This window comes from Phaeobacter sp. SYSU ZJ3003 (assembly GCF_041300735.1).
Lineage (GTDB): Bacteria > Pseudomonadota > Alphaproteobacteria > Rhodobacterales > Rhodobacteraceae > Phycobacter > Phycobacter gallaeciensis_A.
Map to the genome: position 1 here is coordinate 1 of NZ_PXNU01000035.1, position 57,671 is coordinate 57,671.

49 protein-coding genes are annotated in these 57,671 nt (G+C 60.6%); 30 read left to right on the forward strand and 19 right to left on the reverse strand.

Translation table 11 applies throughout. From position 1 onward, the window contains the following. The coding region (locus C6W91_RS13725; protein WP_370570937.1) for a TRAP transporter permease at window positions 1-2,402 on the reverse strand (2,402 nt) is incomplete at its 3' end. A 128-nt stretch (window positions 2,403-2,530) separates the two neighbouring features. Then, window positions 2,531-3,496, reverse strand: coding sequence for a TAXI family TRAP transporter solute-binding subunit (locus C6W91_RS13730; RefSeq protein WP_065270355.1), 966 nt, complete (start codon window positions 3,494-3,496; stop codon window positions 2,531-2,533). Between the two features lie 451 nt (window positions 3,497-3,947). On the opposite strand from C6W91_RS13730, the gene mtnA reads away from it, so the two are divergent. The 10 genes from mtnA to C6W91_RS13780 all read left to right on the forward strand — a co-directional run bounded on the left by mtnA (window position 3,948) and on the right by C6W91_RS13780 (window position 14,812). Beyond that, on the forward strand, window positions 3,948-5,057 hold the full coding sequence (gene mtnA, locus C6W91_RS13735) for an S-methyl-5-thioribose-1-phosphate isomerase (protein ID WP_370570938.1): 1,110 nt from the start codon (window positions 3,948-3,950) through the stop codon (window positions 5,055-5,057). Beyond that, entirely contained in the window at window positions 5,054-5,719 is a 666-nt protein-coding gene (locus C6W91_RS13740; protein WP_274837114.1) for a class II aldolase/adducin family protein, read from the forward strand. Before mtnA ends, C6W91_RS13740 begins: the two co-directional genes overlap by 4 nt. Before the next feature lie 109 nt (window positions 5,720-5,828). Beyond that, entirely contained in the window at window positions 5,829-6,890 is a 1,062-nt protein-coding gene (locus C6W91_RS13745) for a dipeptidase (protein ID WP_274837115.1), read from the forward strand. Window positions 6,891-6,943: 53 nt separating this feature from the next. Further along, window positions 6,944-8,539 (forward strand): ABC transporter substrate-binding protein, encoded by a 1,596-nt coding sequence (locus tag C6W91_RS13750; protein ID WP_274837116.1) that lies wholly within the window; start codon window positions 6,944-6,946, stop codon window positions 8,537-8,539. Then, on the forward strand, window positions 8,540-9,598 hold the full coding sequence (locus C6W91_RS13755) for an ABC transporter permease (RefSeq protein WP_274837117.1): 1,059 nt from the start codon (window positions 8,540-8,542) through the stop codon (window positions 9,596-9,598). Continuing rightward, complete coding sequence (locus tag C6W91_RS13760; protein WP_065270361.1) at window positions 9,595-10,512, forward strand: ABC transporter permease; 918 nt, start codon at window positions 9,595-9,597, stop codon at window positions 10,510-10,512. The genes C6W91_RS13755 and C6W91_RS13760 overlap by 4 nt, the downstream gene beginning before the upstream one ends. Continuing rightward, entirely contained in the window at window positions 10,509-11,366 is an 858-nt protein-coding gene (locus C6W91_RS13765) for an ABC transporter ATP-binding protein (RefSeq protein ID WP_274837118.1), read from the forward strand. The genes C6W91_RS13760 and C6W91_RS13765 overlap by 4 nt, the downstream gene beginning before the upstream one ends. Beyond that, on the forward strand, window positions 11,363-12,133 hold the full coding sequence (locus C6W91_RS13770) for an ABC transporter ATP-binding protein (protein ID WP_274837119.1): 771 nt from the start codon (window positions 11,363-11,365) through the stop codon (window positions 12,131-12,133). Before C6W91_RS13765 ends, C6W91_RS13770 begins: the two co-directional genes overlap by 4 nt. A gap of 5 nt (window positions 12,134-12,138) precedes the next feature. After that, entirely contained in the window at window positions 12,139-12,924 is a 786-nt protein-coding gene (locus tag C6W91_RS13775; protein WP_368981486.1) for an N-acyl homoserine lactonase family protein, read from the forward strand. A gap of 139 nt (window positions 12,925-13,063) precedes the next feature. Continuing rightward, on the forward strand, window positions 13,064-14,812 hold the full coding sequence (locus C6W91_RS13780) for a sugar phosphorylase (RefSeq protein ID WP_274837121.1): 1,749 nt from the start codon (window positions 13,064-13,066) through the stop codon (window positions 14,810-14,812). 21 nt (window positions 14,813-14,833) lie between these two features. On the opposite strand, the gene C6W91_RS13785 is transcribed toward C6W91_RS13780, so the two are convergent. Genes C6W91_RS13785 through C6W91_RS13795 form a run of 3 tightly spaced genes read right to left on the reverse strand, consistent with a single transcriptional unit; the run spans window position 14,834 to window position 17,830 of the window. Beyond that, entirely contained in the window at window positions 14,834-16,054 is a 1,221-nt protein-coding gene (locus C6W91_RS13785; protein ID WP_065270366.1) for a glycosyl transferase, read from the reverse strand. Window positions 16,055-16,068: 14 nt separating this feature from the next. After that, entirely contained in the window at window positions 16,069-16,842 is a 774-nt protein-coding gene (locus C6W91_RS13790) for an HAD-IIB family hydrolase (protein WP_370570939.1), read from the reverse strand. Window positions 16,843-16,855: 13 nt separating this feature from the next. After that, on the reverse strand, window positions 16,856-17,830 hold the full coding sequence (locus tag C6W91_RS13795) for a DUF808 domain-containing protein (RefSeq protein ID WP_274833702.1): 975 nt from the start codon (window positions 17,828-17,830) through the stop codon (window positions 16,856-16,858). A gap of 262 nt (window positions 17,831-18,092) precedes the next feature. Between C6W91_RS13795 and gap the strand changes: the two genes are divergently transcribed. Then, window positions 18,093-19,094 carry a type I glyceraldehyde-3-phosphate dehydrogenase gene (gene gap / locus C6W91_RS13800; protein ID WP_274833704.1) on the forward strand — a complete coding sequence of 334 codons (1,002 nt, stop codon included), beginning with the start codon at window positions 18,093-18,095 and terminating at the stop codon, window positions 19,092-19,094. 73 nt (window positions 19,095-19,167) lie between these two features. Further along, window positions 19,168-19,311, forward strand: coding sequence for a hypothetical protein (locus C6W91_RS13805; RefSeq protein WP_165832660.1), 144 nt, complete (start codon window positions 19,168-19,170; stop codon window positions 19,309-19,311). A 127-nt stretch (window positions 19,312-19,438) separates the two neighbouring features. Here C6W91_RS13805 and coaD read toward each other — a convergent pair whose 3' ends face one another. The 3 genes from coaD to C6W91_RS13820 form a co-directional block, all read right to left on the reverse strand. Then, window positions 19,439-19,933 carry a pantetheine-phosphate adenylyltransferase gene (gene coaD / locus C6W91_RS13810; protein WP_065270370.1) on the reverse strand — a complete coding sequence of 165 codons (495 nt, stop codon included), beginning with the start codon at window positions 19,931-19,933 and terminating at the stop codon, window positions 19,439-19,441. Window positions 19,934-20,060: 127 nt separating this feature from the next. Then, on the reverse strand, window positions 20,061-20,495 hold the full coding sequence (locus tag C6W91_RS13815) for a CBS domain-containing protein (protein WP_274837123.1): 435 nt from the start codon (window positions 20,493-20,495) through the stop codon (window positions 20,061-20,063). A gap of 134 nt (window positions 20,496-20,629) precedes the next feature. Further along, the gene (locus tag C6W91_RS13820) at window positions 20,630-21,526 is read right to left on the reverse strand and encodes a LysR family transcriptional regulator (RefSeq protein ID WP_065270372.1); all 897 of its coding nucleotides are present in this window, start codon (window positions 21,524-21,526) and stop codon (window positions 20,630-20,632) included. Between the two features lie 148 nt (window positions 21,527-21,674). On the opposite strand from C6W91_RS13820, the gene C6W91_RS13825 reads away from it, so the two are divergent. After that, the gene (locus tag C6W91_RS13825; protein ID WP_065270373.1) at window positions 21,675-23,174 is read left to right on the forward strand and encodes a CoA-acylating methylmalonate-semialdehyde dehydrogenase; all 1,500 of its coding nucleotides are present in this window, start codon (window positions 21,675-21,677) and stop codon (window positions 23,172-23,174) included. Between the two features lie 254 nt (window positions 23,175-23,428). Then, window positions 23,429-24,025, forward strand: coding sequence for a L,D-transpeptidase (locus C6W91_RS13830; RefSeq protein WP_065270374.1), 597 nt, complete (start codon window positions 23,429-23,431; stop codon window positions 24,023-24,025). Window positions 24,026-24,045: 20 nt separating this feature from the next. Here the strand turns inward: C6W91_RS13830 and C6W91_RS13835 are convergent, their stop codons facing one another. After that, on the reverse strand, window positions 24,046-25,839 hold the full coding sequence (locus C6W91_RS13835) for a UDP-N-acetylglucosamine-peptide N-acetylglucosaminyltransferase (protein WP_274833710.1): 1,794 nt from the start codon (window positions 25,837-25,839) through the stop codon (window positions 24,046-24,048). Between the two features lie 236 nt (window positions 25,840-26,075). Between C6W91_RS13835 and C6W91_RS13840 the strand changes: the two genes are divergently transcribed. The 5 genes from C6W91_RS13840 (at window position 26,076) to C6W91_RS13860 (ending at window position 29,978) form a co-directional block, all read left to right on the forward strand. Beyond that, the gene (locus C6W91_RS13840; protein ID WP_274834238.1) at window positions 26,076-27,221 is read left to right on the forward strand and encodes an acyl-CoA dehydrogenase family protein; all 1,146 of its coding nucleotides are present in this window, start codon (window positions 26,076-26,078) and stop codon (window positions 27,219-27,221) included. Window positions 27,222-27,229: 8 nt separating this feature from the next. Next, entirely contained in the window at window positions 27,230-28,270 is a 1,041-nt protein-coding gene (locus C6W91_RS13845; protein WP_274837124.1) for an enoyl-CoA hydratase/isomerase family protein, read from the forward strand. 3 nt (window positions 28,271-28,273) lie between these two features. Beyond that, on the forward strand, window positions 28,274-29,146 hold the full coding sequence (mmsB, locus tag C6W91_RS13850; RefSeq protein WP_274833716.1) for a 3-hydroxyisobutyrate dehydrogenase: 873 nt from the start codon (window positions 28,274-28,276) through the stop codon (window positions 29,144-29,146). 134 nt (window positions 29,147-29,280) lie between these two features. Further along, window positions 29,281-29,472: a DUF2892 domain-containing protein gene (locus C6W91_RS13855; RefSeq protein WP_065270379.1), complete on the forward strand. Its 192-nt coding sequence runs from the start codon at window positions 29,281-29,283 to the stop codon at window positions 29,470-29,472. Window positions 29,473-29,663: 191 nt separating this feature from the next. Continuing rightward, on the forward strand, window positions 29,664-29,978 hold the full coding sequence (locus C6W91_RS13860; protein WP_274837125.1) for an excinuclease ABC subunit A: 315 nt from the start codon (window positions 29,664-29,666) through the stop codon (window positions 29,976-29,978). 30 nt (window positions 29,979-30,008) lie between these two features. Here C6W91_RS13860 and uvrA read toward each other — a convergent pair whose 3' ends face one another. From uvrA to C6W91_RS13895, 7 genes are all read right to left on the reverse strand, one after another. Further along, entirely contained in the window at window positions 30,009-32,870 is a 2,862-nt protein-coding gene (uvrA, locus tag C6W91_RS13865; protein WP_274837126.1) for an excinuclease ABC subunit UvrA, read from the reverse strand. A 94-nt stretch (window positions 32,871-32,964) separates the two neighbouring features. Beyond that, entirely contained in the window at window positions 32,965-34,140 is a 1,176-nt protein-coding gene (locus C6W91_RS13870; RefSeq protein WP_274837127.1) for an MFS transporter, read from the reverse strand. Between the two features lie 142 nt (window positions 34,141-34,282). Continuing rightward, window positions 34,283-35,677, reverse strand: a complete 1,395-nt coding sequence (gene lpdA, locus C6W91_RS13875) for a dihydrolipoyl dehydrogenase (protein ID WP_274837128.1) — start codon at window positions 35,675-35,677, stop codon at window positions 34,283-34,285. A 374-nt stretch (window positions 35,678-36,051) separates the two neighbouring features. Continuing rightward, on the reverse strand, window positions 36,052-36,630 hold the full coding sequence (locus C6W91_RS13880) for a DUF924 family protein (protein ID WP_274834249.1): 579 nt from the start codon (window positions 36,628-36,630) through the stop codon (window positions 36,052-36,054). Between the two features lie 139 nt (window positions 36,631-36,769). Continuing rightward, window positions 36,770-38,044, reverse strand: a complete 1,275-nt coding sequence (locus C6W91_RS13885; RefSeq protein WP_370570941.1) for an MFS transporter — start codon at window positions 38,042-38,044, stop codon at window positions 36,770-36,772. Between the two features lie 205 nt (window positions 38,045-38,249). Beyond that, a complete protein-coding gene (queA, locus tag C6W91_RS13890) occupies window positions 38,250-39,320 on the reverse strand; it encodes a tRNA preQ1(34) S-adenosylmethionine ribosyltransferase-isomerase QueA (RefSeq protein ID WP_274837129.1) in 1,071 nt (356 codons plus the stop codon). A 65-nt stretch (window positions 39,321-39,385) separates the two neighbouring features. After that, a complete protein-coding gene (locus C6W91_RS13895; protein ID WP_274834252.1) occupies window positions 39,386-42,901 on the reverse strand; it encodes an AsmA-like C-terminal region-containing protein in 3,516 nt (1,171 codons plus the stop codon). A gap of 47 nt (window positions 42,902-42,948) precedes the next feature. On the opposite strand from C6W91_RS13895, the gene C6W91_RS13900 reads away from it, so the two are divergent. The 5 genes from C6W91_RS13900 to C6W91_RS13920 all read left to right on the forward strand — a co-directional run bounded on the left by C6W91_RS13900 (window position 42,949) and on the right by C6W91_RS13920 (window position 48,053). After that, a complete protein-coding gene (locus tag C6W91_RS13900; protein ID WP_274829238.1) occupies window positions 42,949-43,410 on the forward strand; it encodes a peroxiredoxin in 462 nt (153 codons plus the stop codon). A gap of 190 nt (window positions 43,411-43,600) precedes the next feature. Continuing rightward, a complete protein-coding gene (locus C6W91_RS13905) occupies window positions 43,601-44,455 on the forward strand; it encodes a ferritin-like domain-containing protein (RefSeq protein ID WP_274837130.1) in 855 nt (284 codons plus the stop codon). A 215-nt stretch (window positions 44,456-44,670) separates the two neighbouring features. Next, window positions 44,671-46,005 carry a M23 family metallopeptidase gene (locus C6W91_RS13910; protein WP_274829235.1) on the forward strand — a complete coding sequence of 445 codons (1,335 nt, stop codon included), beginning with the start codon at window positions 44,671-44,673 and terminating at the stop codon, window positions 46,003-46,005. Then, complete coding sequence (locus C6W91_RS13915; RefSeq protein ID WP_065270389.1) at window positions 45,995-46,531, forward strand: polymer-forming cytoskeletal protein; 537 nt, start codon at window positions 45,995-45,997, stop codon at window positions 46,529-46,531. The genes C6W91_RS13910 and C6W91_RS13915 overlap by 11 nt, the downstream gene beginning before the upstream one ends. 259 nt (window positions 46,532-46,790) lie before the next feature. After that, a complete protein-coding gene (locus C6W91_RS13920) occupies window positions 46,791-48,053 on the forward strand; it encodes a calcium-binding protein (RefSeq protein WP_274837131.1) in 1,263 nt (420 codons plus the stop codon). A gap of 104 nt (window positions 48,054-48,157) precedes the next feature. Here C6W91_RS13920 and C6W91_RS13925 read toward each other — a convergent pair whose 3' ends face one another. Together C6W91_RS13925 and C6W91_RS13930 are read right to left on the reverse strand one after the other, a co-directional pair. Continuing rightward, on the reverse strand, window positions 48,158-48,706 hold the full coding sequence (locus C6W91_RS13925) for a peptidylprolyl isomerase (RefSeq protein ID WP_065270392.1): 549 nt from the start codon (window positions 48,704-48,706) through the stop codon (window positions 48,158-48,160). Continuing rightward, window positions 48,699-49,205: a peptidylprolyl isomerase gene (locus tag C6W91_RS13930; RefSeq protein ID WP_274833735.1), complete on the reverse strand. Its 507-nt coding sequence runs from the start codon at window positions 49,203-49,205 to the stop codon at window positions 48,699-48,701. Before C6W91_RS13930 ends, C6W91_RS13925 begins: the two co-directional genes overlap by 8 nt. A gap of 136 nt (window positions 49,206-49,341) precedes the next feature. Here C6W91_RS13930 and pgk point away from each other — a divergent pair, with 136 nt between their 5' ends. From pgk to C6W91_RS13960, 6 genes are all read left to right on the forward strand, one after another. Further along, window positions 49,342-50,535, forward strand: coding sequence for a phosphoglycerate kinase (pgk, locus tag C6W91_RS13935; protein ID WP_274837132.1), 1,194 nt, complete (start codon window positions 49,342-49,344; stop codon window positions 50,533-50,535). 223 nt (window positions 50,536-50,758) lie between these two features. Continuing rightward, a complete protein-coding gene (locus tag C6W91_RS13940) occupies window positions 50,759-52,597 on the forward strand; it encodes a methyl-accepting chemotaxis protein (RefSeq protein ID WP_274837133.1) in 1,839 nt (612 codons plus the stop codon). Between the two features lie 367 nt (window positions 52,598-52,964). Next, window positions 52,965-53,264 carry a septum formation initiator family protein gene (locus C6W91_RS13945; RefSeq protein WP_065273470.1) on the forward strand — a complete coding sequence of 100 codons (300 nt, stop codon included), beginning with the start codon at window positions 52,965-52,967 and terminating at the stop codon, window positions 53,262-53,264. 232 nt (window positions 53,265-53,496) lie between these two features. Next, window positions 53,497-54,510 carry a pyruvate dehydrogenase (acetyl-transferring) E1 component subunit alpha gene (gene pdhA, locus C6W91_RS13950; protein ID WP_065270396.1) on the forward strand — a complete coding sequence of 338 codons (1,014 nt, stop codon included), beginning with the start codon at window positions 53,497-53,499 and terminating at the stop codon, window positions 54,508-54,510. A gap of 16 nt (window positions 54,511-54,526) precedes the next feature. After that, the gene (locus C6W91_RS13955) at window positions 54,527-55,906 is read left to right on the forward strand and encodes a pyruvate dehydrogenase complex E1 component subunit beta (protein ID WP_274837134.1); all 1,380 of its coding nucleotides are present in this window, start codon (window positions 54,527-54,529) and stop codon (window positions 55,904-55,906) included. Between the two features lie 12 nt (window positions 55,907-55,918). Beyond that, window positions 55,919-57,250: a pyruvate dehydrogenase complex dihydrolipoamide acetyltransferase gene (locus C6W91_RS13960; RefSeq protein ID WP_274837136.1), complete on the forward strand. Its 1,332-nt coding sequence runs from the start codon at window positions 55,919-55,921 to the stop codon at window positions 57,248-57,250. A gap of 94 nt (window positions 57,251-57,344) precedes the next feature. On the opposite strand, the gene C6W91_RS13965 is transcribed toward C6W91_RS13960, so the two are convergent. Continuing rightward, the gene (locus C6W91_RS13965) at window positions 57,345-57,638 is read right to left on the reverse strand and encodes a DUF1330 domain-containing protein (protein ID WP_274837137.1); all 294 of its coding nucleotides are present in this window, start codon (window positions 57,636-57,638) and stop codon (window positions 57,345-57,347) included. Between the last annotated feature and the right edge of the window lie 33 nt (window positions 57,639-57,671).

Below are 57,671 nucleotides of genomic sequence, written 5' to 3' on the forward strand. Positions count from 1 at the left end.
GCCCATGTCACATCGATCAACAGCAGATCGGTGTTGAAGATGAAGACAAACGGCAGCGCCACGGTGCGCAAGCTATAGAAGAAAGCCACAAACCCGGTGCGGATCGCATCGCCGCCCGATACGGCAGCAGCTGCAAAACTGGCAAGGCCTACGGGCGGGGTCACATCGGCCATGATCCCAAAGTAGAAGACAAAGAGATGCACAGCGATCAGCGGCACGATCAGCCCCGATTGCGCGCCAAGTTCCACCACGACCCCCGCCATCAGCGAGCTGACAACGATATAGTTCGCCGTGGTCGGAAGGCCCATGCCAAGAACCAGAGAGAGAAGGCCGACCATGATCAGCATCAGGATCAGGTTTCCACCAGACAGGAACTCCACCAGTTCGGACATCACCTGCCCCACGCCCGTCAGCGTCACGGTGCCCACGATCACACCCGCCGTGGCGGTTGCCAGGGCGATCCCGATCATATTGCGAGCACCGTCGATCATGCCGTGCCACAGATCGCTCACCCCATCCATGAAGTTGAAGGCAAGGTTGGACTGTCCCCGGAACAGGGCCTTGAGCGGTTTCTGCGTCAACAGGATCACAAACAGCAGTGCCGTCGCCCAGAAGGCCGACAGGCCGGGCGATTTCTGTTCGATCATCAGGAAATAGACCAGTACGATGATCGGCAGCAGATAATGCAGCCCCGCCTTATAGATCTTGCCCACATCCGGCAGCTCCACATCCTCGGCATTGGGATCGTCCGGCACCAGATCCTCGACCCCGGCCGCGAGCTTCAGCAACGCCACATAGGCCGCAACCACCAACAGCGACAAGACTGTGCCAGAGGCTTCGGGCACCAGCGAAATCACCCAACCGACGGGATATTGCACGCCGTAACACAGCGCCGCGAAACCCGCGAAGAACGCCGCCATACCTCCGATTGTGCGGCCCATGGAGACCACCCGGTTGCCCAGCGTCGGCATGTTCCGCTTCACCGCCTCCAGATGCACGATATAGACCAGCGCGACATAGGAAATTGCAGCCGGAAGGAAGGCATGGGTGATCACCTCGACGTAGGAAATGCCCACGTATTCCACCATCAGGAAGGCCGCAGCCCCCATCACCGGCGGCATGATCTGACCGTTGACCGATGAGGCGACCTCGACCGAGCCGGCCTGTTCATTCGTAAAGCCCACCCGTTTCATCAAGGGGATGGTGAAGGTGCCCGTGGTCACAACGTTGGCGATGGAAGAGCCTGAGATCAGGCCTGTCGCTGCCGAGCCGACAACAGCCGCCTTAGCCGGGCCACCGCGCAGGTGGCCAAGGGCGCCAAAGGCCATTTTGATAAAGTAATTCCCGGCGCCCGCCTTATCCAGCAGCGCCCCAAACAGCACGAAGAGAAAGACGAATTTGGTGGAAACGCCAAGCGCGATGCCAAAGACCCCTTCGGAGGTGATCCACATATGGCTCATCGCCTTTTTCAGGCTGGCGCCTTTCCAGCGGATCACTTCGGGCACCACGTCAGAGGAGCCAAAGAACACATAGGCGAGGAAGATCGTGGCGATGATCGCCATCGCTGGCCCCAGAGCGCGACGCGCGGCTTCGAACAGGATGATCAACCCAGCCAGCGCAAAGAATTTGTCGACATCATCGGCCAGACCGCCGCTGTCGACGATCTTCTGGTAGTTGAGGAAGCCATAGACCGCCACATAAACGCCCGCAGCGGCAAGAACCCAGTCCTGCACCGGCACGAAACCTGGCTCGGGATTGGCCCATTCCCGCAGGTAGGCCAGAACCATCACGGCCGCTACAATCAGCGCGACCACGATGGAAAAGAGCGCCAGAGAACCGCTCCAACCGTCAAAAAGATACTGCCCAAGGATCGCCACAGCGCAATAGGTCAGTAGTGCCACCGCCGCGAAAATCCCAAGCGCGCTGGCCATGCTCTCCAGCCGCGTCGCCATGCCCGATCCGTTCAGATAGGTCGGCAGCACCAGCACCAGCGCCACCAGCGCCGACACGACAACCGCCACCGACACCGACATACCCGGCGCGATGGCCAACAGCACCGCCACGCCAAAGGCACCAATGCCCAGCAGTGTTCCCAGGTGTCCCAGCCAGAAGCCAACCAGATTGCGGCTTTCCCGGCTCATGGCGGGATAAGCCATGAACCCCAGCATCAGGGCGAAGGCCAGGTGGATCAGCCGTGAATTGTTATTGACGGCGCCCGGAAGCAGATAGTTCGAAAGCGGTGAGGCCAGAATGACCTGAAACAGCGACCAGCTTACGGCGACAAGAGCAAGAGACAGGCCCACAGCCCCGATGGGGTTGCGCGCACCGGCGTCCGAAGACGCGACCAGTTCCTGCAATTCTTCCTCGCTAAGCGGTCGATTTCCTTGAGCATCGGATGTCATGGATAATCTCCCCTGCGGACGCCCTGATATGGGATCCGGCTATTGTGATTGGCGCCATCACCGATGAGAGGCCCGGCAGGCGCAAAGCGGGGCGCCAATGCGCCCCGCCAGTTGGTCATTGGCCGATCTTATTCGATCCAGCCCATTTCCTTGTAGTATTTGGCAGCGCCATCATGCAGCGGCGCCGACAGGCCGTCCTTGATCATCTCTTCCGGCTTCAGGTTGGCAAAGGCCGGGTGCAGCTTCTTGAAGGCGTCGAAGTTTTCAAAGACCGATTTCACAACCGCATAGACCGCGTCTTCGGACACGTCGGTCGAGGTCACGAAGGTCGCGCCCACACCGAATGTCTTGGTGTCTTCGTCAGACCCACGGTACATGCCGCCCGGGATCGTCGCGGTACGATAGAAGGAGTTGTCGGCAACCAGTTTGTCGACGGCTTCCCCGTCCACGGTGACCAGAACCGAGTCACAAGCGGTGGTGGCTTCCTGGATCGAGCCAGAAGGGTGACCCACGGTGTAAACCATCGCGTCGATCTGGTTATCGCACAGGGCAGCGGATTGTTCGGCCGCCTTTAGTTCAGTCGCCAGAGCAAAATCTTCCATGCCCCAGCCTTTGGCTTCCATCAGAACTTCCATGGTGCCGCGCTGACCGGAACCGGGGTTGCCGATGTTGACCCGCTTGCCTTTCAGATCGTCAAAGTTGGTGATGCCTGCATCGGCGCGCGCAACAACGGTAAAGGGCTCGGGGTGGACCGAGAATACCGCACGCAGACCTTCAAAGGCGCCCTGCTCTTCGAATTTGGAGGTACCGTTATAGGCATGGTACTGCCAATCGGACTGGGCAACGCCGAACTGCAGCTCACCTTCGCGGATGGTGTTGATGTTGTAGACCGAACCGCCGGTGGATTCGACGGCGCATTTGAAGCCGTGCTCCTTGCGGTTCTTGTTAACCAGACGGCAGATCGCGCCGCCCGTCGGGTAATAAACGCCGGTCACACCGCCGGTGCCGATGGTGATGAATTCCTGCGCCTGAGCAGCCGGAGCCATGAAGGCCGCGGTCACAAGCGCACCAATGGACAGTTTTGCGTGTTTCATCGTTTCTATACTCCCTTTTTCATTCTTGGTGACACTCTGCACCTCTGTGCGACTGTCAGCTCTCAATCAAAATCCGGAGACTGAACAGTCTGGCTCAGCAGGCAGGAACGCCCAACTCTTTTGCTAAAGTCTGCATATGCAATAGATAAAGCTCAGCTTCCGGCGCGCATCGGCGCCTGTCAACTCTGCCGTTTGGCGAAAGGGTTGAAAAACCGATCTTCCCGCATATGTGATGCCCTGCGTTGGATTTTCCCCGCTCTCAGCCAGACCCACCCGGATTCGCATAACTGTGGCAGAATGCCGCACTGAAATGCAAGACCTCTTCCTGCGTCAGGTTTCCACTTCCGGTACAGTTGAGCGGCTCCTTTGGCGCGCCCTTGCACGGGCCAGAATTTTCCGCAACAAAAGTTCCGACACATACTTCCAGCCGTCCTGGCAGAAAGAGGCTCTCGTGAAAGTCAACGGAACCCCGTACCGGTCCCTGTGGTGGGAAGAAAATGCGCAGGCTTTGCAGATCATCGACCAGCGCTGGCTGCCCTATGATTTCCGGATCGAACAGCTTGAGACTCTGGCAGAGTACTGCGAGGCAATCACCGGAATGCATGTACGCGGCGCGCCGCTGATCGGCGCCACCGCAGCCTACGGCATGGCGCTGGCTGCGCGTCTGGACCCTTCGGATGGCAATCTGGACGCCGCATGGGCGGCGCTGAACGCGACACGCCCGACGGCGATCAACCTGCGCTGGGCGCTGGACCGCTGCCTGAGCGCCCTGCGCCCGTTGGAAGAGGCAGAGCGCGCTGCAGCAGCCTTGCAACTGGCCCATGACATTGCGGATGAGGATGTCGAGATCAACCGCAGGATCGGCCAGCACGGCCTTGAAATTATTAAAGAGATTTCCGCGAAGAAACCCGAGGGCGAGCCTGTCCGCCTGCTAACCCATTGCAACGCAGGCTGGATTGCGACGGTGGATTGGGGTACCGCCACCAGCCCGATGTATCAGGCCCATGATGCAGGTCTGGATATCCATGTCTGGGTCGATGAAACCCGGCCCCGCAACCAGGGTGCGCTGACCGCATGGGAGCTCGGCAGCCACGGTATCTCCCACAGCTATATCACCGACAATGCCGGCGGCCATCTGATGCAGCACGGGCAGGTGGACATGGTCATCACCGGCACTGACCGAACCACCCGCAACGGCGATGTCTGCAACAAGATCGGCACCTATCTAAAGGCGCTGGCGGCACGGGACAACAACGTGCCCTTCTACGTGGCACTGCCCTCGCCGACCGTCGACTGGACGGTTTCCGACGGCGTGCGCGAGATCCCGATCGAGGAACGCGCAGGCCGCGAAGTCAGCCATGTTCAGGGCGCCCTGCCGGATGGCATGATCGGTACGGTTGAGGTCACGCCGAAAGGCAGCGACGTCGGCAACCCCGCCTTTGACATGACCCCCAGCCGTCTGGTCACCGGGCTGATCACCGAACGCGGTGTCTGCGATGCCAGCGCCGAGGGGTTGGCCGGGCTATTCCCGGAGTTTGCAGCCTCTGGCGATCCGGCATGAGCGCGGCACCCTACGCCGACACGCCCGAGCTGCGGCAGGCCATCATCGACGCCTGCCTGTCGATGGAGCGCCAGCAGATCAATCAGGGCACTTCGGGCAATATCTCGGTGCGGATCGGGGACCAGATGCTGATCACCCCTTCGGGCGTGGATTACGCCCGAATGACGCCAGAGATGATCGTCGCGGTGCCGCTGGACGACGGCGCCCCGGCGCCCGGCCAGATGAAGCCCTCTTCTGAATGGCGGTTCCACCGGGATATCCTACGCGACAAGCCTGCCGTTCACGCGGTGGTCCACGCGCATCCGGTCAATTGCACCGCGCTGGCAATGAACCGGACCGAGATCCCGGCCTGCCATTACATGATCGGCGCCTTTGGTGGCGATACGGTTCCGGTGGCAGATTACGCCCTGTTCGGCACTGCAGAACTGTCAGACAATGTTCTGAAATCGCTAAAAAATCGGGCAGCCTGCCTAATGGCCAATCATGGTGCGGTTGTCATCGCGGACACGTTAAACCGGGCGCTGTGGCGCATGGTGGAGCTGGAAACACTGGCCAAGGGCTATGTCACCAGCCTGACCATCGGACAGCCCCATATTTTGAACGGCGATGAAATGGCCGAGGTCATGGAGGCCTTTGCTGATTATGGCCTCAAAGATATCTGAGAGTTGATTGCACAGTCGTCGCGGTCGGCTTTTCCTCTGGACATTTGCGACGCGTTGCGGAAGGCTGCCGGTTATTGAATCCAATATTCACCGACCCGAAGGACCCTTCATGACTGCCCCCCTCATCTTTGACGGCCACAACGATCTTCTGCTGCGCATTCATAGCGGAGCAGTCTCCGCCGGTCCTGATGGGTTTCTGGGCAACGGCGGAAACCAGATCGATATGGAGAAGGCCCGGGCGGGCGGATTCGGCGGCGGCTTCTTTGCCATCTATGTCCCGAACGAGGACTCCGCGCTTGATGATACGGAGATGAACAAGCCCTCCTATGACCTGGCCCTTCCGGATATGGTCGATTGGCCCACGGCCAGCCGGGTTGCCCTGTCGCAGGCCTCGATCCTGATCAAGCTTGAGCGGAAAGGCGCGCTGGCCATCTGCCGCAGCACCGATGAGATCCGCGCCACCATGGCAGAAGGAAAACTGGCGGCCATCATGCACATGGAAGGCGCCGAAGCGATTGATCCCGATTTCCACATGCTGGACGTTCTTTATGCCGCTGGTCTGCGCTCGCTTGGGCCGGTGTGGAGCCGGGAAACCATCTTTGGCCATGGCGTGCCATTCCGATACCCCTCGACCGGGGACACCGGGCCGGGACTGACGGCAGACGGCATCCGTTTGGTCAAAAAGTGCAATGACTTGCGCGTTCTTATTGATCTTTCCCACCTGAACGAGGCTGGGTTCTGGGACGTCGCGAAACACAGCGACGCTCCGCTGGTCGCGACGCATTCCAATGCCCATGCCATTAGCCCGCACAGCCGCAACCTGACCGACCGGCAGCTGCATGCGATCCGCGACAGCGATGGTATCGTGGGGCTCAATTTCGCCGTCGCCTTCCTGCGCGAAGACGGGCGGATGGATGAAAACACACCTATTGACCAGATGATCAAACAACTTGACTATCTGATGGAACAGCTGGGCGAAGATCGGGTCGGACTTGGGTCTGACTTTGACGGCGCCACTGTTCCGGCCAAGATCAGCACGATCGCCGGTCTGCCGCATCTGCGCAGCGCCATGCAGGCGCGGGGCTATGATGCGGAGCTGATAACGAAACTCTGTCACGGCAACTGGATGCGGGTCCTCGACAAGACTTGGGGCCACACCAGCGCCGCCTGACTGGGACGCCGCAAGGCAAAACAAAAAACCTAATAAAAACAGGGAGTTTACAAATGACAATTATGACACGTCTGATGGGCACGGCCGCGCTTGGCCTGGCTTTGGGTCTGACCACCCTGCCCGCCATGGCAGCTACACCGGACAATATGCTGGTGATCGCCAACCGGATCGACGACATCACCACGCTGGACCCGGCGCAAAGCTTTGAATTCGCGGGCTCCGATGTGCTGCGCAATGTCTACGGCAAGCTGGTGAACTTCGACCCCGAAAACCTGGATGCAGGCTATCAGCCCGATCTGGCCGAAAGCTGGACCGTTTCCGAGGATGGCCGCACCATCACCTTCACCATGCGCGAAGGTGTGAAATTTCAGTCTGGCAACCCGGTCCGCGCCGAAGATGTCGCCTTTTCGCTGAAGCGCGTCGTCCTCTTGGACAAGACCCCGTCCTTCATCATCACCCAGTTCGGATTCACACCGGAGAATATCGACGAAACCATCGTTGTTGATGGCAACACCGTCTCGATCACGACCGACAAGCGCTACGCGACCTCCTTTGTGCTGAACTGTCTGACCGCAACCATCGGCGCCATCGTTGACGAGAAAACCGTCATGGCCAACGAGGTCGACGGCGACATGGGCAACACCTGGCTGGCGACCAACTCTGCCGGCTCCGGCCCCTACACCCTGACCAGCTGGAAACCGAAGGAAAGCGTCACCCTGACCGCGAACCCCGATTTTTACGGCGGCGAACCGGCCATGAAGCGGGTGATCGTCCGCCACGTGCAGGAAAGCGCCACCCAGCGCCTGATGCTGGAACGCGGTGACATCGACGTGGCCCGAAACCTGAACCCTTCGGATGTCGAAGGCGTACGCGCCGCGGATGGTGTTGAAATTCTCGAAGAGATGCGCGGTCGTCTGATGTATATCTCGATGAACCAGAAGCATCCGGAGCTGTCCAAACCCGAAGTCCGTCAGGCGCTGAAATACCTGATCGACTATAAAGGCATGGAAAGCAGCTTCCTGAAGGGCGCCTATGTGGTGCATCAGAACTTCCTGCCGAAAACCTATCTTGGTTCGGTCAACGAAAACCCCTTCTCACTGGATCTCGACAAGGCCAAGGCCCTGCTGGCCGAGGCAGGCGTTGATGGCATGGAGCTGACCGTGGGCGTGCGCGAAGCGCAGGAACGTCTGGAAATCGGCCAATCGCTGCAGAACACCTTTGCGCAGGCCGGGATCACGCTGAACCTCGAAGTCGGCACCGGCAAGCAGGTGCTGGGCAAGTACCGCGCGCGCGAGCTGGACATCTATCTGGGCGCATGGGGGCCGGACTATCCCGACCCCCATACCAATGCAGGCACCTTTGCCTACAACCCGGACAATTCGGATGAGGCAAACGCCACCGGTCTTCTGGCCTGGCGTAACGCCTGGGATACCGCCGGTCTGACCGAGAAAACGGCTGCCGCCGTGGTCGAAGGCGATACCGAGAAACGCGCCGAGATGTATCACGAGATCCAGGCCGAGTTCCGTGACAAGTCGCCCTTTGCGGTGATGTTCCAGAAGGTGGAGCAAGCCGGTGTGGCCGAGAACGTCGAAGGTCTCAGCCTTGGCGGCGCCATCACCGCGGTGTCCTACTGGTCCGTGACCAAGTAAATGACCACGTCGAACACCTATGTGAAGAGGCAGCCACGGCTGCCTCTTCCGGCATGGCTGCGGGGCGTGCTGGTCACCCTTCTGTCCATTTCCATAACCATGCTCGGGCTGTTGTTCGTGACCTTTGTGATTGGTCGCGTGATGCCCATCGATCCGGTTCTGGCGGTGGTCGGCGAACGCGCCACCGAGGCGCAATACGATGCCGTCTTTGTTGAACTTGGGCTGGATAAGCCCCTGATCGTACAGTTTTTCTACTATGTCTCCGATGTGTTGCGCGGCGATTTCGGCACCTCGCTGCTGACCGCACGGCCCGTTGCCGATGATATCGTCCGCGTCTTTCCGGCGACCTTTGAACTCGCCACCATCGGCATTCTCTTCGGCTGCCTCCTGGGCGTTCCGCTGGGCGTCGTGGCGGCGGTGAAGCGCGGCAGCTGGATCGACCAGATCGCCCGCGTCGTGGCGCTGGTGGGCTATTCGATGCCGATCTTCTGGCTGGGCCTGATGGGCCTGTTGCTGTTCTACGGCATTCTGGGCTGGGTCGGTGGACCCGGGCGCCAGGGCATCTTTTATGAGGACATGATCCCCGTCGTCACTGGCATGATCCTCTTGGATTCCATCCTTGCCGGGGACTGGGGCGCTTTCTGGGATGCCTTTTCCCATATTGTGCTGCCTGCCTCGATCCTGGGTTATTACAGCCTTGCCTATATCAGCCGCATGACGCGCTCCTTCATGCTGGAGCAGCTCTCGGCCGAATATGTCACCACCGCCCGGGTCAAAGGCATGAGCGAATGGGCCGTGGTCTGGCACCACGCCTTCCGCAACATCCGGGTGCAGCTGATCACGGTGATCGCGCTCAGCTATGCCAACCTTCTTGAAGGGTCGGTGCTGACCGAAATCATCTTCTCCTGGCCGGGCATTGGCAGCTATATCACCACCGCGCTGCTGTCTGCGGATATGAACGCCGTTCTGGGCGGAACCGTCGTGGTGGGCCTCGTGTTCATCTGCCTGAACGTGTTTTCCGACCTTCTCTACAAAGTCTTTGATCCGAGGTCCAAATGAGCAGTCAAACCGGAACGCTGCGCGACTGGCTTCTGTCAGATACGCCAACCTCGCGGCGGCAGGCCCGCTGGGCCGCCGTATACAAAGGCTGGCTGACGCTGAAATCCAACCATATGGCCATGGCAGGCCTTGCTATTATCGTAGCCCTGATCGCGCTGGCGATCTTTGCGCCGCTCATCGCCCCGCATGATCCTTTCGTTCAGGATCTTGGCAACCGCCTGCAACCGCTGGGCAGCGAGGGGCACCTTCTGGGGACGGATTCCCTTGGCCGCGATATCCTCAGCCGGTTGATCTGGGGCGCCCGGATCACCCTTTATATCGTTGCGCTGGTGGCGCTGATCGCGCCCATCGCCGGGCTTCTGGTGGGCACCGTGTCGGGCTATGCCGGTGGCTGGGTCGACGTGATCCTGATGCGGATCACCGATATCTTCCTCGCCTTTCCCCGTCTGGTTCTGGCGCTGGCCTTTGTCGCCGCGCTGGGTGCGGGCATCGAAAACGCCGTGCTCGCCATCAGCCTCACCGCCTGGCCGCCTTATGCACGCATGGCGCGGGCCGAGACGCTGACGATCCGCTCCTCGGATTATATCAGCGCCATTCGTCTGCAAGGCGCAGGCCCCTTGCGGATCATCATCAAACACATCTGGCCGCTGTGTATTTCTTCGCTGATCGTGCGGGTGACACTGGATATGGCCGGGATCATCCTGGCCGCTGCCGGCCTTGGCTTTCTTGGCCTTGGCGCGCAGCCGCCCAGCCCGGAATGGGGCGCGATGATCTCAGAAGGGCGCCGGTTCATTCTGGATCACTGGTGGGTTGCCACCATGCCAGGCCTTGCCATTTTCACCGTCTCGCTTGCCTTCAACCTTCTGGGTGATGGCCTGCGCGATGTACTCGACCCAAAGGACAGCGCCTCATGAGCACGCTTCTGGACGTAAAGAACCTCTGGGTGAAATTCCCCACCCGCAACGGCGTGGTCGAAGCGGTGCGTGGCATCTCCTTCTCGCTGGGCAAGGAACGGCTTGGCATCGTCGGCGAAAGTGGCTCGGGAAAATCCATGACAGGCCGCGCCATCCTGCGCCTGATCCGCCCCCCTGGGGTGATCGAGGCTGATCATATTTCCCTTCATGGTCAGAACCTTATGGATCTGAGCGAAAGCAAGATGCGCGCAGTGCGTGGGCAAAAAATCTCGATGGTGATGCAGGACCCCAAGTTCTCGCTGAACCCGGTCATGACCATTGGCGATCAGATCATCGAAGCCCACCGTCTGCACGCGAAATCCTCGCGTAGCGAGGCGCGCGCGAAGGCCATCGAGATGCTGGAGGCGGTGTCGATCCGCGATCCGGAACGGGTGATGAAAGCCTACCCGCATGAGATGTCCGGCGGCATGGGGCAGCGCATTATGATCGCCATGATGCTGATCCCGAACCCGGAAATCCTGATCGCGGATGAACCGACCTCGGCGCTCGACGTCTCGGTTCAGGGGCAGGTCCTGTCGATCATGGACAAGCTGGTGAAGGACCGCGGCATGGGGTTGATCTTCATCAGCCACGATCTGAACCTCGTTTCGCAATTCTGCGACCGGGTGCTGATCATGTATGCCGGGCGCATTGTCGAGGTCTGCGAAGCTGACAAGTTGCACGAGGCGCAGCACCCCTATACCCGGGGGCTGCTCGGCTCCCTGCCCCGGTTCGATGCACCGCGCGCGCGGCTGGATGTGCTGCAACGGGATCCCGCCTGGCGCGATGCCCCCAGCGTGGAGGCCCGCACATGAGCGTCGCATCCAAAGACATTGCGCTGAAAGTTGAGGACCTGAGCGTCTATTTCGGCGATCACCACGACCTGTTTCAGGCGGTCAAATCCGCCAGTTTCACCGTTGAAAAGGGTGCCAGTTTCGGTCTTGTCGGCGAAAGCGGGTCGGGCAAATCGACCATCCTGAAGGCGCTGACCGGTCTTGCTCCGCAGTGGGAAGGACATATGCATGTCGCCGGGCAGGACCTGGGGCGCAAGCGCGACCGGACCTTCTATCGGACCGTGCAGATGGTGTTTCAGGACCCCTATGCCTCTTTGCATCCGCGCCAATCGGTGGATCAGGTTCTGTCGGAAACACTGCACCTGCACGGGTTCACGGATATCGACGACCGGGTGGATCAATTGCTACGGGATGTGGGGCTTGGCCCAGCGTTCCGCTTTCGCTATCCGCACCAGCTGTCCGGTGGTCAGCGCCAGCGTGTGGCGATTGCTCGCGCCCTGGCGCCAGAGCCGCAGATCCTGCTTCTGGACGAGCCGACCTCGGCGCTGGATGTGTCGGTTCAGGCGGAAATCCTGAACCTTCTGAGTGACTTGCGCAAGGAACATCACCTGACCTACATCATGGTCTCTCATGATCTGGCGGTGGTGGCGCATATGTGTGACAGGGCCGCGGTGATGCAAAACGGCGAGATCGTCGAGATCCTCAGCATCGACGACATGCGCAACGACCGCTCCAGTCACGACTATACGCGCCACTTGCTGGCGGCCTCAGCCAACCGGGTGGCCTGACGACCATGGCAGAAATCGGAACTGTTGAACCCATCGCACAGGGCGGCCTGCTGAAAGGCCGCCCTGTGCGGCTGTATGTGCTCGATTTCGGGCTGTTCCGGGTCCATTCAAACGGGCGCAAGATCGGCATCTGTGGCTATCTGATCCAGACAGATGCGGGCGAGAACGTGCTGATCGATTCTGGGTTTCCCGCCAAATACGCAACGGATCCTGCGCCGGCGAGCGAGGAGGATCGGCTTTATGAGTTCGGCGAGGTGCTTGATTGCCAGCCGCACCACCTGCCCGCCGCGCAGCTGGCCCTCGCCGACGTGCAGCCCAAGGACATTGACCTCTTCGTGCTGACCCACACTCATATCGACCATATCGGCGGCATCGCTGATTTCCCGCAGGCGCCGATGGTGATTTCGAAACGGGAACGGGATCTGCCGCAACCGCTGTACTGGGGAAACCAACGCCCGCTGGACTGGCCGGACCGTCGCTACCTTACGCTGACCAAGGATACCGAGATCGGACCGGGCTTTGAGCTGCTGATGGCGCCCGGCCATGCACCGGGGCAAATCGCGGCGCTGCTGTCCCTGCCAGAGAGCGGCGATGTACTTCTGACCTCAGATGCGATTTCCCGCCCGGCCGAGGTTGATGAAGGCTTTGATACCGCACCTGATCCGCAGCGGGCCAGGCAAAGCGCCCGTCGCCTGCTGGACCTTGCCATAGCGCGCGATGCGATGGTGATTTATGGTCATTGCCCGACCCAATGGCCCGACCTGAAAAAGGCGCCGGATTACTTTGCCTGACGGCGATTTTTACGCACGCAAAACATCGCACACGGGCTGCTGAAAAATTGGACACCCCGCGCAGAGCGCGCCTGTTTTCCGGGCCTGCCAATCTGGATAGGCTTGGCCTTGCAGGCTGCAACATGTTTGACTGCCTGTCATGACAGAACCCACCCGATCCCTTCACCGCGCGATCAGCAGCCGCATCGCGCGGATCTATCCCGGTCTCAACGCGGATAATCTTGCCACGCAGATCAACCAGGCCTTCTGGCCGGATCCGTTCAAACGCCGCAAACGCGCCCGCACCCCGGGCAACCGGATGTGGAGCGAAGCGGACGCGCTGGTCATCACCTATGGCAATTCCATCGTGGACGGGCAGCACAAGCCGCTGGATCTGCTGAATGATTTCCTGCGCCGCTACTGTGATGGCTGGCTCAACAGCGTGCATATCCTGCCGTTCTTTCCCTATACCTCAGACGACGGATTTGCGGTGTCGGATTTCTGCAGCGTCAATCCGCAGCTAGGCGATTGGAGCGATATCAACCGGATCGCATATGAGTTCACTCTGATGTCGGATCTGGTGCTCAACCATGTCTCCAGCCAGGGCGCGTGGTTCAACGCCTACAGGCAAGGACAGGCGCCCTATGACAAGTTCTTTTTCGAGGCCAGCCCAGAGGATGATCTGAGCGCCGTAGTCCGCCCACGCACCACGCCGCTGCTGCAGGAGGTCGAGACAAGCAACGGGACGCGTCACGTCTGGTGCACCTTCTCACACGACCAGATCGATCTGGATTTCCGTAACCCGGAGGTTCTGCTGGAATTCCTGCGTATCATTCGCCTGCATCTGGACAATGGCGTGCGGATGATCCGGCTCGACGCAGTGGCCTTCCTGTGGAAGGAGGTCGGCACCCCCTCGATCCACCTGCCCCAGACCCATGAGATCATCAAACTGATCCGGCTTTTGTGCGACAACACCGCGGAAAAAGTGGTTCTGATCACCGAAACCAACGTGCCCAAGGCAGAGAACCTCAGCTATTTCGGCGCCCGTGATGAGGCGCATATGATCTACAACTTCCCGCTACCGCCGCTGATCCTGCATGCGATGATGGCCGGGGATGCCACCCATCTGGTGCAGTGGCAAAAGGCGATGCCACCAGCGCCGCTGGGCTGTGCCTATTTCAACTTTACCGCCAGCCACGATGGCATCGGCATGCGCCCCGCCGAAGGATTGCTGAGCCACGAGGAACAGGAGCGGATGATCGAAACGGTCCGCCATGCGGGGGGCCTTGTGTCGATGCGGGCGCTGCCTTGCGGCGGTGAGTCCCCTTATGAGCTGAACACCACATTCTACGAGGCGCTCACAGAAACCTTTGACGGGCCGGATGCCTTTCATTTTGAACGGTTTATCTGCTCTCAGACCATCGTGATGTCGCTGGAGGGTATTCCCGCCTTCTATATTCACTCCCTGCTGGCGACGCCAAACGATCACGAGGCGGTGGAGAAACGGGGCATGAACCGGGCGATCAATCGGCACCGCTGGGATTACACCGAGCTGCGCGGCCTTCTGGACGATGAAACCAGCCTGCAGGCCCGCGTGATGCGGGAATTGCGCGCGCGGCTGGAACTGCGCAAGATGCAGTCCGCCTTTCATCCCAATGCCACGCAATTCACGCTCAATTCCGGGGATGACCGGGTCTTTACCCTGTGGCGGCAGAGCCTGGATCGCGGGCAGTCCATGTTTGCCTTGCACAACGTTAGCAAGGATGAAATCGCACTGCCATCCCACCATCTGAACCTGATCGAGGATGACACCTGGGTCGACATTCTGACAGGCGAGCATCTGGCAATGATGGATGGTACCATCACCCTTGCGCCCTATCAGTGCCGCTGGATTACAAACGTCAACTAACGCCCTGCAACGACGGCATTATCACTGAAATTCCGCCGTGTCCTGCGCCGCTGCGGCATGCATGTCCCGCAGGAAGGCCGGGTCTGCGGCATGCACGCGGCTCCATGTCGGGATGAAGGGCGTCTCATGCGGGTTATCGAGAAAGAACTGCCCGGCCCGCATGATGTTCTCGGCAAAGAGCTCGATCGAGCGTTCCTCGCTGTGGCGGTCGATGCTGAGACCATTCATCTTGGCATCGGCGTAATAGGCCTCCAGCAGGTCCAGCGCGCTGCGGTAATAGGTGGCTTTCAGGGTCCTAAAGACATTGGTGGTAAAGACCGTGCCATCCGCCGCCAGTTTGCGGAAGATCGATTTGCAGATATCCACCGACATCCGGTTCAGCCCTGCCTCAGCGTCTTCCGGGCTCAGCTCCTGATGTTTGTGATCATAGGAATCGGCGATTTCCACCTGACAGACGGCCTTGGGCGCCAGGTTGCGCCAGGCCTCGGAGAGCACTCCAATCTCCAGCCCCCAGTCCGAAGGGATCCGCAGATCCGGCAGAATGCTGGTGCGCATCGCGAATTCACCGGACAAGGGATAGCGGAAGCTGCGCAGGTAATCGATGTAGTCGCGGTCCCCGATCACCCGTTTAAGCGCGATCAGCAGCGGGCTGACCAGAAGGCGTGTCACCCGCCCGTTCAGCCGGTCCTGCCCGACGCGGGCATAAAACCCTTTGGCCACCTGATAGGGAAAGTTGGGGTTCGCCACCGGGTAAACCAGCCGCGCCAAAAGCTCGTTCGTGTAGGTCAGGATATCGCAGTCGTGAATTGCCATGACCGAGCTGTCTTCGCAGCTCATCAGATAGCCAAGCGAAGACCAGACGTTCTTGCCCTTACCCTGCTCGGTCGGGGCTAGACCCATCGCCTCCAGCCGCGCGCCAAGCGCCTTCATCCGGGGGCTGTCGTTCCAGATCACCACGTGGTTCTGGTTCAGATCCTTGAAGAACTTCTGGGCATGGCGAAACTGCGCCTCATCGGCCCGGTCCAGCCCCACCACGATGCGGTGCAGGTAACGGACCTTGGACAGCTCTGCCACGATATTGGGCATCGCCTCAGTTTCCAGCTCGGAATAGAGACAGGGCAGGATTAGGGAAATTTTGCGTGATTGGGCAAAGGTTTCCAACTCATAGTTCATTTCCTCCAGCGATCGGGTCCGCAGATTGTGCAGCGTCGTGATATTCCCGTTCTGATGAAAATCTACCATGCGGATGTCCGTTCCTATGCCTTGGTTTCTAGCCGGTCCAACAGGTCCATCATGGCCCTGTTCCAGCCCGAAGGCCCAGCCTCATTTGTTCGAATTATGCGGCCTGTGTGTTCTGCGGCCAAGGGCGGCAATGCCGCACGATGCGGATTGGCGATGATGACGCCGAATTCTGCGGCTTCCAGCATCTCGACGTCGTTTGGCGCGTCCCCCAGTGCCACCGTGTGCCGGGCAGGATAGCGTGACAGGACCTCGGCCATCTGGTCCGCCTTGGTGCCGCCAAAGGACAGGGTCAGGAACCGCCCGCCATATCGCGCATAAACACCGAGATCCGCCAACGCTGTTTCAAACTGCGCCCGCTCCGCCTCGGTGCCGCTCCAGATCCCCGGTTCGGAAAACAGCCGCTCGGCAGCACGGGTAGCATCTGCCTGCGGCAGGCCGGTGATCTTTGCAATCTCCGCCACGGACATATCGCCAAACCCCCGGAACTTCTGGCGCAGACCCGACGGAACCCGCTCCAGCGCAGCGCGCGGATCCGGATAAGTCGGCGTAACGCTTTGCCCCAGCAGCCCGGCACCGTTTTCAACGATTGCGGGCCAGTTCGAAAGACCCATTTCCCGTTGCAAAACAGTTATTTCCGATGCGGTCTTACTGCTGGCCAGAACCACGCCTGCGCCCATTTCTGCCAGCCGATCAAGCGCGGGAACAGCGGCCTGCCAGGAATAGCTGTCATGATCCAGAAGCGTCCCATCCAGATCGGAAAACACGACCAATGGCAGCGGTTCTTGCATCGGCTCCACTATCCTAGTGTCCGGCAGGCGATTTGCCGGTCACAGCCGCCAACAACGGCGCAATCACCTTGGTCGCCACAGGGATCAGCACCATGCCCAGAGCCACGCCAAAGACCCCGTCCATCGCGGCCTTTGCCGACCATTCCACTGCCCCGGTCCAGCCTGCAGGCACCGCGTGACCAATGGCATAGGCCCAGTCGTGGATCAGATGCCCCAACCCGCCAAAGCCAAGCTCCTCCAGCCCGTGAATAACGATGGAGCCGCCCACCCAGAGCATTGCAGCGGTCCCCACGATAGTCAGCAGCTTCATGAAGCCCGGCATAGCGTGGACCAGACCGCGCCCCAGCGCCTGCGTCAGGCCCAGACGCCCGTTCTGCGCCATGTAAAGCCCCACATCGTCTGCCTTCACGATCAGCGCGACCGAGCCATAGACGGCCACGGTAATACCAAGCCCCACCAGCGCCAGCGTCGCCGCCTCCATCCAGATCGTTCCCTCAGGAATGGCCGAAAGGGCGATGGTCATGATCTCAGCCGAGAGGATGAAATCGGTCTTGATTGCACCAGCGGCCTTTTCTTCTTCGAGATGCGCCGGATCGCCTGGCTTATCCTCGGGGAAGACATGGGTTTCGTCATGCGGCACAAGGGCATGATAGATCTTCTCGGCGCCTTCAAAACAAAGATAGGCACCGCCCAGCATCAACAGTGGCGAAATTAGCCAAGGCGCCAGATTGGCCAGCAGCAGCCCGATGGGCAACAGGATCACCAGCTTGTTCTTGACCGAGCCCTTGGCGATCCTCCAGATGATCGGCAATTCGCGTTCGGCGGCAAAGCCATGCACGTATTTCGGAGTCACCGCAGCATCGTCGATCACCGCACCGGCGGCCTTGGCGCCCGCCTTGGCTGCCTGCGCCGCAACATCGTCGACCGAGGCAGCCGCCACCTTGGCAATGCCTGCCACATCATCCAGCAGCGCCAGCAAACCGCTCATCGAACATCCCCTCGTAAACCTGCCTTTATTTGCACCCTATCCGATCCACCAGCACAGGCAAGCCGAAGCCCGGGCACGACAGCCCGGGGATTCCCGGCGCATGGCAGCCTGCCCAAATCGTTATCGCCACCAGTCGAAAACCGTTAACGCCACCGGTCTAGTTTTGCGCTAACATGCTGTCATTTCGGCCTTTTTGCCTCTTTAGGGATTTACATAACGGGTCTATATCCGGCGCAAGTTTTGCTCGCCAGGAGACACAGGAATGACCATCAAAGTCGGGATCAACGGTTTTGGCCGCATCGGCCGCTGCACCCTGTCACACATCGCAGCCTCGGGCCGTGACGACATCGAAGTGATCAAGGTCAACGCGACCGGTCCACTGGAAACCGCAGCGCATCTGATCAAATACGACTCCGTGCATGGCCGTTTCCCCGGCGAGGTCAGCATCGGCGACGGCACCATGAACCTTGGCCGCGGCGACATGCAGATGTTCTCGACCTACGACATGAATGAACTGGACTGGGACGGCTGCGATGTCGTTCTGGAATGCACCGGTAAATTCAATGACGGTGAAAAAGCCAAGGCGCACCTGGAGCGCGGCGCAGGCAAGGTGCTGCTCTCCGCCCCCGGCAAAAACGTTGACAAGACCATCGTCTATGGCGTCAACAGCGACCAACTGACCGCCGAGGACCGCATGGTGTCGAACGGCTCCTGCACCACCAACTGCCTGGCCCCGATCGCCAAGGTTCTGGACGAAGGTGTCGGCATCGAAAGCGGCATCATGACTACGATCCACGCCTATACCGGCGACCAGCCAACGCTGGACCGTCGCCACAAGGATCTGTACCGCGCTCGCGCGGCAGCCATGTCGATGATCCCCACCTCCACCGGTGCAGCCAAGGCTCTGGGTGAGGTTCTTCCCAACCTCAAAGGCCGCCTGGACGGTTCCGCCATCCGCGTGCCCACGCCGAATGTCTCCGCCGTGGACCTGACCTTCCGCGCTGCCAAGGAAGTGACCGCCGAGGAAATCAACGCGCTGGTCGCCGAAGCCTCCAAGGGTGCGATGGCCGGTGTTCTGGGCTATGAGCCCGCGCCGCTGGTCTCCACCGACTTCAACCATTCCAGCGAAAGCTCAATCTTCGCACCGGATCAGACCCGCGTGGTCGAAGGCCGCATGGTGCGCGTCCTGTGCTGGTACGACAACGAATGGGGCTTCTCGGTACGTATGGCTGACGTGGCAACCGCGATGGGCCGCCTTAGCTAAGCCCCGTCACGGACTTGAGATTTAGCGCCCGGTCAGGCATATCTGACCGGGCGTTTCTTTTTGGCGGACAGCTATGACCAATCAAATTGCTATTGTCATGGGGATTATCCTGACAGCCGCCATCGCCATCGACGTGGCGCTGTTCGGCAGCGAGCACATGGTGTTTCTCGGCAAGAAGTTGTTCGAACTGATCGACTGGGTTGCGTTCTGGCGCTAAGGCGCGCGTCGCCCGCTGAACCGCATTTGACCCATTGACCCAATAGAAAAAGCCGGGCGAGGCGCCCGGCTTTGTCATTTCGCGGCGGAGCAATGCCCCGTACCCTATCTGGAAACTTCAGACCGGCCTATTTCGAAAGCCGCTTACGAAGTTCGTCGTTGACCTGGGGCGTGACGAATTTCGACACATCGCCATCCAGCCGCGCGATTTCCTTCACCAGTTTCGAGGCAATCGCCTGATGACGCGCCTCGGCCATCAGGAAGACCGTTTCAATCGAGCTGTCCAGGGCCCGGTTCATACCAACCATCTGGAATTCATACTCAAAGTCCGCAACCGCCCGCAGGCCCCGCACGATGATCTGCGCGCCAACATCGCGGGCGCAATGGATCAGCAGGTTCTCGAACGGGTGCGCGACGATCTCGGTGCCGGTTTCCTCTGACAAGGAGGCACATTCGGCCTCGATCATGGCAACACGCTCTTCCAGATCGAAAAGCGGTCCCTTGTCCCGGTTGATCGCCACACCGATCACCAGTTTGTCCACCAATGCGCTGGCGCGGCGGATGATGTCGATATGGCCCAAAGTGATCGGATCAAATGTGCCGGGGTACAAGCCTATACGCATTGGGGGCCCTCCTGCCTCCTCAGAACTCGCGCGCACGCAAACATATTTGCGCCTGTCCTGACAAGAGGGGGAAAATACGGAAACACCTGTTCCGGCACGTCATCTGGCAAGAAAATTTCGCCGAGGCTTAATGCCCCATGATCATGCCTTCCAGAGCGTCCTTTTCCATCGCGACTTCGGCCAGCTTGGCCTTGACCACATCGCCCAGCGAAATCAGCCCGACCATTTTACCGCTTTCGACCACAGGCATGTGGCGGAACCGGCCCTCGGTCATCTGCTGCAGGATATCTTCGACGTTGGATTCGCTGGTGCAGGTCACCAGCTCGCTGGTCATGTAGTCCTTGACTTTGCAGGTCAGGCAGCCAGACCCACTTTTGCCCAGTTCACGCACGATATCGCGCTCGGACAGGATCCCCTCAGCCGTCTCATTGTCGGAAGACACCACCACGGTCCCGATGCCTTTCTCCGCCAGCAGCTTGGCCGCGTCAGAAACCGGAGCCTCAGGAGAAATCGTTACCACCCCGGCGCTTGCCTTGGATTTCAAAATCGATTGAACCAGCATGAACTCTCCTCCACTCGTAATTTTCTTGCGTAAATACAAGCGTTGCCGCAATGCAGATCCAAGTCAAGAACATGTCCAGTCAGTTTTGGAAATAGCTGCGACAATTTGGCAGGAAAGCCGCAGCAGATCCAGCGTCAGGTCAGTGCCTCCAGCCGCGCGACCTCGTCGCGGATCCCCTTGGACAGCGCCTGCGCAAACCGGTTCAAACGCTCGCTGCGCTGATCGCCCTGATGGCGCACCAGATAGAAACTGCGCGACAGGCTGATCTTGTCGGTCAGCACCTTGCGCAAGACCCTATGCGCAGGCAATGAAAAATCATGCGCCACACAAAGCGCAGTGCCCTCGGCCGCCAGTTTGATTTGTACCGAGACCGAGTTGGAGGCCAACGCCACCCGCTCCACCCCCAGATCGCTGAGGTAGTCCAGCTCCCGATCAAAGATCATGTCCGGGATATAGCCGATCATCCGGTGCCCCTTCAGATCCTCAAGTTTTTCCAGCGGCGGGTGCTCACGCAGATAGTGGCGCGACCCCACAAGATGAAGTTTGTAATCAGTAATCTTCTGAACCAGCAGCTGCCCGGCAGTGGGCGCGCTGACGGTCACGGCCATATCCGCCTCACGGCGCGACAGGTTGATGACCCGCGGCAAGGCAACGATCTGGATATCGAGATCGGGGTTTTCGGCGCCAATCGCGGCGCAGACCTGCGGCAGGATATAATTGGCGCTGCCATCCGGCGCCCCGATGCGGATCTGCCCCGACAGCGTGTCGCTGGGACCGCTCAGCGCCTCCTGCCCGGCCCGCATCGCCTGTTCGGCGGTCTCTGCATGGGTCAGCAACCGGTCCCCAGCCGCACTCAGCGCATAACCCTGCGGGGATTTGACGAACAATGGGGTGTCCAATGCAGCCTCGAACCGGGCGATACGCCGCCCGACGGTCGCGGGGTCCATCTTGAGCACCCGCCCGGCACCGGACAGGCTGGCCTCGCGCGCGACCGCGAGAAACACTTTCATATCATCCCATTGTGGGTCCATGCCGGGATCCTCCTCGACGTTCCTGTACCTTATGTTCTTGCCCTGCGATTAACACTTGCGTTCTTGCAAAGCCTTTTTGAAATCTTTCCCCTTTTCCGGTGTTTTTTGCAAGTCTATGTTGCCGCCAAAGCGTATAGGGAGGAATCCGATGCAAGAACTCACCCATTATATCAACGGCGAACACGTCAAAGGCACGTCCGGCCGTTTTGCAGATGTCTTCAACCCGGCAACCGGTGAAGTGCAGGCCAAGGTGCCGCTGGCCTCCAAGGACGAGATGGAACAGGCAGTGGCCATCGCAGCCGCCGCACAGCCCGCATGGGCCGCCGTCAACCCGCAGCGCCGCGCTCGCGTCATGATGAAATTCGTCGACCTGCTGAACCGCGACATGGACAAGCTGGCCGAAGCGCTGAGCCGCGAGCACGGTAAGACCCTGCCCGACGCCGCCGGCGACGTGCAGCGTGGTCTGGAAGTGGTCGAATACTGCATCGGCGCGCCGGAACTGCTGAAAGGTGACTACACCGACAGCGCCGGCCCCGGCATCGACATGTATTCCATGCGTCAGGCCCTGGGCGTCACCGCGGGTATCACCCCGTTCAACTTCCCGGCGATGATCCCGATGTGGATGTTTGCCCCGGCCATCGCCTGCGGCAACGCCTTCATCCTGAAACCGTCCGAGCGTGACCCGTCGGTTCCGCTGATGCTGGCAGAACTGATGGAAGAAGCCGGTCTGCCCAAGGGCATCCTGCAGGTCGTCAACGGCGACAAGGAAGCCGTGGACGCGATCCTTTACAACGACACCATCCAGTCGGTTGGTTTCGTGGGGTCCACCCCGATTGCCGAATACATCTACGGCACCGGCTGTGCGCAAGGTAAGCGCGTACAGTGCTTTGGTGGCGCCAAGAACCACATGATCATTATGCCCGATGCGGACATGGATCAGGCCGCAGACGCGCTGATCGGCGCAGGCTACGGTGCTGCCGGTGAACGCTGCATGGCAATCTCGGTTGCGGTTCCTGTCGGTGAAGAAACCGCCGACCGCCTGATCGACAAGCTGGTGCCGCGTATCGAAAAGCTGAAAGTCGGCCCCTACACCGCAGGCAACGATGTGGACTATGGTCCCGTTGTCACCGCCGCCGCCAAGGAAAACATCCTGCGGCTGGTAGAATCTGGTGTTGAGCAAGGCGCGAAGCTGGTGGTCGATGGCCGTGACTTCAACCTGCAGGGTTATGAAGACGGCTTCTTTGTCGGCCCGCACCTGTTCGACAACGTCACCACCGACATGGATATCTACAAGAAAGAGATCTTTGGCCCGGTTCTGTCCACCGTGCGCGCCAAGACCTACGAAGAGGCGCTTGGCTATGCCATGGACCACGAGTACGGCAACGGCACCGCGATCTTTACCCGCGACGGTGACACCGCGCGCGATTTTGCCAACCGGATCAACATCGGCATGGTCGGCATCAACGTGCCGATCCCGGTTCCGCTGGCCTATCACACCTTTGGTGGCTGGAAGAAATCCGCATTCGGCGACCTGAACCAGCACGGCCCGGACGCCTTCAAGTTCTACACCCGGACCAAGACCATCACCTCGCGCTGGCCCTCGGGCATTCGCGAAGGCGGCGAGTTCAACTTCAAGCCAATGGACTGATCTAGGATCTCATACCGACATGCAAAGCCCTGGCCGAAACGCCGGGGCTTTGTTTTTTCTTTCCTCCACGGGAGTGCCGCGATATCGGGCAGCGGCAAGCAATTGTTGCGCCAGGCCCCGGACCGCATGAACACAAATTCGTGAGGCCACCAAAACCCTCCGGAAACCACTGGCCAAATTCGCTGAAGTGAATATGTTCCCGGACAGACCCCGAACGAAACCGAGCAGTTTCGAAACAGAATACAGGAGGCACCATGACACAACGGATCACCCGCCGGAGCACAATCCTTGGGCTGGCAGGGGCTTTGGCGACCCCGACACTCCTACGCGCGCAATCCACTGATGCCTTCCCCGCCGATGAGGCACCGATCCGCGATCAGACAGCGGTAAAAAGGAACATCTCGGCCTTTACGCAGCAAAACTGGCAGGATCATTTCGACGAGCTAGGTGTGGGCTGCCTGCTGGCGGATGTTGCATCGCGTGCGGTGCATTACTGGGGCGGAGACGGCGAAAGTTACCGCTTGTTCCCCTCTTCCGTGCCGATGAGCGACGAGCTGACCAAGCGCGGCTATACCAAGGTAGTGCGCAAGGCAAAGAATCCTGGCTGGACCCCGACCGCGAATATGCGCGAACGTGACCCCACTCTGCCCCGATATATGGAAGGCGGCCCGGGCAACCCGCTGGGCACCCGCGCCATGTATCTGACTTGGCCGGCCTATCTGGTGCATGGCACCCATGACACCCGCAAGATCGGGCGCCAAAGCTCATCCGGCTGTATCGGTCTTTACAACCAGCACGTCGAGGAGCTCTACGAACTGGTTGAGATCGGAACGCAGGTGCGGATCCTTTAGGATCCGCACAGCGGCCTCTGTCAGTTCAGGGACAGGTGCTTGGGCTTGTATCCTTCCTCATAGCGCAGGATTGCCTTTTCCATCAGGTTCTCGAAGTCGCGAACATACTGCTCCGAGTCATACAGCGGAGTGGTCCAGAGATTGTCCTTGAGACGCTGTTTAATCTCGTTCAGAGCCTCACGATCCGTCGCTAGTTTGTACGCTAGGTCGTAGTACTCCTCTTTTGTCTCGGTCACCAGATCCGGGCACCCTATTGCGGTGACGATGCTGGCTGCGACACGTGCAGCGAACTGTTTGCCAGCCTTGGTCACGATTGGCAGCCCGGACCAGACCGCCTCACTTGCGGTGGTATGGGCGTTACAGTTGAACGCATCCAGGAACAGATCTGCCCGCCCCATCCGGCTCACGTGTTCTACCATGGAAACCCTTGCCGCGAACACCAGCCGTTCGGGTCCGATCCCGCGTGCTTTCGCCTCCCGTAGCAGGTTCTCCTGAATGGTGATGGTCGGCGCAAAAAGCCAAAGCACACTGTCCGGCACATTGTGGAGAAGCTTCGTCCAGACATCGAACTCGGCCGGTGTGACCTTGTTCGGGTTGTTAAGGCTGCAAAACACAAACGCATCTTCCGGAAGCCCCAGTTCAGCGCGAGTAGGCATATCCGGCGAATGCTCCCTTGTGTTGTCATTCACCTGATAACAGTTGGGCATATAGAGAATTTTTTCACTGAAGTGCTGACGCAGCGATGGCGGCACCGTAATTTCATCCCCAATGAAATAGTCCATCGTCGGCAAGCCGCTCGTTCCCGGATAGCCGAGGAAAGCAACCTGAACCGGCGCCACCCGCTCTGCAAATGCAGCCAGCCTGGCGCCTTTCGTATAGGTTTTCATGTCGATTGCGATGTCGACGCCATCCTTGCGCGCCAACTCAGCCATTTCATGATCACTGATATCGCGCACGTTGTGATAGATATCCGCGCTCTCTTCCACTTGCAGTCGCACGGCACTATTTCCAGAACTGCCATAGTCATAGATAATAACCTCAAAGCGCTCACGATCTATTAGATCGAAAAACCGTCCCATCAGGAGCATTGTGGCGTGATCCCTGAAGTCGTCGGAAAAGAAACCGATCCGGATTTTCCGTCCGTGAACGCTGGTCCGGGAGAAACGCTTGTTTTCCTTAATCCGTTTCATCAAATCTCTACACCGCGCTTTGACGCGCACCTTGTGCAACGCCGGATCGTCCGTCAGACCCAAAAGCGTAAATGGCTGCACATCAAGGGGACACCTATCGCCCAAGCGCAAAATCTGCGGCAGCCGGTCAAAGAAACTCCAGTCGCTGTCCTTCATACTGTTATGAGCCCAGTTATAACCAGAATAGGCATCACTCGGATCGGTATTATGTGCTGCCTGGAAAAAACCTTTGGCATCGTGGGAGTTCCCCATGAGCCCCAGCAGGCTTCCGATCGAGTTCAACACTTGAGTGTCCAGCGGGTTGACACCCATGGCAGTCATGTAGGTTAAAAGCGCGTTATCCTTATCATCCTGCTGCAGGTAAACATCGCCTGAAAGCCGAAGAAGGACAATGTCTTCGGGATAGATCGACAGAGCCTCGTCAAGCATGGCACGTGCGGCGTTGTAGTCGAGCGAGACCACCAGATCCATCGCGTCGTCAATGTACTTCCGCGCAGTTTTTACGGTGCCAGCCTGACTGCCTTGCTGAAATCCAGCCTTCTTTTGCGTTTCGAACATCGCCAACCCTGCTGTTACCGACTGATTCGACGCGTTTTTCTGAAATTGGAAATCGAATTTTGACATGGATCTCTTCCGAAGTTCTGACAGTTCTATGATACCGTTCGCCGGCACATGGGCGTGTGTGCACTCTATGGCCGCGGTTCCTAAGAATTGGTTTCCGAAATCAAAATTCGCCTTAAAGGTGTGCCGCGGCCATTCCTGCAGCACGGCTTTGCAATTGCACAGCTTGCTCTGAGAGGCGCCTGCGGATAAGTAAATAAACAACCGTTCAATTCACACCGCGCCAGGGAGGACACGACGTGGATTTCGCTTTGACAGAAGAACAGACCGCCATTTTTGACATGGCTCATGCCTTTGGTCAGGACAACATCGCCCCCTTTGCCCGCCAGTGGGAAGCTGAAGGCACCATTCCCAAAGATCTGTGGCCCAAGGTCGGTGAGTTGGGCTTTGGTGGGCTTTACGTCAGCGAAGAAGGCGGCGGATCCGCTCTGACGCGTCTTGACGCCACGCTGGTGTTTGAGGCACTTTCGATGGCCTGCCCCTCGGTCGCGGCCTTCCTGTCGATCCATAACATGTGCGCCAAGATGCTGGACACCTTTGCCAGCGACGAAATGAAGGCCCGCGTGATGCCCGACGTTCTGACCCTCAACACGGTGCTCTCCTACTGCCTGACGGAACCCGGTTCGGGGTCCGACGCGGCGGCGCTGAAAACCCGCGCTGAAAAGACCAACGAAGGCTACACCCTGAACGGCACCAAGGCCTTCATCTCGGGCGGTGGCTATTCCGACGCCTATGTCTGCATGGTGCGCACCGGCGAGGATGGCCCCAAGGGGATCTCTACCGTCTATGTCGAAGACGGCACACCGGGCCTGTCCTTTGGTGGGCTTGAGGACAAGATGGGCTGGAAGAGCCAGCCCACCGCCCAAGTTCAGTTCGACGACTGCAAGATCCCCGCGAACAACCTTGTCGGCGAAGAAGGCAAGGGCTTCAAATACGCCATGATGGGCCTTGATGGCGGACGCCTGAACATTGCGTCTTGCTCGCTCGGTGCTGCGCAGACCGCGCTCAACATGACCCTGCAGTACATGAGCGAGCGCAAAGCCTTTGGCCAGTCGATCGACCAGTTCCAGGGGCTTCAGTTCCGCCTTGCGGATATGGAGATTGAACTGCAGGCCGCGCGCACCTTCCTGCGTCAGGCGGCGTGGAAGCTGGATCAGGGCGCACCGGATGCGACAAAGTTCTGCGCCATGGCCAAGAAATTCGTCACCGAAGCGGGATCGAAGATCGTCGATCAGTGCCTGCAACTGCACGGTGGTTATGGCTATCTGGCGGATTACGGCATCGAGAAACTGGTGCGTGATCTGCGGGTGCACCAGATCCTTGAGGGCACCAATGAGATCATGCGCGTGATCGTGGCCCGCCACATGCTGTCTGAAAACCGCTGAGGCCGGGGATGAGCGATATCGACATTCGCGTGACCGGCTCAGCGGGCCGGATCACCCTCACCCGCGAAAAAGCGCTGAATGCCCTGTCCTATGACATGTGCATGGCCATTGATGCGGCGCTGAAGGACTGGGCAACCAATGATGCGGTCAAAATCGTCGTCATCGATGCAAGCGGTGAAAAGGCCTTTTGCGCTGGTGGTGACATTGCCGAGCTTTATGCCACCGGCACCAAGGGCGATTACGGCTATGGGCGCACCTTCTGGCGCGACGAATACCGCCTGAACGCGCGGATCTTTGAATACCCGAAACCTGTGGTCAGCTTCCTGCAAGGCTTCACCATGGGCGGCGGCGTCGGCATCGGCTGCCACGGCACTCATCGCATCGTCTGCGAGAGCAGCCAGATCTCCATGCCCGAGACTGGCATCGGCCTGATCCCCGACGTGGGCGGCACGCTGATCCTGGCGCTGGCGCCGGGGCGCTTAGGCGAATACCTCGGTCTGACTGCGGGCCGGATGAAGGCCGCCGACGCGATCTACGCCGGTTTTGCCGACCACTATATCCCGCAGGAGAAATGGCCCGGGCTAATCACCGCGCTGGAGCAGGACGGCAACCCCGATATTCTGGCAAACGCCGCCGAGGCCGCGCCCGATGGCACACTGGAGTCCATGCAGGGTGATATCGACCGGCTGTTTGCCGGGGAAACCCTGAATGACATCCTCACCGTCCTTGAACAGGACGGCTCGGAGTTCGCCGCCACCGCGCAAAAGCCGCTGATGCGCAATTCGCCGCTGTCCATGGCCGCGACTGTGGAAATCCTTCACCGGCTGCGGGGCGCGACCCTGACCATCCGCAAGGCGCTGGATCTGGAGTATCGCTTTACCTATCGGTCGATGGAAAAAGGCGACTTTCTGGAAGGCATCCGGGCCCAGATCATTGACAAGGACCGCCAGCCCAAGTGGCAATACGCGGACCGCTCCGTGCCAGCCGTTGCCGTCAGCCAGATGCTGATGCCGCTGGGCGCAGACGCACTGACATTTGAGGAGGAGTAACCCATGAAGATCGGATTTATCGGCCTTGGCAATATGGGCGGCCCGATGGCGGCCAACCTGGCCGCTGCAGGCCATGATGTCACCGGCTTTGACATGGCAGAGGTCAAGGTCGAGGGCGTCACCATGGCCCCGTCCGGGGCCGAAGCCGCCAAGGACGCCGATGTGGTCATCACCATGCTGCCCAACGGCCAGATCCTGCGCAGCGTTGCGGATGAGATCATCCCGGCGATGAAAGCGGGCGCGGCCTTCGTGGACTGTTCTACCGTGGACGTGGATTCCGCCCGCGCCGTGGCAGAGCAAGCCGCCGCGGCAGGACTGCTGCCCGTGGATGCGCCGGTTTCGGGCGGCATCGGCGGCGCCGCGGGCGGTACGCTGACCTTCATGGCAGGTGGCTCGGCAGAGGCCTTCGAGAAGGCAAAGCCGCTGTTTGACATCATGGGGCAGAAGGCCGTGCATTGCGGCGATGCGGGCGCCGGTCAGGCGGCCAAGATCTGCAACAACATGATCCTTGGCGTCACCATGATCGCCACCTGCGAAGCTTTTGCCCTTGCCGACAAGCTGGGGCTGGACCGGCAGAAAATGTTCGATGTGGTCTCCACCTCCTCGGGCTACAGCTGGACCATGAACGCCTATTGCCCGGCCCCGGGCGTCGGCCCGCAATCGCCTGCCGACAACGATTACAAGCCCGGTTTCGCAGCCGAACTGATGCTGAAGGACCTACGCCTGTCGCAGCAAGCTGCAGACAGCGCCGACGCGGACACGCCGATGGGCCAGCTCGCACAGGCGCTTTATGCGCAATTCGTCGAGAACGAGGATGGCATGGGCATGGATTTCTCGGCCATGCTGCCCCGGTTCGAAAAACGCAGCCGCGACTAAGGCACAGCAACAGATCAGTTGCCGATCAAATACAGGGGCGGACCGGATGGTGCCGCCCCTTTTCATTGACCCACATCATGTTCGACCGTCCAGACGCCGGGTATTCTCTGCCCATAACGAGGAAAGGACATGCCATGTTTGCAAACAACGTTGGGGGTCTGGACAAGATCCTGCGCATCGTCATCGGCGCATTGCTGATCGTAGGCGCGCTGATGGGCTATGGCTGGTGGATGTGGATCGGCGTGGTGCCGCTGGTGACGGGTCTGCTCGGGACCTGCCCTCTGTATTCCATCCTGGGCGTCAATACCTGCCCGATGAAGAAATAGCGACCGCTGGGGATTTGGTCGACTGGACGCCCGGATTTGGCTGCAATCTGCCGCTTTGATCCGGCCAATCGGCAAGATCAGGCTGAACAACTGCGCCCAGATGGTTTCGCAAGGAAGGCACCGGCTTGGCGCGCTATCCTTTGCGCTGACCGCCAATCACCGATTGGCACAAAGCACAGGAAAGGAACGTCATGCGTTTCATCATCACTGCTGTCATTCTGGGCCTCAGCCTCCCCGCCGCCAGTTTCGCCGCGCCAAAGGGCTGCCCGCCGGGGCTGGCCAAGAAATCCGTTCCCTGCGTGCCCCCGGGCCAGGTAGGCAAGCACCGCGGCCCGCACGCGGTGGGGGACAGGCTGATGAACTACATCATTCTGCGCGACCCCAAGCGGTACAGGCTGGACCCGAGGTACACCTATTACCGCAGCCACGGCTATCTCTATCGGGTCGATCCTGAAACCCGCAAGGTTCTGAACCTGATCGGTGCGGTTGCAGACATCCTGGAATAGTCTGAGCCGCGCCCATAGGGAGAGGCTGCCTTACTCGGCAGCCACCCTGCCCGCTTGCTCCAGCATCGGTTTCAGATAACGCCCGGTATGGCTGCGCGGTTCTGCGGCCACCTGTTCCGGCGTGCCGGTGGCGACGATTTCCCCGCCACCATCACCGCCTTCGGGTCCGATATCGATGATATGATCGGCGGTCTTGATGACATCAAGGTTATGTTCGATCACCACCACCGAATTCCCCTGATCCACCAACTCATGCAGCACTTCGAGCAGTTTTTTCACGTCTTCGAAATGCAGACCGGTGGTGGGTTCGTCCAAGATATAGAGTGTCCGGCCAGTGGAGCGTTTCGACAGTTCCTTGGACAGCTTTACCCGCTGCGCCTCACCGCCTGACAGCGTGGTCGCTTGCTGGCCCACCTTGATATAGCCAAGACCAACCCGCATCAGCGCGTCCATCTTGTCGCGGATCGATGGCACCGCGGCAAAGAACTGCTGCGCTTCCTCGACGGTCATATCCAGCACATCCGCGATGCTTTTGCCCTTGAAGGTGACCTCAAGCGTTTCGCGGTTATAGCGTTTGCCCTTGCAGGTTTCGCATTCAACGTAGACGTCCGGCAGGAAGTGCATCTCGATCTTGATGACACCATCCCCCTGACAAGCCTCACAGCGGCCGCCCTTGACGTTGAAGGAGAACCGCCCCGGCTTGTAGCCGCGCGTCTTGGCCTCTGGCAGGCCCGCGAACCAGTCGCGGATCGGAGTAAAGGCACCGGTATAGGTCGCCGGGTTCGAGCGCGGTGTGCGGCCGATGGGGCGCTGGTCGATGTCGATCACCTTGTCCAGATGTTCCAGCCCCTTGATGGTCTCACACGGCGCCGGGGTCTGCCGCGCCCCGTTGAGGCGCATCGAGGCGGTCTTGAACAGGGTTTCAATCGTCAGGGTGGATTTACCGCCCCCGGATACGCCGGATACGCAGACAAATCTGCCAAGCGGGAATTCGGCTGTCACCTCTTTCAGGTTGTTGCCGGTCGCCTTGACCACCTTGATTTTTTTCTTGTTGCCCTTGCGCCGTTTGGCGGGGATTTCGATTTCCCGCACGCCTGACAAATATTGCCCGGTGACCGAAGCCGCATCGGCGGCGATCTGCTGCGGCGTGCCGTGGCTCACCACCTGCCCGCCATGCACCCCGGCACCGGGGCCGATATCGAACACATAGTCGGCCTGACGGATCATATCCTCGTCATGCTCGACCACGATCACCGTATTGCCCTGATCACGCAGGTTTTTCAGGGTCGTTATCAGCCGGTCGTTGTCGCGCTGATGCAGGCCAATGGACGGCTCATCCAGAACATACAGGACTCCGGTCAAGCCTGAACCGATCTGGCTCGCCAGCCGGATCCGCTGGCTCTCGCCGCCCGAGAGCGTGCCGGAATTCCGGCTGAGCGTTAGATATTCAAGGCCGACGTTGTTGAGGAAACCCAGCCGTTCGCGGATTTCCTTGACGATGGCGCGGGCGATTTCCTGTTTCTGGGTGCTGAGGTGATCCGGCACCTCCTCGATCCAGGCGAGTGCCTCACGGATGGATTTCTGCACCACCTGACCGACGTGAATATCGGCGATCCGCACCGCCAGCGCCTCTTCCCGCAGGCGGTAGCCGCCGCAGGCGCCGCAAGGGCGGTTATTCTGATAGCGTTCGAATTCTTCGCGGATCCAATTGCTGTCCGTCTCGCGATAGCGGCGTTCCATGTTCGGAATGACGCCTTCGAAAACGCGGGTGACGTTATAGACCCGGCCGCCTTCGTCATAGCGGAACGGGATTTCCTCATCGCCCGAGCCATAAAGGAACACCTGCTTCACATGGGCAGGCAGATCCTTCCACGGCGTATTCTTGTCGAACTCATAGTGCTTGGCAATCGCTTCGATGGTCTGAAGGAAGTACGGCGATTTGCCCTTGCGCCAGGGCGCCAGCGCGCCGTCATAAACCTTGAGGCTCTGATCCGGCACCACCAGACGTTCGTCAAAAAACAGCTCCATTCCCAGCCCGTCACATTCCGGACAGGCCCCAAAGGGCGCATTGAAGGAGAACAGGCGCGGCTCGATCTCGGGGATGGTGAAGCCGCTCACCGGGCAGGCAAAGTTTTCCGAGAAGGTGATGCGCTCGGGATCGCCTTCACGCGGAGCCGTTTCCAGAATGGCGATGCCATCCGCCAGATCCAGCGCGGTGCGCAAGCTGTCCGCCAGCCGGGTTTCCAGCCCTTCGCGCACAACGATCCGATCAACGACAACGTCGATGTCATGGCGGAACTTCTTGTCCAGGGTTGGCGGTTCGTCCAGCTCATAGAATTCGCCGTCCACCTTGACCCGCTGGAAGCCCTGCTTCCGAAGTTCAAGGAATTCCTTTTTGTACTCGCCCTTGCGATCCCGCACGATGGGCGCCAGCAGATAGCCGCGCGTGCCCTCCTCCAGCGTCATGACACGGTCGACCATATCCTGCACCTGCTGCGCCTCGATCGGCAGGCCGGTCGCCGGGCTGTAGGGCGTCCCTGCCCGCGCGAACAACAGGCGCAGGTAGTCGTAGATTTCGGTCACGGTGCCAACGGTAGACCGCGGGTTTTTCGAGGTGGTCTTCTGCTCGATGGAGATCGCCGGAGATAGGCCGCTGATGTGATCCACATCGGGTTTTTCCATCATGTCGAGGAACTGGCGCGCATAGGCCGAGAGCGATTCCACATAGCGGCGCTGCCCTTCGGCATAGATGGTATCAAAGGCGAGCGACGACTTGCCCGAGCCGCTAAGGCCGGTGATCACCACCAATTCGTCGCGCGGAATGTCCACGTCGACGTTTTTCAGGTTGTGTTCGCGCGCGCCGCGCACCTCGATGGACTTCAGCTCAGCCATGGAACCCCCGTTATCCGCGCCCCGGCCTGCACCGGTCGCCCGCCCCTACAGATAGGCAAAGCTTTCCGAGTCTCCAACCTAAAATCGAGAACGTTCAGCGAACATTTGATTTTCTGCGCAGTGCCGCCAGCCAGCCATGCACCAAACATCCGCAGATGAACACAATGACGCCGGTCACGATCATGCCATTATAGCCCGCCAGCCCCAGCACCCAGACCATCAGCGGCGTGCCGATGGTATTGCCAAGATTACCGGCCATGGCGAGGGCGCCATTGGAGCTGGCCTGATCGACCGCCCCGGAATTGAGCTGCGCCACCGAGGCAAAACTCGGTCCCTGCACCAGCCCCAGCGCCCCGGCCAGCGCCAGACAGGCCAGCGGCGCGCCGGGATCGGCCCACATCCAGACCAGCGCCAGCGCGCTGAGCGCAAAGCCCGCCTGGATCAATGGCACTGCATGGATCCGCCGCAGCAGGAACACCCCCAGCGTCATCGACACTGCGATGCTGGTCAGCGGCATCGCGCCCATCACAAAACCCCGCACCTGCGGCGCCAGATAGGGCGGCAGGACGGTCAGGATCGCAACGAAACAGATGGTGTAGAACAGCCAGCCAGCCGCAGGTGCCGCCAGCCAGGGAGAGCGGAAAATCTCCAGATGCAGACGCGGTAGATCGGCGAACCGGGGTAGCGGCTGGCGCGGCGGCACCGGCACATCGCGCAGCACCCGCAGCAGCAACAAAGCCAGCGCTGCCATGATCACGGCGTGGGTGGCAAACAGCGCCTGAACCCCAGCCATCCGTGCCAGCGGAACGCCAAACCACGAAAGGAACGCAAAGGCTACCGCGAAAAACGTGCTCCACAGCGTCAGCGCCGCGCCGCGGTGCCGATTAGAACTGATCTGGGCAATAAGGGTCGGTGCCGCCACCACCACGCCCAGATGCGACAGGCCTTCGATCACGCGGGTGGCCAGAAACAGCGAGAAAGGCAGATCTAGGCTTTGCAGGGCGGACATCGCAGCGCCGCTGGCCAGGGCCGCCACAAGCGTGCGACGGAAGCCGAAAGAGGCCACCACCATGCCCGCAATGACACCCAGCCCGATCCCGAGGAACCCAACCAGCGAGACCGTGAATCCGATGGCGCTGCCCGCATCCGGAAACAGCTCGGCCATCTCAGCGAAGACCACGCTCACCTTGCCATATTGCGCTGCAGCGCCAAGGCCAGCGCCCCAAATCAGAAGGATCACACTCCAGCGGGTGTCCTGGCTCGGTGTCATGCTGAAATCCCGTCTGAATAGGTCATGATAAATATGCCTCGCCGCAATACCCCGAAACAATTGCAGCGACCAGCCGCTCAATAAAAAACCGCCCAAAGCCGCGAATGGCCTTGGGCGGTGCGTGTGTCACATGTCGCAGCGCTTAGAAGTGAATGGTGCGGTCAAAGGCGTTCAGGACGCTTTCATGCATCATCTCGCTCAGCGTCGGATGCGGGAAGACGGTGTTCATCAGGTCTTCCTCGGTGGTTTCCAGCTGGCGGCCCACCACATAGCCCTGAATGAGCTCCGTCACCTCGGCGCCGATCATATGCGCGCCCAACAGCTCACCCGTCTTGGCGTCAAAGATAGTTTTGACCAGCCCTTCGGGTTCGCCAAGGGCGATGGCCTTGCCGTTGCCGACAAAGGGGAAACGACCAACCTTGATGTCGTACCCCAGCTCCTTGGCCTTCGCCTCGCTGTAGCCAACGCTGGCCACCTGCGGATGGCAATACGTGCAGCCCGCGATGCTTTCTGGCTTGACCGGATGGGCGTGTTTGCCTGCGATCAGCTCTGCCACCATGACGCCTTCGTGGCTGGCCTTATGCGCCAGCCAGGGCGCACCGGCGATATCCCCGATAGCGTAAAGCCCCTCGACGCCGGTGCGGCAGAATTCATCGGTCACCACATGGGTGCGGTCAACGTTGACGCCAAGCGCCTCCAGACCCAGCCCTTCGGTATTGCCAACGATGCCAACGGCCGAGATCACCGTGTCGAATTCCATCTTCTGGACCTTGCCGCCAGCCTCAATATGAGCGGTGACCTTGCCTTTTGCCCGATCCAACTGCTTGACCATGGATTTCTCCATGATCTTCATGCCTTGCTTCTCGAAGGCCTTCTTGGCCATGCCGGAAATCTCGGCATCCTCGACCGGCAGCACCCGGTCCATCACCTCGACCACGGTGGTGTCGGCGCCCAGGGTGTTGAAGAAGCTGGCAAATTCGATGCCGATGGCGCCCGATCCGATGACCAGCAGCTTTTTCGGCATCCGCGGTGCAGTCAGCGCGTGGCGGTAGGTCCAGACCAGATCACCGTCTGCCTCCAGCCCCGGCAGCTCCCGCGCGCGGGCGCCGGTCGCGAGGATGATGTTCTTGGCCGCCAGATCCTCGGTGCCCTTGTCGGTCTTGACCGAGACCTTGCCCTTGGCGGGGATCGTCGCCTCGCCCATGATCACGGTGACCTTGTTTTTCTTCAGTAGATGCGCGACGCCCGAGGACAGCTGTTTCGCCACCCCGCGCGAGCGTTTCACCACCGCGTCCAGATCGTAGCCGATGCCATCGGCGCTGAGCCCGAATTCCTTGGCCCGGTGCATCAGGTGGAACACTTCGGAGGAACGCAGCATCGCCTTGGTCGGGATGCAACCCCAGTTGAGGCAGATGCCGCCCAGGTTCTCACGCTCGATGACCGCGGTCTTGAGCCCCAGCTGGGCTGCGCGGATGGCAGCCACATAGCCGCCGGGGCCTGCGCCGATTACGATCACGTCATAGGTTTGTGCGGCCATGATATCCCTCGCCAAACTGGATCTGAAACTAGTTTACCGTTAAACCAATTTTTTGCACGCCGCAATCTCGCAGTGACAAAAGCCTTTGGGAACGTGGTGGGCATTTTCACCGACCGGTATCCACCGCGAGACCTGCGCGCCGGAACAACCATATGCACAGTCACTGCTACAGGCCACAAAAAATCCCGCTCCAGCGCAGTCATCCCGCGACGACCGTTTCAAGAAGATGTGATCACGGCTGGCCGCATAGAGGGATGGTAAAGGGATTGTCTGGCGCCGAAAGCCCGGCACAGAAAAGGCGCTGTCCGACCGGCCAGACAGCGCCTTTAGAATGTCAGCGTCAGGGATACCCCCTGATAGTCGTTCCCCTCGGTTCAGCTGGCTTGCTGAAAGGTCCGGATCGTGGCGCCATACCCCCCGGCTTCGACGTAGTCGCGCTCCGGTTCGGTGCTGTGGCGCAGCAATGCATCGTTGCGGTAGGGAAAGCGACCGAACTTGCGGATCACGTCGCGATGGGCCCGCGCGTGCAGCAGATTGGACTCACCATATTCGGGCATCCGTTCCTTCAGCAGGCGCACGCAGCGCTCCTGATCGCACAGGTTTTCCGAATGCATCAGCGGCAGATAAAAGAACTGACGCGCAGGTTCATCGATCTTCAGATCCCATTTCTTATTCAGCGCGTTCTTGGCCACTGCCAGCGCAATCTCATCCGAGGCAAAGGCCTGACCTTCACCGCGGAACATGTTGCGCGGGAACTGGTCCATCAGGATGATATAGGCAAGGGTTCCACTGGGATAGGTGAGCCAGAGCGAGAACTTGCCCTCGCAGGCCTCCTCCCAGGCCTTTCCGAACCGTTTGCGGATGGTCGCGTCCAGATCATCATCCTGCACATACCAGCCCTTTTCTCCGACCTCGTCGAGCCAGAATTCAAGGATTTCTTCGGGGCCAACCATCCCATTTACTCCACATGTGTTGCCTACCCCCAAGTTCAGAGGATTTTACCCCCTCATGGCAAGTCATAGAACCGTCACAAATTGCAACAGGAGCGGCAATTGGTGAAATATTGCTCACGTTTCCTGCAGGTTAGCGCAATCACCCGGCCTCATGCGCGGCTTCCTGCTCTTCCATCTCGGTTTCGATGACGTATTCCTGTGCAAATTCGACCGCCACGGGCGAGCCTGTCGGCGCCATCGGCGCGAAGGTGCCCGAATCCTCGGCTGCGATCGAGGCACGCTGCGTCGTCCGATAGAGCGCGTATGCCGCCAGCGCAAAGGTCAGCACCGCCATGATCAGGAAGAATCCCGGAGGGCCAAAGACGCTTTCGCCCATCAGCCAACCGGTGATCAGTGGCCCGGTAATGGCGCCAAGGCCGTTGATGAAGACCAGACCGCCCGAGGCCGCCGCCATATCGTCGTAATCCAGATAGTCGTTGGTGTGGGCGATCAGCAGCGAATAAAGCGGGTTGGTCATCCCGCCGATAAAAAAGGCCGCCAGCAGCAGCATCCAGAAATTCGCGCCCATCGCCATACCCAGAACCGCCGCTGCGCCACTGAAGGCCGCCGCGAACAGGATCACCACGCGCCGGTCCATGCGGTCGGAAATCCATCCCAGCGGATATTGCAGCACCAGCGCGCCGACATAGAAGGTCGCGACGAACAGCGAAACCTGCGGCAAGGTCAGCCCGGCCGAAGCCGCGTAGACCGCGCTCATCCCGAACTGGGCCGAGAAGACGCCGCCCAGCAGAAACATACCCACGCAGCCCAGAGGCGATGCATCCATCAGCTGGCGCAAGGTCATCGGTTTCGTAGTGTCAAAGGCAGGCGTCGGCGAAATCGACAGCAAAATTGGCGCAAAGGACACCGAAATCACAACCGAGGCGATCACAAAGGTCTCATAGCCCGACGGGTTACCAAGCAGCATCAGCGCCTGCGCCGAGACGATGCCCAGCATCTGCACCAGCATGTAAAGCGACAGCGCCTTGCCGCGGTTGGCATTGTCTGCCGCATTGTTCAGCCAGCTTTCAGCGGTGACATACACGCCGGAAAAGCAAAACCCGATCAGCACCCGCCCGGCCATCCAGGCAAAGGGATTGGTGATCGCGGGATAAAGAATCATCACGGCAGAAATCAGCGAGGCCAGCGCCGCAAAGACGCGGACATGGCCGACCCGCCGGATCATCTCCGGCGCCATCCGCGAGCCGCCCAGAAAGCCGACGAAATAGGCGGACATGACAAAGGACATCTGCAACGTCGAGAACCCTTCAAGGTCGCCGCGCACCCCAAGAATGGTGCCCTGAAGACCGTTCCCGATCATCAGCATTCCCATCCCCAGAAGCAGCGCCCATGCGCTTGAGAGTACCTGCAGCATTGCCCGTATCCTTTTGCATCCGCCGCCTGCCCCCGGTTTTGAATCCGGCAGGCGGTGTTTCATTTCGCATCTTCCGCCCTTATCTGCGGATGCGGTGTGTGGAAAGAACTATCGCAGATCGCAGAGACGATTTCATCCCGCCGTCACGTTTACAGCGGAATTCTCTGCATTTTCTGAAGGTCTGGCGCTGGCGATCTGGCGGGGCTCAGCTCTGCCGCGATCCCGCCCCGGAGGGGATCAGAAGCGACGCATCGCCATAGGAGAAGAACCTGTATCCGCTGTCGACGGCGTGGGCATAGATCTGCCGCACGGTCTCCTGCCCCATCAGCGCAGAAACCAGCATCATCAGGGTGGAGCGCGGCAGGTGGAAATTCGTCATCAGCGCATCGGCCACATGGAAGGTAAAGCCCGGGTAGATGAAAATATCGGTCTCCCCTTCCCATGGCGCGATCGCACCGCTGCGTGCGGCGCTTTCGATCAGACGCAGCGCTGTGGTGCCCACCGGGATGATGCGCCCGCCTGCAGCCTTAGTCGCCGCGATCTCGGCGGCAGCTTCGGGGCTGACCCGCCCCCATTCGGCGTGCATCTTGTGGGTGGTCACATCCTCCACCTTGACTGGCAAGAAGGTGCCTGCCCCCACGTGCAGGGTGACATAGCTGAACGCGATCCCGCGATCCTTAAGCGCCTGCAGCAGCGGTGCATCAAAATGCAGCGAGGCGGTCGGCGCCGCTACGGCGCCGGTGTGGCGCGCCCAGACCGTCTGGTAATCGGTCTTGTCCTGCGCATCCGCCGGGCGCTTGGCAGCAATGTAGGGTGGCAGCGGCATGGCGCCCGCCTCGGCCAGGGCCGCCTCGAATTCGTCGCCTTCCAGATTGAACCGCAGGGCGCCCTGCCCGTCGACAACACCCTCCAGCACGGCGCTGAAACCATCGGCAAAACGGATCGTCTCGCCCGGTTTTACCTTTTTCAGGGGTTTCAGCAGGGCATTCCAGGTACCGTCTGCGCCCGGCTCCAGCAAGGTGACTTCGATTCGGGCGGAGGTATCGCCTTGCGCACTGCTGCGATGGCGCTGCCCCGACAGGCGCGCAGGAATAACCTTGGTGTCGTTCAATACCAGACGATCGCCGGGCTGGAACCACTCCGGCAGGTCTGAAACCCGCGCATCGGTAATCCGGTCTCCTTCGGCCACCAGAAGACGGGCCGCGCTGCGCGGAGAGGCAGGGCGGGTTGCAATCAGATCCTCGGGGAGATCAAAGTCAAAATCGCTCAGTTTCATGCGGCGGCATATAGGAGCTTTGTGATGCCTTGGCTATGGCAATCTGCGCCAGATTGCCTGTGTACTCAGCGTTCGCCGGCCTGAGGAGCGGTCGGGGCGGCTGGCACCTCTTCGGGCGCCAATGGCCCGCTGGTGGGCGGCGGCGCGGCGGGGGTCTGCCCCGGCACCTCCGGCGCCCGGCCCCGGAACAGCTCGCGGAAGATGCCCGGCGCCAGGCCCGACAAAGGATTGACCTGCACCTTGGGATCATCCGCCGTGCCCCGCAGCCGGTAGGAAAAGCCGATCAACCCTTCGCCCTTGCGGGTCAGGACGCTGCCGATGGCGTTCAGCACATAGATCGGGGAAATCACCCCCCGCATATCCAGTGCCGTGGTCTCAAGATTGTAATTCCCGTCCATCGACAGACCGATCGACGGCCCCACTGCACTGCTTTCGTGAACGATCAGATGGGTGGCGCCAAGGCGGAACTTTGCTTCGACTTCAGAAAACTGAATCCCCTGCCCGGCGAGTTCATTGACCAGACCCACGAGGCTGATCGCGTTGACCAGCGCTGCCATGGAGGGCGCGTCCTTCACCCGCGTGTTGCGCACGGTCATGCGGCCATCGTATTCGCCCGGCGTGGCTGCAGGCACCAGCGTCATGTCAAAACTGCCGCCCTGACCGTGCCGCAGCACCCCGGCCGAGCGGAAGATCCCGCCGGCATCCTCGGACTTGATCCGCGTCGCCGTGCCGCCCTTGTCCGGGACCACAATACCGCTCAGCGGGGTCTGACCATTCAGCCGCGCGGTGAACTTGCCATTGAAGCCGCCCGCCGTGGAAAACCGCCCCTGAAACCCATTGAGGGCGATACTGTCAGTTACCTGCAGCCGATCAAGGCTCAAGAGGATCGGTCCGGTGCCGCCCGATCCGGAGCCACTGCCGCCGCTGGAACTGGTAAAAGGCACCCGGCGCATATCGATCACGCCGCCGCCAATACGGATTTCCGGTGCCGCCACCCCGCGCCCAACAAATGTCACCGGTCCGCGCAGCCAGCCATCCAGCGACACCGCGCTAAAGGCCGCTCGGTCCAGCCCGCCATCTTCCCGCGTGGTCACGGTGCCCTCGGCCTTCAACCCCGCAGCCTCGACCCGCAGCCGGTCCACTGAAGGCTGCGCCCGCAGCGTTACCACAAGATCCAGAAGACCCGTGTCCGCCTCCGCCTTGCGCCAGCTCAGCGCTGGAATACGCAGGCCGATCCCTTCGAGCGCCGAGCGCAGGTTCAACTCGGGTGGCACCCCGGGCGCAAGGCGGAGCACGAATTCGCCTTGACCGGTCCCAAAGACGGACCCCGTCGGCAAGCCGATATTGAACCTCTCCACCACCGCGTTCGAAAGCGCCACCTTACCGGTGACATAGCTGGTCGGATCGGTACCGGGGCCAACCGGCTGGCGCCATGTTGCCGTCAGCGGCACATCCGACAGGGTCGCAGCACCAGAGAGCTGCACGTGGCTTTGATCCCCCGACAGTTCCAGCCGCTCTGCGGCGACCGGATGTCCCGGGACCAGAACCCCGCTACTGACGCCGGTCACGCTGCCCGTGTAGTGATAAAGGATCTCCTCTGGCGGCACGCCCGCGCGCAGGGGCAGCGACAAGGTTCCGCTGACCTGCACCTGCCCCTCTGCCAGCTTCACCGGCAGCCCCGCCTTGGACATGATATTGAGCGGCGGACGTTCGAGCAGCGACAGCCCCGCCGTTACCGCACCCGAGGCCTTGACCCGGACGATCCCCGGCGCGCCGCCTTTGATCGAAGTGTCGGGAATGATGAAAGACGTGCCCGTCACATCCACAGCGCCACCGTCATCGGCGGTCACCGTGCCCCGGCTGGCGATCACCACCAGACGCGTGCCGTGGATGCTGAAATGGCCATCGGCGCCCCGCACCGGCGGCAGATGCTTCTGAAAGCGCGCATCGACCCCGGAAAAGGTGGTATCTAGATGCAGAAACGGCTTTTCCAGCCCGGCGCCACGCAGCGCCACATAGGCATCGCGGGCAGTGCCTTGATAAAGGTTATCCCGCACCCATTCGCGCGGTTTCGGCGGCGCCGCGGCTGGCCACAATTCCTTGATCCGATCCACCGACATCTGATCCACATGACCGTTCAGCGCATAGGTCCATCCTGCTTCTTCGGCGGAGACCTTGCCGTCGAGCAGGATGTTGGAATCCCCGTCCTGGATCAAAACCTCGCCCAGGGTCAGGCTAAAGGGTTCCGGCTCCAACCGAAAATCCACCCCAACGCCCGCCAGTTCCAGCGGCTGATCGTACAGGTCGCGCGGGTTGAGGCTGAGGTCGGAAAACTGCAACTGCCCGACCAGTTCCGTGAGCCGTCCGTTCTCGATCCCGCTCAGATGGGCGCGCCCCTCCATCGTACCTGAGACCCAGCCGCTTTCGACTTTCAGCTCATCGAACTGCAGGGCCTGCTGATCAGGGTAGTAGGTGAAATAGCTATGCGCGCTTTGGATCGGCACGGGGCGGGTTTCTTCCGACGGCTGGATCACACCACGCCCGATTTGCAAGCCAGCGGAAAGGGTCAGCAGCTCGCCTTCGCTGCCTAGGCCACCGCGGAGCGAGCCGGAAATCGGTGCCCGCAGCGCCTGAAGCCAGCCAAGCGCCGGCGCCTGAACCGCGATATCCTCGCTCGCGATCTCTTCGATCAGGAACCCGAATTCGGCTGAGGCATCGCCGATGTCGGATTTGTAGTTGGCCTCAATGGTGCCGACATACTGCCGCCCGCTCAGCACCGAAAAGCCGCCAGACAACGCCAGCGATCTGCCCTCACGCGCCAGCCGCACGGTGCCGCCGTCCAGTGTCCAGACCCGGTTCAGTCGGCCATCTTCATAGCGCAGCGTCAAACCTTCGGTCTCAACCTCGGACAGCGCCGCAAGGACCGGGCGTTCAAATTGGGTATCCCAGTGTTCGATCAATTGCGGCAGGTCGGATGCTTCGCGGAACGGCGATCCCGCCTCAGAGAGGCTGAGTTCGAACTTGCCATCCGCGCCGCGCCGCAAAGAGGCAAAGAGCCCGCTGAGCCAGATCTTGCGGGGCTGAAACTTGCCACTCAGCAAGGGTCGCATCGCCAGCGACACCTGCGCATCCGCCAGCCGGGCCACCGGCGTTCCATCCGCCTGCGCCAGAGATACATCGCGCAGCCCGAGCCGTGGGCGCCAGCCCTTGTTCACCACAAGGTGGATTTCCCCAAACTCGATCTGAAGACCGCCAAGGCTTTGTTCCAGGCGCGTTTCGACCTTCTGGCGCAGCCATTGCGGCGCATCGATGCGGGTGCCGATCCCGAAATAAACCGCGCCCGCCCCGAGAAAGCATAGGACGGCCACAACGCGCACCACGGCTTTCAGCCGCCGCCAGCGCCGCCGGTCTTTGGGGCGCGCCGCAAGCCCTTCCGCGGCCTCCGCATCAGCTGGACCAGCGACCTGCTCGGCCCGTGCAGCCTCCTGCCCGGACGCCGCCTGTTCGGCAGCCTCGGGTGCCGCGACTTCCTCCGAGTGATCCGCTGACCTCGCGATCTGTGCTTTTCCTTTGCTCGCCATAGCCTATTTATGGCACCCAATGATGCAAAACCAAGCGGAGACCCCATATGCTCGAACCATCCGATCTCGCCCCGATGTTCACCCTGCCCCGTGACGGCGGCGGTGAAATCTCGCTTGCCGACCTCAAGGGACGAGCCGTCGTCCTGTTTTTCTATCCGCGAGATGATACCCCGGGCTGCACCAAGGAATCCATTGGATTTTCAGGCGCTTTGCAGGCTTTTGCCGATGCCGGGGTCGAGGTTTACGGGATTTCCAAGGACACCGTGGCCAAACACGACAAATTCGTTGCCAAACATGAACTGACCACGCCGCTCCTCTCCGATGCCGAAGGCACCACCTGCGAGGATTACGGCGTGTGGAAGGAGAAGAACATGTACGGCAAAAAACACTGGGGCATCGAACGCTCCACCTTCCTGATCGACGCCGAGGGCCGCATCGCGCGGGTCTGGCGCAAGGTCAAGGTGGACGGACATGTTGAGGAGGTTCTGGAGGCCGCCAAAGCCCTGTAACCTGAAACGGATTGCCGCCACACCACCCGGCGCTGCGCAACGCGCAGCGCCGGGCCCAACGGGAGGCGGTCACGTCACAAGTGACCAACGACGGGCGGGAGGTCCCGGCCTTCGTCACAGACAAATCCGTTGCCATGGCGCGCGCCACAGGGCAGGAACGCGGCGCAGCACGAAACCCGACGGAGGCGAGATGACCGACACCCCCAATTCTGAGGCCGGGATGTCCCTGGCCGAAATGGCGATAGAGGTTCTGACCACCGCCGACGGCCGCCAGAAAACCGCCCTTTCCCGCCAGCACGCGGCCCGCTGGTTTGCCTATCGTCGCGGTGAGGCACCCGAGATCCCGGTCGGCACCGCCAGCCCGCCACTGCGCCCGGCCCGGCCCGAAAAGCCGGAACTTCTCGATCCCCGCGACGTGCCAAAACGCAAACCCGGCTCCGAGGCGGGCCGTATCGCGCTGCTCCATGCGGTGGCCCATATCGAACTCAACGCAGTCGATCTGCATTGGGATATCATCGCGCGGTTTTCCCATGTGCCGATGCCCATTGGTTTCTTTGACGACTGGGTCAAGGCGGCGGATGAAGAATCCAAGCATTTCAACTTGATGTGCGATTGCCTTGAAGGCCTTGGCAGCCACTACGGCGCCCTTCCGGCCCATGCTGGCATGTGGCGCGCTGCCGAAGACACCGCCGAGGACCTGATGGGCCGTCTTGCTGTGGTGCCGATGGTGCTTGAGGCCCGGGGTCTTGATGTCACCCCCGGCATGATCAAGATTTTCCGGCAGGCAAAGCTGACCCAGGCAGTGGAGGCCTTGGAGGTGATCTACAAGGAAGAAGTTGGCCATGTCGCCTATGGCTCAAAATGGTTCCATTTCCTTTGCGGGCGCGAGAACCTCGATCCCAAGGATGTCTTTCACGATCTGGTCCGAACCTATTTCCACAGCACGCTGAAACCGCCCTTCAACGAGGAAAAACGCGCCGAGGCCGGACTGCCGCCGGATTTCTACTGGCCGCTGACCGACACCGGCGCACAGCCCGCAGGCTGACAAAGCGGCCGGGCGGCGCGTGACCGCCGCCGCCCTGCTCCTACCCGGCAAATTTCCGCCAATATCCTGCCTTGCAGGCACAAATTCCTTACTGATTGGTCAACAGACTTGCCCAATGAAGCCCGGCTGGCTATTCAAATGGGCCATGGCGCCTGGGCTCACAGGAATGTGAGTGGCCCTGCGCCATGCAATTGGGATGGGACAAGGATCAGCGCGTGCGCACACGTCTGACTATTAAAATTCACGCGTTTCTCGAACGGCATTTCCCCGAACGGCGCGTTTTCCTCAAATCGGATGACGACACCAGATTCATTCGGCTCAGGCCGGAAACACAGCTTATTGCCGTTGCCGGTATCGTTCTTTTTGTCGCCTGGTCGATCATGGCAACAGCCATTGTGCTGATGGACGGGATCGGCGCCGGAAACTTCCGCGAGCAAGCCAAACGCGATCAGATGAACTACCGTGCCCGGCTCAACGCCCTATCGCTGGAGCGGGATAACCGCGCCGAAGAGGCTCTGGCAGCGCAGCAGCGGTTCAACGCAGCTCTGGCGCAGATTTCCGACATGCAGTCCGAATTGCTTGCCTCGGAAACTCGGCGCCGGGAGCTTGAAACCGGCATCGAAGTCATTCAGGCCACGCTGCGCGACACCATGACCCAGCGGGACAAGGCGCGCGATGCCCTTGCCGAATTGCGCAAGGAAACCGAGGAAGACAGCCCGGTCCAGATGATGGCTGCTGTTGCCCCGGTGCAGATGGAGTTCCTCGCCGACGCGCTGGCAGAGACCGCCGCCGAGCGGGATCAGGTCATGGCAGACGCACAATCGGCGCTGGAGCAGCGGGATTCGCTTGAGATGGAAATCAAGCTGATGGACGAGCGCAACAACCAGATCTTCCGGCAGTTGGAAGAGGCGGTTACCGTTTCCGTAGCGCCGCTGGACAAGATGTTCCGCAGCGCCGGTATGCCGCCGGATCGGATCCTGGAGCAGGTGCGCCGCGGCTATAATGGACAGGGGGGTGGTCCCCTCACCCCTTTAGCCCTGTCGACCCGCGGTGAAGAACCCACCGCGGAAGAGCGTCGGGCCAACAGCATTCTCAATGAGTTGGACCAGCTGAACCTTTATCGCATGGCCGCGCAGCAGGCGCCTTTTGCCACGCCGGTGAACCTTGGCCTCGTGCGGCAAAGCTCGGGCTTTGGCTATCGCCGCGACCCTAAGACCGGAGGCCGCCGGCTCCACAAAGGATCGGATTTCGCCGGCCGCACCGGCACAGATATCTACGCCACTGCTGATGGCGTTGTGACCCATGCCGGCTGGCAATCCGGCTATGGCAGGCTGGTCACGATCCGCCATGCCTTTGGTATTGAGACGAAATATGCCCATAACTCAAAACTCCGCGTGAAGGTCGGTCAAAGGGTCTCGCGCGGGGATCACATTGCTGATATGGGTAACACCGGACGGTCCACCGGGACCCACCTTCATTACGAGGTTCGGGTCAACGGAAAACCCGTAAACCCTATGATCTACATCAAGGCTGCGAGAAATGTTTTCTAAGAGCAAAATCAATGAGCCCGGGCCGAAGCAGGCCGAAGCAACTCCGGCGGCTGCAACGCCGAGCGCCCCGCCCTCTGCGCCCGCGAGCGATTACAAGGCCACGCCGCCCAAGGCAAAACCGCCGGCATCCGTGCTCAGCTCCGATCTGCATATCACCGGGAACCTGAAAACCACCGGCGACATCCAGGTTGAAGGCACCGTCGAAGGCGACATTCGCGCGCATCTGCTGACCATCGGCGAAACCGCGACGATCAAGGGTGAAGTTACGGCTGATGACGTGGTGATCAATGGCCGTATCGTGGGTCGCGTGCGCGGCCTGAAGGTCCGCCTGACCTCCACCGCCCGTGTCGAAGGCGATATCATCCACAAGACCATCGCCATCGAGAGCGGCGCCCATTTCGAAGGCTCCGTGCAGCGTCAGGACGATCCGCTGAATCCCGGCGGCAAGAAAGCCGCTCCGGCTGCCGCCGCTCCGGCGCGCCCTGCTGCCGCACCGGCAGGCTCGGCCCCCAGCTCCGACAGCTAAAAGTCACAGGGACCTCTCGGTCGCTGAACTGAATAGAAGACCGTAAACGCCGCAGAGCCCTGCGGCGTTTCGCATTTCAGGGCAAGGTTCAGGTTGTGCTCCTTCCCCTTCCTTCCCAGTTAGCCAAAACGTAACCCACTGGGATACTGCTCCTTTACCTTCCATCATTCTACCGCCATGGTTGATCCTATTATCCGTTCCGAGGCCGCACCTTTCAAACGCAGCCTGGGGCGGGCCTGGTTCATAGGGAATTTTGAAATTGGCAAATGTACGCATCCAGGACTCCAACGGCACCTGGTCCATCAATGATTTGAACTCGGCGGATTTTGCGGATCCGGTTATTACCCAGCAATCCGCGACGTCGATCAGTATGAGCGGAACCAACGGGCTGTCGCTCCGGTTTAACGGCGATTTTTCAAACGCCTCCCCCTATGTGTGGGAACTCACAGATCTCTACCTCTACAGCTACGGCAACGAGGTCTTCTCCATGACCGGCTTCAGCGAGAGCTTTTACGATCTGGCTACGATGAGCGGCGCCGCGCTGGAACGCAGTATTCTGGCGGGAACCGATACCATCACCTCCAACAGCGCTGTCGGTAACCTGTGGTACACCTATGGCGGCGATGACACCATTGCACTTGGGAGCGGCGATGACACCATTGACGCCGGAACCGGGACCGACACGCTGGTTCTGAATACGCATTCAAGCCAGGCCACGCTACGGGGGCTGGACGATCTGTTCTCATCCTACTCTTCGGTTCAGGTCAGCAGCGCCATGGGAACCGACCGGATTAGCAATATCGAAATTCTGAAGTTCATAGACCGCAGCGTGGCACTGTCCCTTGGCAACGCTGGCAACGACCGGCTTCGCGGCGACGCACAGTCCGTGACCAATAGTGATGTCATGGCCGGCGGCTTTGGCAATGACACGCTTGATGGCGGCCTGCAGGACGACCTGCTCTACGGCAACGCAAACGATGACCATCTGAGCGGCGGCAGCGGGCGCGACACGCTGTTCGGTGGAACCGGTGATGACCATCTGACTGGGAATACCGGCTCCGACCGGCTGGTGGGCGCCGCAGGCGACGATGTGATCGAGGGCGGCAGCGGCCGGGATCGGGGCCTTGGCGGCGCGGGCGCGGATGAAATCACTGGCGGCAATCACCGCGACATACTGAACGGCGGTGGCGGCAATGACACCCTAACCGGCGGCGCAGGCGGTGATCGCCTGATTGGTGGCAATGGCCGGGACCGGTTGATCGGTCACAAGGGCGACGACAAACTGACTGGCGGTGGCCGGGCCGATATCTTTGTCTTCAAAAAGGGCCACGGCGACGACACCATTTCGGACTTCACTGTCGGTACCGACAGGATCGAAATCGGTCGCGGAGCTTCCCGTTTTGGACAACTGGACATCGAGCAACGGCAAGACGATGTGCTGGTCTCCTTCGCCAATGTCACCATCCTGATCGAGGACGCGGAGGTGCAGGACATCGCACAGGCGGACAATTTCCTGTTCTAAGGCATTTGCAGGCCAACCCGACGCACGAGAACAGCAAAGCCCGCGCGGATTGGCGCGGGCTTTGACGTATTTGAAAGATCGGCAGGGCCGCAGCCCCGGTTGGCTTACTCGGTCACGGTGACCTTGGTCATGACATCGGGCTGGCCCTTGACCGAACCGCTCTGTCCCGAGCCGCGCTTGATCGCGTCGACCACATCCATGCCTTCGGTGACCTTGCCAACGACGGTATACTGGCCGTTGAGGAAATGCCCCGGCGCGAACATGATGAAGAACTGCGAATTGGCGCTGTTCGGGTTCTGCGAACGGGCCATGCCGACGACACCGCGGTCATAGGCAATGTCCGAGAACTCCGCCGGAAGGTCCGGACGTTCGGAGCCGCCCATACCGGCGCGGCGCATGTCCTCGCCAAGCTTGCCGAACTGGACGTCACCGGTTTGCGCCATGAAGCCTTCGATCACGCGGTGAAACACCACGCCATCGTATTTGCCCTCGGCGGCCAGCGCGGTGATCTGCTCCACGTGCTTCGGCGCAACATCCTCGAAGAGGTCGATCTTGACGGTACCGTTGGCGCCCTCGCCTTCGATCTGGATTTCAAGGCCAGAGGCAAAGGCAGAGCCCGCGATCAGGGAAAATGCAGCAGCCAGCTTAAGCATCTGCGGCCACCTTGACGCTGATCATACGGTCAGGGCTCGCAGGCGGCTCACCACGGGTGATCGCATCAACGTGCTCCATGCCTTCGATGACCCGGCCATAAACGGTGTACTGGCCGTTCAGGAAGTGGTTGTCCTTGAAGTTGATGAAAAACTGCGAGTTTGCCGAATCCGGGTTGGCAGAGCGCGCAGCGCCCAGGGTGCCACGGTCATGCGGCAGTTTGGAAAATTCCGCCGGAACGTTCGGCAGATCAGAGCCGCCAGTGCCCGCCATACGCAGGTTGAAACCGTCTTCCATGTCGCCGTGCTGGACGTCGCCGGTCTGCGCCATGAAACCGTCGATGACGCGGTGGAAGGCCACGTTGTCATATTCACCGGCGCGGGCCAGTTCCTTCATCCGTTCGCTGTGTTTGGGCGCCACATCGGGCAGCAGCTCGATCACCACATTGCCGTCTTTCAGCTCGACGATGATGGTGTTTTCCGGGTCCTTGATCTCGGCCATCTGGCTCTCCTGTCGTGTTTGCTTTGCCAGATACCTAAGGGCAGCGGTCGCAATTGCCAAGGGAGCATTGACTGGGCGCACAAAAGCCCCGAAACAGCACCAAACACATTCGCCAATGACCGGAAGGAGCCTGAGGATGGGCTGGAATACCCTTGATGACATGGATCTCAGCGGCAAACGCGTTCTGGTGCGCGTGGATATCAACGTGCCGATCGTGGATGGCGTGGTGACCGACTCCACCCGGATCCGCCGCATCGCCCCCACCGTGCACGATATTCTGGCGGCCGGTGGCAAACCGATCCTGCTGGCGCATTTCGGCCGCCCGGGCGGGGAGCGCCGCGAGAACCTGTCGCTGAACCAGCTGATCCCGACGCTGGAGCGTGCCTTTGAAACCAAGGTGCTGTTTGCCGCCGATTGCGTTGGCCCCGGTGCCGAGGCTGCCGCCGCCGCCCTGCAACCGGGCGAAGTGCTGCTGCTGGAAAACACCCGGTTCCACGCCGAGGAAACCAAGAACGACCCCGATCTGGCCGCAGGCATGGCACGGCTGGGCGATGTCTACTGCAACGACGCCTTCTCCGCCGCACACCGCGCGCACAGCTCGACCGAGGGCATTGCCCGCCTCCTGCCCGCCTGCGCGGGCCGATTGATGCAGGCAGAGCTGTCTGCCCTGGAAAGCGCCCTTGGCGCGCCGAAACGTCCGGTGACCGCCGTTGTCGGCGGCGCCAAGGTATCAACCAAGCTGGAATTGCTCGGCAACCTGATCAAGAAGGTCGATTACCTGATTATCGGCGGCGGCATGGCCAATACATTCCTGGTCGCCAAGGGCATCGATGTCGGCAAATCCCTGGCCGAACGGATCATGAAAGACACCGCAGCCGAAATCCTGGCCGAGGCTGAAAGCGCAGGCTGCAAGATCATCCTGCCGAGCGACGTTGTGGTGGCCGAGGCCTTTGCCTCCCATGCGCCGCATCAAGTGCTGCCCGCCGACCAATGCCCCGCAGAGGGTATGATCCTGGATGCCGGTCCTGACAGCATCGCCACGATCAACGAGATCTTCGAGCAGAGCCAGACCCTGATCTGGAACGGACCGCTGGGCGCCTTTGAACTGGAGCCCTTTGACGCGGCGACCAATGCGGCCGCGCTGAAGGCGGCGGCCCTGACCCGCGCTGGAAAACTGATCTCGGTTGCTGGTGGCGGCGATACCGTTGCGGCACTCAACGCCTCGGGTGCAGCGCGGGATTTCACCTATATCTCCACCGCAGGAGGCGCCTTCCTTGAATGGATGGAAGGCAAGACCCTGCCCGGCGTCGCCGCGCTCGATCAGGAGTGAAATCATACGTCCCGGCAGGGACTTCTGAACACCTGAAAACAACAAGGCCGGGCGCATCATCGCCCGGCCTTTTTCGTGCTCTTCCAATTGATTACTCACATTAATTTGTGTTTTCTTGAGCGCCCTTTCGGACCCCCGTTAAGACTTCATAGACCCCTGCCTTCCTAGGGCTGGCCGCGCGTATTAACGCCACGGAACACACCCTCAGGAGCACCACTCAGCCATGAGCCGTTTTTCACTCCGCAGCCAAGTGCTGCTATTCGCAACCGCCTTTATAGTGATGCTGCTTGCCAGCACCACTGTCGCCTGGCTCACCAGCCTCAAACTCACCGGGGCCATCTCTCAGGCCAGCTACGTCAACGCTCAGGTCAAAAGCCTTGATGACATGAAAGAAGATATCGAGCAGGGGATCGGAGACCTTCTTGCCTATGCTTTGGGTCGCGGCGCCAGTATCGGCGACCTGCGCGGAAATATCGAAGAGGTCGAGACCGAAGTCGCAATGGCGAAGGCCCGGTTTCTCGACATTCCTCTGACCATCGCCCGTCAGCCGGAGGTCTATGAGACCATCATGACGCTGCCCGGCATATTGACCACACTGCACGGCCAGGTACAGCAGCTGGAAGCGGCGAGCCTTGAGATGCGCCAGCGCATGGCCTTTGCTACAGTCCTGCCAACCGTTCAGAAACTCCGCGACACGGTGAACGACATGCAGGACATGCTGAGCGCCACCCACGACGAGGTCAGCACCCGCATCGACGACCTTGCGGCCTTTGCCGAGCTGCCGCAGCTGATCGTCGGCCTGGTGGCCGTTCTGATCTCCACCGGCATCGCCTTTGCCTTTGGCCGCCAGCTCAGCGGGCCAGTTACCGGCGCCGCCCAGGCGGTTCAGCAGATTATGGACAAAGACTATGACCAGGAGATCCAGGGCCTCACCCGAAAGGACGAAGTCGGCAGCATCGCCCGCAACCTGCAAGAGCTGAAGGAAATCCTGCGCACGGCAGAGGAAACCGACGCAAGAAACCGCGCCGAAAACGACCGTCGCGTGGCCTTGTTCCAGACCATGGGCGCTGCCATGAGCGGCCTGACGCGCGGAGATCTGGGACAACAGATTGAGGCCGAAGACTGGGCCGACCTGGGCGACACCTACGTCACCCTATGCGAGGATTTCAACGCGCTCTCAAGCAGCCTGTCCGGACTGGTGGAAGAACTCAAACAAAGCTCCGCCGCAGTCGAGCGCAACGCCCGCGAAATGGAGCAGATGTCAGACCAGATGTCGCAGCGCGCCGAAACCCAGGCCGCGACGCTGGAACAATCCGCTGCGGCGCTGGAAGAAATGTCAGCCAGCGTCCAATCCAGCGCAGCCCAGGCGCAGGATGCCGACCGCGAGGTCAAGGAAGGCCGCCAGCACGCGGAACAGGGTGGCAAGGTCATGGATCGCGCCCGCGAAGCGATGAGCGCCATCGCGCAGTCGTCCGAGCAGATCAGCCAGATCATCACCGCTATCGACGACATCGCGTTCCAGACCAGCCTGCTGGCCCTCAACGCCGGGGTCGAAGCAGCCCGCGCAGGCGAGGCAGGCCGTGGCTTTGCCGTCGTTGCCTCCGAAGTCCGCAGCCTTGCCTTGAAGTCCGCGCAATCGGCGAACGAAATCAAGGAGCTGGTCACGGAAGCCGCGCAACAGGTGAGCGCAGGTGAGCGTCTGGTGCAGGACACTGGCGACACCCTCAGCCTGATTGCCAGCAGCGTTACCCGGGTGTCCGGCATGGTCTCGTCGATCGCCAATTCCTCCAGCGAGCAGGCCCAGGGCATCAAGGAGATCAATTCCGGCGTTGCCCAATTGGACCGGGTCACTCAGGACAATGCGGCGATGGTACAGGAAAGCTATGGCGCCAGCCGCCAGATGCGCGCCGAGGCAAGCCGCCTGAGCGAGCTGCTGCTCAGCTTTACCGGGCAGGCGCAGGAGGGAACAGCCGTGGCTGGTGCGCTTGATGAGGCGGGAGAATTCGCTGAAGCCGCTTGGCTTGATGAGGCCGATGACGACGAGCTGCTTTCCGCCGCCTGAACGCAGAAACACCTGATTGCGGCCGGTCCCGCACCGCGCTGCGTCAGTCAAATCAAAGAGTCGATACAAACCGGCCGGGACAACAGTCCCGGCCGGTTCTTCATTGCGCAGCGCCGCCCGCAGTCTGTCGACGGGTCTCTCACTGGAACACGGCCTGTCCTGCGCTGCGGCCAGAGTCACAGCACTCCCCACAAGCCCTGGCTGCCGTTGCGATCATGACACAGGCGCGGACTGCGAAACAGAAACTGCCCGCGTTAATCATTTTTGGGATTCACAGAGTGATTCGGTTGTGGCATACAGGACGCAGACATCGAAACAATCGGTGCAAAAACAATACTTTGAGCAGTATCATACAGGCAAACTCAACGTGACCCGAAGCAATAAGCCGTCTCTCGGCGCATTCGCCTTCTTCTCCATCGCATTCGCGCTGAGCGCGTATTTTACCTTTGCGGCGGTGCAGGGCGATTTCGGGTTGTTCAGAAGGGTCGAGATCCAGGCAGAAGCCGAAGAGCTTCGTCAGGATCTCGATCTCCTTCAGGCTGACATCGATCGGATGGAAAATCGCACCCGGCGCCTGTCTGATGATTACCTTGATCTGGATCTTCTCGATCAGCAGGCCCGTTCCGTTCTGGGCATGCTGCGCGCCGACGAAATCGTCATTCGCTGATCCAGCACCTGCCTCACAAGGCTTACCCTCCCTTTACCAGTGCATGAAACCGGTTGTTGCTGCAGGCTCTTTGCCGTGCAACCATGGCGTCACGAAGATATGACCGCCCGGAATATGGGATTTTTATGCATTGTTGTGACCCCGCGTCATAAAAGCACTCGCCAGTCACAGCAAAATCGAATATGGATTAGTTTAACACTAAACTATCTGGCTTTGAGGGGAGTCCGCCATCATGGCTGCTAGGAAAAGCACCAAGAAACCAAATGTTTCCGCCGAAGACCTGACCCGCCACTATCGCGAAATGCTTCTGATCCGCCGATTCGAGGAAAAGGCCGGTCAGCTTTATGGCATGGGTCTGATCGGGGGCTTCTGTCACCTCTACATCGGCCAGGAAGCCGTCGTGGTCGGTCTGGAGGCCGCCGCGGAGGAAGGCGACAAGCGCATCACATCCTACCGCGACCACGGCCATATGTTGGCCTGTGGCATGGACCCGGATGGCGTCATGGCCGAGCTGACTGGTCGCGAGGGCGGCTACTCCAAGGGCAAAGGCGGCTCCATGCACATGTTCTCGAAAGAGAAGCATTTCTATGGTGGCCACGGTATCGTCGGCGCGCAGGTACCTCTGGGTGCCGGGCTTGCCTTTGCCGATAAATACAAGGGCAACGGCCGCGTAACCTTTGCCTATTTCGGCGATGGCGCCGCCAACCAGGGCCAGATCTACGAGACCTTCAACATGGCCGCGCTGTGGCAGCTGCCGGTGGTCTTTGTTATCGAGAACAACCAATACGCCATGGGCACCGCCCAGGCCCGGTCGACCTCCACGCCCGAGTTGTTCACCCGCGGCGAGGCCTTTGGCATTCCCGGCGAAGCGGTGGATGGCATGAACGTGCTGACCGTCAAGGACGCAGGCGAACGCGCCGTGGCCCACTGCCGCGCGGGCAAAGGTCCCTATATCCTTGAGGTGAAGACCTATCGTTATCGCGGCCACTCGATGTCGGACCCGGCCAAGTACCGGACCCGCGAAGAAGTCCAAAAGATGCGCAGCGAACGCGACCCGATCGAACAGGTCCGCGAAATGCTGCTGACCGGCAAGCACGCCAGCGAAGACGATCTCAAGGCGATCGACAAAGAGATCAAGGACATCGTCAACAAGTCTGCCGATTTCTCCAAGGAAAGCCCTGAGCCCGCCCTGGATGAGCTGTGGACCGATATCTACGCCGACGAAATTCCGCAGAAGAGCGCCTGAGGGAGAGATCAAGACTATGGCAACTGAAATTCTGATGCCCGCCCTGTCGCCGACCATGGAGGAAGGCACGCTGGCCAAATGGCTGGTCAAGGAAGGCGATACCGTGAATTCCGGCGATATCCTCGCCGAGATTGAAACCGACAAGGCGACGATGGAGTTCGAAGCCGTCGACGAAGGCGTGATCGGCAAGATTCTGATCGCCGAAGGCAGCGAAGGTGTGAAGGTGAATACCGCCATCGCCGTGCTGCTCGCCGAGGGCGAAAGCGCCGATGACATCGCCGACGCGGCGCCTGCCGCCAAGGTAGAAGCGCCGACCGCAGAGGCACCTGCGGCGCCCGCTCCGGCCGCCGCTGCTGCCGCGCCCCAAGAGGCCCCGCAGGTGGACGAAACACCGGATTGGCCCCAGGGCACCGCGCTCAAGCAGCAGACCGTGCGCGAGGCGCTGCGCGATGCCATGGCCGAGGAAATGCGCGGTAGCGAAGACGTCTACCTGATGGGCGAGGAAGTCGCCGAATATCAGGGCGCTTACAAGATCTCGCAGGGCCTTCTGGATGAATTCGGCGCCAAGCGCGTCATCGACACGCCGATCACCGAACACGGCTTTGCCGGGATCGCCGTGGGGTCGGCCTTTGGCGGGCTGAAGCCGATCGTCGAATTCATGACCTTCAACTTTGCCATGCAGGCGATCGACCAGATCATCAACTCGGCCGCCAAGACGCTCTATATGTCCGGCGGACAGATGGGCTGCCCTATCGTGTTCCGCGGCCCCAACGGCGCCGCCGCCCGCGTGGGCGCCCAGCACAGCCAGGACTATGCCGCCTGGTACATGCAGATCCCGGGCCTGAAGGTCGCCATGCCCTATTCCGCCTCTGATGCGAAGGGCCTACTGAAATCCGCGATCCGTGATCCCAACCCGGTGATCTTCCTGGAGAATGAGATCCTCTATGGCCGCTCCTTCGATGTGCCTGACATGGATGACTACACCGTTCCCTTTGGCAAGGCGCGCATCTGGCGGACCGGCGACGATGTCACCATCGTCTCCTTCGGAATCGGCATGCAATACGCGCTCGAAGCGGCGGACAAGCTGGCCGAAGAGGGCATCAATGCCGAGGTGATCGACCTGCGCACCCTGCGTCCGATGGACCTGCCCACGGTGATCAAATCGGTGATGAAGACCAACCGCCTTGTCACCGTCGAAGAAGGCTGGCCGCAGGGTTCCGTCGGCAGCTACATCGCCTCCGAAGTGATGCAGCAGGCGTTTGATTACCTTGATGCGCCCATCGTCACCTGCACCGGCAAGGACGTGCCGATGCCCTATGCCGCAAACCTCGAAAAACACGCGCTGGTTACCACGGATGAGGTAATCGCCGCCGTGAAACAAGTGACCTACCGGTAAGGAGAGACAGCGATGCCCACAGAAATCCTGATGCCCGCCCTCTCTCCCACCATGGAGGAAGGCACGCTGGCGAAATGGCTGGTCAAGGAAGGCGACACCGTCGCCTCTGGCGATCTTCTGGCCGAGATTGAAACCGACAAGGCCACGATGGAATTCGAAGCCGTCGACGAAGGCGTCATCGGCAAAATCCTGGTGCCTGAAGGCAGCGAAGGGGTGAAGGTCAATACCGCCATCGCCGTTCTGCTCGCCGATGGTGAAAGCGCTGATGACGTGGACGCAGCGCCTGCCGCGAAGCCGGAAGTTTCCGCGCCAGAAACCGGCGTTGGAAACGATAATGGCGGCCCCAAGGAAGTCCCGCCCCCCAAGACGGCGCCCTCTTCCCCTGCCCCGGCTGCGCCTGCCGCCGCCGACGGCAGCCGCATCTTTGCTTCGCCTCTGGCGCGGCGCATTGCGGCAGACAAAGGGCTGGATCTGGCTGCGATCAGCGGCTCCGGCCCGCGCGGTCGCATCGTCAAAGCCGACGTCGAAGGCGCTACAGCAGCACCAAAGGCCGAGGCCCAGCCTGCCGCTGCCCCGGCAACCGCCGCTCCGGCTGCTGCTGCCGCGCCTGATGGTCCTTCTGCGGATGGCGTGGCCAAAATGTACGAAGGTCGCGATTACGAAGAGGTCAAGCTCGACGGTATGCGCAAGACCATCGCCGCGCGCCTGAGCGAAGCAAAACAAACCATCCCGCATTTCTACCTGCGCCGGGATATCCAGCTGGATGCGTTGCTGAAATTCCGCGGTGAGCTGAACAAACAGTTGGAAGGACGCGGCGTGAAGCTGTCGGTCAACGACTTCATCATCAAGGCCGTGGCTCTTGCGCTGCAATCTGTGCCCGAAGCGAATGCCGTCTGGGCCGGTGACCGCGTACTGCAGATGAAAGCCTCGGACGTGGCGGTTGCCGTCGCCATCGAAGGCGGTCTGTTCACGCCCGTGCTGCAAGACGCCGACATGAAGTCACTCTCCAGCCTGTCGACCGAGATGAAGGACCTGGCCACCCGCGCCCGCGACCGAAAACTGGCGCCGCATGAATACCAGGGCGGCTCCTTTGCGATCTCCAACCTCGGCATGTTCGGCATCGACAATTTCGACGCCATCGTGAACCCGCCCCATGCAGGCATCCTCGCGGTTGGCTCTGGCGTGAAAAAACCGGTTGTCGGTGCCGATGGCGAGCTGAAGGTCGCCACGGTGATGAGCGTCACCATGTCCGTCGATCACCGCGTTATCGATGGCGCGCTTGGGGCGAACCTCCTGGCCGCCATCGTCGAGAACCTGGAAAACCCGATGGTCATGCTGGCCTGATCCCGGGTGCTATTCCTATCACACCAAACAGGGGCCGGGCTGAAACGTCCGGCCCTTTTGCATCCTGCAGCCCGGTGCTGGCGCCCAAAACAGCCTAGGCGAGCTTGTCGACCAGAATGGCATTCAGCGTTGATCCGGTTCGACGCAGGATCGCAAGCCTTTGAAACTCATCCGAATTCCAGAACCGTTGCGCATGGGCACGGTCGGGAAACTCAAGGATGAAAGCCGCATCGGGCAGCGGGTCGCTGCCTTCCATCATCTCCGGCTCGCCGCCCCGGACCAGAAACTCGCCGCTATGCGCCTCAACCACTTTGGGGATTTTGGCAAAATACTCCTCCATCCAGTCGCGGCTGTGGATTTGCATCTGCCCGATAATAAACGCTGTCATGCTGTAACCTCCCAGACCAGCAACACTGGGCGA

Coding starts and splice junctions, on each gene's coding strand:
- C6W91_RS13960 (WP_274837136.1), top strand. CDS start 55,919: ATGCCCACAGAAATCCTGATGCCCGCCCTCTCTCCCACCATGGAGGAA.
- gap (WP_274833704.1), top strand. CDS start 18,093: ATGACCATCAAAGTCGGGATCAACGGTTTTGGCCGCATCGGCCGCTGC.
- C6W91_RS13880 (WP_274834249.1), bottom strand. CDS start 36,630: ATGGTTGGCCCCGAAGAAATCCTTGAATTCTGGCTCGACGAGGTCGGA.
- lpdA (WP_274837128.1), bottom strand. CDS start 35,677: ATGGCCGCACAAACCTATGACGTGATCGTAATCGGCGCAGGCCCCGGC.
- C6W91_RS13925 (WP_065270392.1), bottom strand. CDS start 48,706: ATGCTTAAGCTGGCTGCTGCATTTTCCCTGATCGCGGGCTCTGCCTTT.
- C6W91_RS13905 (WP_274837130.1), top strand. CDS start 43,601: ATGACCGACACCCCCAATTCTGAGGCCGGGATGTCCCTGGCCGAAATG.
- C6W91_RS13795 (WP_274833702.1), bottom strand. CDS start 17,830: ATGAGCGGTTTGCTGGCGCTGCTGGATGATGTGGCAGGCATTGCCAAG.
- C6W91_RS13760 (WP_065270361.1), top strand. CDS start 9,595: ATGAGCAGTCAAACCGGAACGCTGCGCGACTGGCTTCTGTCAGATACG.
- C6W91_RS13730 (WP_065270355.1), bottom strand. CDS start 3,496: ATGAAACACGCAAAACTGTCCATTGGTGCGCTTGTGACCGCGGCCTTC.
- mmsB (WP_274833716.1), top strand. CDS start 28,274: ATGAAGATCGGATTTATCGGCCTTGGCAATATGGGCGGCCCGATGGCG.
- C6W91_RS13765 (WP_274837118.1), top strand. CDS start 10,509: ATGAGCACGCTTCTGGACGTAAAGAACCTCTGGGTGAAATTCCCCACC.
- C6W91_RS13770 (WP_274837119.1), top strand. CDS start 11,363: ATGAGCGTCGCATCCAAAGACATTGCGCTGAAAGTTGAGGACCTGAGC.
- C6W91_RS13930 (WP_274833735.1), bottom strand. CDS start 49,205: ATGGCCGAGATCAAGGACCCGGAAAACACCATCATCGTCGAGCTGAAA.
- coaD (WP_065270370.1), bottom strand. CDS start 19,933: ATGCGTATAGGCTTGTACCCCGGCACATTTGATCCGATCACTTTGGGC.
- queA (WP_274837129.1), bottom strand. CDS start 39,320: ATGAAACTGAGCGATTTTGACTTTGATCTCCCCGAGGATCTGATTGCA.
- C6W91_RS13825 (WP_065270373.1), top strand. CDS start 21,675: ATGCAAGAACTCACCCATTATATCAACGGCGAACACGTCAAAGGCACG.
- C6W91_RS13915 (WP_065270389.1), top strand. CDS start 45,995: ATGTTTTCTAAGAGCAAAATCAATGAGCCCGGGCCGAAGCAGGCCGAA.
- C6W91_RS13790 (WP_370570939.1), bottom strand. CDS start 16,842: ATGCAAGAACCGCTGCCATTGGTCGTGTTTTCCGATCTGGATGGGACG.
- C6W91_RS13845 (WP_274837124.1), top strand. CDS start 27,230: ATGAGCGATATCGACATTCGCGTGACCGGCTCAGCGGGCCGGATCACC.
- C6W91_RS13775 (WP_368981486.1), top strand. CDS start 12,139: ATGGCAGAAATCGGAACTGTTGAACCCATCGCACAGGGCGGCCTGCTG.
- C6W91_RS13745 (WP_274837115.1), top strand. CDS start 5,829: ATGACTGCCCCCCTCATCTTTGACGGCCACAACGATCTTCTGCTGCGC.
- C6W91_RS13740 (WP_274837114.1), top strand. CDS start 5,054: ATGAGCGCGGCACCCTACGCCGACACGCCCGAGCTGCGGCAGGCCATC.
- C6W91_RS13900 (WP_274829238.1), top strand. CDS start 42,949: ATGCTCGAACCATCCGATCTCGCCCCGATGTTCACCCTGCCCCGTGAC.
- uvrA (WP_274837126.1), bottom strand. CDS start 32,870: ATGGCTGAGCTGAAGTCCATCGAGGTGCGCGGCGCGCGCGAACACAAC.
- C6W91_RS13755 (WP_274837117.1), top strand. CDS start 8,540: ATGACCACGTCGAACACCTATGTGAAGAGGCAGCCACGGCTGCCTCTT.
- C6W91_RS13855 (WP_065270379.1), top strand. CDS start 29,281: ATGTTTGCAAACAACGTTGGGGGTCTGGACAAGATCCTGCGCATCGTC.
- pdhA (WP_065270396.1), top strand. CDS start 53,497: ATGGCTGCTAGGAAAAGCACCAAGAAACCAAATGTTTCCGCCGAAGAC.
- C6W91_RS13955 (WP_274837134.1), top strand. CDS start 54,527: ATGGCAACTGAAATTCTGATGCCCGCCCTGTCGCCGACCATGGAGGAA.
- C6W91_RS13965 (WP_274837137.1), bottom strand. CDS start 57,638: ATGACAGCGTTTATTATCGGGCAGATGCAAATCCACAGCCGCGACTGG.
- C6W91_RS13780 (WP_274837121.1), top strand. CDS start 13,064: ATGACAGAACCCACCCGATCCCTTCACCGCGCGATCAGCAGCCGCATC.
- C6W91_RS13815 (WP_274837123.1), bottom strand. CDS start 20,495: ATGCTGGTTCAATCGATTTTGAAATCCAAGGCAAGCGCCGGGGTGGTA.
- C6W91_RS13805 (WP_165832660.1), top strand. CDS start 19,168: ATGACCAATCAAATTGCTATTGTCATGGGGATTATCCTGACAGCCGCC.
- pgk (WP_274837132.1), top strand. CDS start 49,342: ATGGGCTGGAATACCCTTGATGACATGGATCTCAGCGGCAAACGCGTT.
- C6W91_RS13830 (WP_065270374.1), top strand. CDS start 23,429: ATGACACAACGGATCACCCGCCGGAGCACAATCCTTGGGCTGGCAGGG.
- C6W91_RS13895 (WP_274834252.1), bottom strand. CDS start 42,901: ATGGCGAGCAAAGGAAAAGCACAGATCGCGAGGTCAGCGGATCACTCG.
- C6W91_RS13835 (WP_274833710.1), bottom strand. CDS start 25,839: ATGTCAAAATTCGATTTCCAATTTCAGAAAAACGCGTCGAATCAGTCG.
- C6W91_RS13870 (WP_274837127.1), bottom strand. CDS start 34,140: ATGACACCGAGCCAGGACACCCGCTGGAGTGTGATCCTTCTGATTTGG.
- C6W91_RS13860 (WP_274837125.1), top strand. CDS start 29,664: ATGCGTTTCATCATCACTGCTGTCATTCTGGGCCTCAGCCTCCCCGCC.
- C6W91_RS13820 (WP_065270372.1), bottom strand. CDS start 21,526: ATGGACCCACAATGGGATGATATGAAAGTGTTTCTCGCGGTCGCGCGC.
- C6W91_RS13750 (WP_274837116.1), top strand. CDS start 6,944: ATGACAATTATGACACGTCTGATGGGCACGGCCGCGCTTGGCCTGGCT.
- C6W91_RS13785 (WP_065270366.1), bottom strand. CDS start 16,054: ATGGTAGATTTTCATCAGAACGGGAATATCACGACGCTGCACAATCTG.
- C6W91_RS13940 (WP_274837133.1), top strand. CDS start 50,759: ATGAGCCGTTTTTCACTCCGCAGCCAAGTGCTGCTATTCGCAACCGCC.
- C6W91_RS13885 (WP_370570941.1), bottom strand. CDS start 38,044: ATGCTGCAGGTACTCTCAAGCGCATGGGCGCTGCTTCTGGGGATGGGA.